Below are 57,424 nucleotides of genomic sequence, written 5' to 3'. Positions count from 1 at the left end.
GTCGGCGTGGGGGCGGGCGTCGGCTCCGGCGTGCGCAGGAAGAAGTAGCTCGAACCGCCCAGGAGCGCCACGACGGCGGCGATACCCAGGGGCCAGCGCAGGGTACGGATGACAGACGGCGGGAGGGGGGCGTTTTCGCTGGAGCTCATGTGAGTGGGGTCGCGGTGAGGGTTCGAAAAAGGCTTACAGATCGCCGGCGCGGGCCTGTTCGGCCAGGCGGAAGGAGAACTCCGCGCGGCGGTTCTTCTCCGGGGCGTTCGCGTCCGCGGGCCGCTCTTCTCCGTAGGAGATGACGGAGATGCGCCCGGGCTCGACGCCCAGGTTCACCAGGTAGGCGCGCACGCTGGCGGCGCGGCGCTGGCCCAGCGCGATGTTGTATTCCGTCGTGCCCAGCTCGCAGGTGTGGCCCGCCACCGTCACCTTCGCGAGGCTTCGCTGACGCAGGGCCTGGGCGATGCGCGACAGCTCGTCGGTGGCCTCCGACGGGAGCAGGGAGGAGTCGAGCGGGAAGTAGATGGGCGCGGCGTTGAGCGCCGCGAGCGCCTGCTCCGCGTCGTCGGGCGTGGGCCGCGCCGCGTTGCCACGGTCGCTGGCGGTGGGGGCCGGCGGGTGCGTCGCCGCGTCGGCGGTGCTCGTGTTGGCCGCGCGCCTCGCGCAACCGGTGAGGCCAATCACTGACAGCAGGAGGACCAGGTGGGTTCGGTTCATGCCCTGATACATGAGCAAGGGCTGTGCCGCGGTCCTTCCGTCTGGAGTCTCGCGCGCGGTGGCGCGATGACTCGCAAAGCGCGTCGTTCTAGCGTTGCGAAACGCCGCTGTCGGTCTTCTCCCTGCGGTGGATGGTGGAGACATCAATCCCCAACAGCTCCGCGGCGCGCGTCTTGTTGCCTCCACAGCGGGCGACCACCCACGCGATGTATTCACCCTCCAGCTGTCTCAGCGGCACCACCTGTCCGTGGGCCGCGGCCAGCGGGTGGACCTCCGGCGCGGCCTCCGAGGTGTGCAGGCGCAGCTGGGCCAGGTCCACGGTGGGCTGCGCTCCCAGGACGACCAGGCGCTCCACCAGGTTCTCCATCTCCCGCACGTTTCCGGGCCAGGGCATGCGCGCGAGCGTGGCCACGACCTCCGGGGCCAGGGCGGTGACGGAGGAGCGCGGATTGCGGGCGCGGGCCTGCGCCACGAAGTGCTCCGCGAGGTTCGGGATGTCCTCCGTGCGCTCGCGCAGCGGCGGCACCCGGAGTGAGACGACGTTGAGCCGGTAGTAGAGGTCCGCCCGGAAGCGGCCTTCCTTCACCCGCGCGTCCAGGTCCTGATGCGTGGCGGCCAGGATGCGCACGTCCACGCGGCGCGAGCCATCCGCGCCCACTGCGCGCACCTCGCCGTCCTGGAGGACGCGCAGCAGCTTCGCCTGGAGCTCCGGGGGCATGTCCCCGATTTCGTCGAGGAAGAGCGTGCCTCCGTCCGCTTCCACGAAGAGGCCCCGGCGCGTGGTGGTGGCGCCGCTGAAGGCGCCCTTGATGTGGCCGAACAGCTCGCTCTCCAGCAGGGCGTGGGGCAGGGCGGTGCAGTTGACCGCCACGAAGGGGGCCTGACTCCGGGGCCCTTCGGAGTGGAGCGCCCTGGCGACCAGCTCCTTGCCGCTGCCGCTCTCGCCGCGGATGAGCACCGGCGCCTCCGAGGCCGCCACGCGGTCGATGAGCTCGTAGAGCGTCCGCATGGGCACGCTGTGTCCCAGGAGCGAGCCCAGGCCGCCGCGCTGGGCCACCTGGCGCTTGAGGTCGCGGTGCTCGGTCCTCAGGCGCCGGGACTCCAGCGCGCGCCCGACGTGGAGCAGCACCTCGTCCAGGCGGAAGGGCTTGGTGAGGTAGTGGTAGGCGCCGCGCTTCATCGCCTCCACGGCGCTCTCCACCGCGCCGAAGGCCGTCATGAGGAGCACCGGGAGCTCCGGGTCGTGCCGGCGCGCCGCCGCGAGCACGTCCAGCCCGTCCACCTCTTCCATGCGCAGGTCGCACAGGACGACGTCGTAGACGCGGGCCCTCAGCTGGGCGATGGCGTCCGCGCCCCCCGTGGACAGGTCCACGCGGTAGCCCGCGTCCGTGAGGGGCTCCTTCAACATCTGTCCCATCTCCTCGTGGTCATCCACCACGAGGATGCGCGCACTAGACGGCATGCCGTTCCTCCCAGCCGGGCGCGGCGGCCACCGGCCACCGCAGCGTGAAGACGGTGCCCCGGCCGGGCTCGCTTTCGACCCCCACCTGGCCACCGTGGTTGCGGACGATCTGCGCCACCACACTGAGTCCCAGGCCCGTGCCCTGGCCCCGCTTCTTGGTGGTGAAGAAGGGGTCGAACACCTGGTGCAGGTGCTCCGGCGCGATGCCCCGGCCATCGTCCTGGACGCGGATCTCCACCGCCGGGGTGTCTCCCGCCATGCACGTCGTGGCGCTCAGCCTCACGTGGCCTCCGGGGCTGCAGGCGTCACAAGCGTTGAGGGCGAGGTTGAGGAGCACCTGCTGGAGTTGATCCGCGTCCGCCGCGAGGCTGGGCAGCCGCTCGGGCACGTCCAGCTCGAAGTGGACGTGCCGCCTTTCTGCCTCCACGTCGAGCAGCTCCTGGAGGCCCCGCACGAGCGGCGCCAGGGGGACGACGCCGGCCCGCGCGGGTTGCAGGCGCGACAGGTCCAGGAGCTGGCGGATGATGCGGCTCACCCGGTCGATCTGCGTGACGATGGCGTTGAGGCCCCGGCCCTGCGGGTGCTCCACGCCGCCCACCTTCTGGAGCATGTATTCGGCGTGGCCCCGGATGATGCCCAGCGGCGTGCCGATTTCATGGGCCACGCCCGCGGCGAGCACGCCCACCGTGGCCAGCTTCTCCGCGCGCAGGAGCTGGTCCTCCAGCATGCGCACGTTGCTCAGGTCCTCCAGCACCAGCAGTGTGCTCGCCTCTCCGTCGCCGTGCTCCAGCGGGACGGCGTGGACGTTGAACTGGTCCTTGTCGTTGAAGAGGCTGAGCGGTTCGCCGTGCAGGCTGTGCACGGCGCCCTTGTCCCGCGCGGCCAGCACCATCGCCGTCAGCCGCTGCACCGCGGCCATGGGCGCGGTGGGGAAGGCCTCCGGGAGGGTGCTCCCCACTGCGGTGGTTGGCAGGCGCGCGCGCAAGGCCTGGTTCACGGCGCTGATGCGGCCTTCGCGGTCCAGGGCCAGGATGCCCGTGGGGATGTGGTCGAGGATCTTCTGCGTCTTCTCATGCAGGTGCGCGAACTTCGCGGCGTGGCGAAGGCTCTCCTGGAGCGCCACCTCCCGGCGGTTGGCGAGCACCACGTAGGTCCCGAACGCGACCAGGAACACCGCCACGAGGAGCGCGGCCAATGACAGACGCAGCACCAGGGTGCGCTCGTGGGCGCGCAGGGCGCTGGTGGAGGAGAGCGTGGCCACGGACCAGGAGGCCTCGCCTCGCATGCGCAGGGGACGGAACGTGGCCACCGCGTCCGCGGCCCCCAGGCCCAGGCGCGAGGCCTCCGCCTCGTTGATCCGCAGCGACCCGGACGCGCCCGCGCGCATCCGCGCCACCAGGGTGCGCAGGCCCGGCACGAGCTTCCCCTCGGGTTCACCCAGCCGCCGGTGCCAGGACGCGAGCGCCGGGTCGCTCATGGGCGCGGGCGTGCCGTGGGCTCCCAGGAGGAGCAGCCGCGTGTTCTCCTCCACCGTCACCATGCGCAGCGGCGCGAAGATGGGTTCGGTGTCCACGAGGATGGCGACGACGCCTCCGCCTCCGGGCGTGTCGGAGTCGATGCGGATGGCGAAGACGCGCATCCACCCGGAGGACGCGCCTTCGATGGGGGGCGAGGGGATGACGTGCCCCACCGGGGCCGTGAGCGCCTGCCGCGCGGTGTCCTCGATCGCCGGGGGGTGGACGGCCTCCCTCGGCAGGTGGCGCGACTTGTGGTCGACCAGGAAGAGCCGCTCCTCGCCATCCGGGCCCAGCACGGCGATGGCCCGGTACTGGCCCACGGACTCCAACAGGGCACGCAGCTCGTTGTGATGGTCTCCGGCGGAGCCGGGCTGGGCGAGCAGCTCGCTCGCGAAGCGCAGGTTGTCCCCCAGGTCCTCCAGCGACCGGGCGACGCCACTGGCGGCCTCCTCCAACTGGGCCTGCCGGTCGCGCCCGAACTGCTCCACGAGCGCCTGCCGGTCGCGCTGGATGAACCACACGGCTCCGCCCGCCACGCTGGCCAGGGCAACGAGCAGGAGGACGAGGGGGGCGAGGAGGCGGTGCATGGAGTGCGAGGGAGTCCACACAACGCAAGGCTCGGGCCAGCCGTTCCCTCCAGGGGCCGGCGCCTTGCATCGCGCCGCGACCGCCGCAAATCACCACACCGGGGCTGGCACTTTGCCGGACCTGCCCGGGGCCCCCCCCTGGCGGGCCTGGGCTAGAGTGGCCGCCCCCTCAGAAGGAGTGAACATGAGCCAGAACCTCTACGACATCCCCCTCAAAGGCATCGACGGCGCTCCCCGGACGCTCGGTCAGCACAAGGGCAAGGTCCTGCTGGTGGTGAACGTCGCCTCCAAGTGCGGCCTGACGCCCCAGTACGAAAGCCTGCAGAAGCTCTACGCGAGCCGGCAGGGGCAGGGCCTGGAGGTGCTGGGCTTCCCCGCGAACAACTTCAATGGGCAGGAGCCGGGCAGCGAGGCGGAGATCCAGCAGTTCTGCACCTTGAAGTACGACGTGACCTTCCCGCTGTACTCGAAGATCTCCGTGGTGGGGAAGGACAAGCACCCGCTCTACCACGCGCTGACGGGCGCCATCCCGGATGCCACGGGCGACGGGCCCATGCGCGCGAACCTCAAGGGCTACGGCATCAAAGCCAACCCGAAGCCGGAGGTGCAGTGGAACTTCGAGAAGTTCCTCATCGGCCGGGATGGCCGCGTCGTGGGCCGCTTCGCTCCGGATGTGACAGCGGAGGATCCGCGCCTGGTCCAGGCCATTGACGCGGCGCTGGCGAAGCCGGCCTGAGGTCAGGCTTCTGGCGCCGGACCCTGAGTCCGTCCGCAGGCGCGGTTGGCCGGGACGGCCAGGTCGATCTTCTTGGGGTGGGGCAGGTGGAGGTTGTCCATCACCTCGATGAACTCCTCGCGGCTCCTGCCCGCGACCCGCGGGTTGTGGCGCTTCTCCTCGCCGATGCTCGTCACCGTGTTCCCGTGGTAGTCGTGCGCGGGGTAGACGAGCGTCGCGTCCGGGAGCTGGAAGAGGACGCGGGTGATGGAGTCGTAGAGCTGGCTCGCGCTCCCGTTCTGGAAGTCGGTGCGGCCGTTGCCCCGCACCATCAGGGCGTCCCCGGTGAACACGCGGTCGCCCAGCAGGTAGCTCACGCTGTCGTCCGTGTGGCCCGGCGTGGCGAGCACCTGGAAGGCGCACCGTCCGACGTGCACCGTATCTCCGTGCCGCACCTGGATGTCGGCGCACCGGGCCCCGCCTGTCCCGGCCACCACCTGGCACTGCGTGCGCTCCCGCAGCGTGCCGGACGCGGTGACGTGGTCCGCGTGCACGTGGGTGTCGAAGACGTGGGAGAGGACGAGCCCCAGCTCGCTGACGAGCCGCAGGTCGCGGTCCACCTGCTCCAGCACCGGATCGATGAGCGCGGCCTGACGCGTGGCCTCGTCACCGATGAGGTACGTGTAGGTCGAGGACTCGGAGTCGAAGAGCTGGCGGAAGAGCATGTCGGAATCTCCGTTGCACGGGGGCCGCCGGCGGAGCGGGGGATTCAGCGCATCGCACGGAGTGTCCGCTGGAACGCGGGCTCCGAGAAAGGGACGTCCTTCGATATTTGATGTGGTCTCGCCAACGCGCACTCGCCTCGCAGGGCAGCTGGCGCGGTGGGGTTGTCGTGGGCAGGCTCGCGGCGTGCTCTCATGACCGCTCACTTGTCCGCGCGCCTCGAGGCGTCCCCATCCCGCAAGCCTTCGTCCGTCTCCGAGCACCATCGGGTGCTGATCATCGGCGGCGGTACCGCGGGCATCACGGTCGCGGCGCGGCTGCGGCGCAAGGGCGTGCAGGGTGTCGCCGTGCTCGAGCCCTCGGCGCAGCACTTCTACCAGCCGCTGTGGACGCTGGTGGGCGCCGGCGCCGCGGACATCGCGAGCACCGTGCGGCCGGAGGCGGACTACATCCCGGAGGGGACGCGGTGGATCCAGGACCGGGCGGAGGAGGTGGACCCCGTCCGTCAGCAGGTGCTCACGTGCGGAGGCGCGCGGCTGACCTATGACTTCCTGGTGGTCGCTCCGGGAATCCAGCTGGACTGGGATCGGGTGCGCGGCCTGCGCGAGGCGCTGAAGACGCCGTTCGTGTCCAGCAACTACGACTTCCGGCTGGCGCCGAAGACGTGGGAGATGGTGCGGGCGTTCCAGGGCGGCACGGCGCTGTTCACCCATCCGGCCACGCCGGTGAAGTGCGCAGGGGCGCCGCAGAAGATCATGTACCTGGTGGCGGACCATCTGCGCCGGAGCGGGCTCGCGGAGAAGTCGCGGGTCGTGTTCGGCTCGGGGGGCAAGGTGCTCTTCGCGGTGCAGCCCTTCGCGCGCGTGCTGGAGGGCGTCGTGGAGCGCTACTGCATCGAGACGCACTTCGGCCACGACCTGGTGGAGGTGCGCGCGCACACCCGTGAGGCGCTCTTCGCGGTGACGCGCGACGGACGCGGGGAGGTGGTGACGGTGGGGTATGACCTGCTGCACGTCACGCCTCCGCAGAGTGCGCCGGACTTCATCAAGCGCAGCGCGCTGGCGCATCCGGACGGCCCGAACGCGGGCTGGGTCAAGGCGCACAAGCACACGCTCCAGCACCCCGACCATCCGAACGTCTTCGCCATTGGCGACGCGAGCGACCTGCCCACGTCGCGCACGGGCGCCGCCGTCCGGGCGGAGGCGCCGGTGCTCGTGGAGAACCTGGTGGCCGTGATGGAGGGGCGGGAGCCCACCGCGCGGTACGACGGCTATGCGTCCTGTCCGCTGGTGACGGGCTATGGGCGGATGCTGCTCGCCGAGTTCGACTACGACGGCCGGCCCGCGCCGAGCCTTCCGTTCATCAACACCTTCGTGGAGCGCCGCGACCTGTGGCTGCTCAAGAAGTACGGACTGCCGCGCCTGTACTGGGACTGGATGCTTCGTGGCCGCGCGTGAACACTGGAGGAAGTGACCGCTCGACGGTGGGGCCTGCTCGTGCGACCGTCCTGGCCGTGACGCCCTACGACAAGATCTTCGAGAACAACAAGCTCTGGGCGGAGGAACAGCTCCGCTCGGATCCGGACTACTTCACCAAGCTGTCGGTGTCGCAGCAGCCGGACTTCCTCTACATCGGCTGTTCGGACAGCCGCGTGCCCGCCAACCAGATCATGGGGCTGGCGCCGGGTGACGTGTTCGTGCACCGCAACGTCGCGAACCTGGTCAACAACGTCGACCTGAACGTGATGTCGGTCATCAACTACGCCGTCCGGCAGCTGGACGTGAAGCACATCATCGTCTGCGGCCACTACGGCTGCGGCGGCGTGCGCGCGGCGATGCAGCCCAAGGACCTGGGCATCCTCAACCCCTGGCTGCGCAACATCCGCGACGTGTACCGGTTCCACAAGCAGGAGCTGGACGGCATCGCGGACGAGACGAAGCGCTACGAGCGGCTGGTGGAGCTCAACGTCCTGGAGCAGAGCATCAACATCATCAAGACGGCCGCCGTGCAGAAGTCCTACCTGGCGCGGGGCTTCCCCATCGTGCACTCGTGGGTGTTCGACCTGCGCAACGGCATCCTCCAGGACCTGAAGCTGGACTTCGTCCAGACGCTGCACAGCATCCAGGAGGTCTACGACCTCACGAAGGAGTGAGGCCGCAGTCCCGCGGGAGTCATTGCTTCCACACCATCCGCTCTCCTTCGGCCTGGCAGTGCCCTCGCTGAAGGAGCAGCGTCAGTCCGGCTTCCAGGACCGGGATGACCGCCCGGGTCAGCCGCTGGATGCCAAAGCAGCGGGCTGTTTCGCGGAGCAGGTCTTCGCGTTCCAGCGACAGGGCCTGGGTGAGCACGGCCGCCGCGGCGTTGGCCACCTCCTCCGGGGGAAGGTGTGCGGCCTCGCGTTCGGGATGCGCGCCACGAAAGCCTGAGTACCGCGCCGGCCCCCGGCTGGTGGACCAGAGGAACTCCTCCTGGATCGTCACGGTCCCGCGCTTCGCGAGCGCCTGGAGCTGTTCCTCCAGCCTCTTGCGCACGCGGGGCGTCAGCTTGGTCAGACCCCAGGCATCCAGGACGCGCCTGGCCAGCAGGTCCTCGTGGAGCGGTGCCTCCTGATCGATGACGGACTGGAGGTGCTCCCGCAGGGACGCGTCCGACGCGGTGGCGAAGAGGTCCGCTCCCTCCTTCATGGCGCGCAGGGTCGCCGGGACGTAGGCCTGGGCGGACGCGCTGGGACCGGCGACCACGGGCTGGGGCGTGGCCGGGGCGCTGGTGTGGGCTGGCTGGACCGGGGGCGGTTCCGCGGCGAGCGGGGGCGGAGCGGGCGCGGGCCGTGGCTGCTTCGCATCCTCCAGTGCGCGTTGGACCGCTGCCTTCAAGGCCTCCAGCTGTCCCGGCCGGTCCTGCTCCCATCCCAGGGACCAGACGCGGTGCAGCCGCCAGCCCAGGCCTTGCAATACCTCGGAGCGCAGCCGCTCGCGGTCCCGTGCGTTCGCCGCGGAGTTGTAGCGGGGGCCGTCGCACTCCACGCCCAGGATGTATTCGCCAGGGCGCTCGGGGTGGACGACCGCCAGGCCCACCCGGTAGCCGCCGCTCCCCACGTCGGTGTGCACCGTGCATCCGGCTTCGCGCAGTGCTTGCGCGACCTGCTGCTCCAGCGCGTCCGTCGGCTCGCGCTCGGCCGCGGCTGCCGCGAGGGCGTCCGCTTCAGCGGCCCGGCGGAGGAAGTCCCGCAGATGGCGCACGCCCACCGAGGCGGTCCGCGAGAGGTCGATCTGATCATGCGTCAGCGTGGAGTAGACCCGCAGGGCGCACCGCGCGCGGGTCACGGCGACGTTCAGGCGCCGCTCACCGCCCGCACGGTTCAGCGGACCGAAGCTCATGCGCAGCTTCCCCGCGGCGTCCTTCGCGTAGCAGATGCTGAAGAAGATCTCGTCCCGCTCGTCGCCCTGGACGTTCTCCAGGTTCTTCACGAAGACGGGCTCGGACGAGGCGAAATGCGCCTCGACCTCCGGGAAGCGCGCCCGCTCGGCTTCGAGCAGCTCGAGGATGACCTGCTGCTGGACGGCGCTGAAGGTGACGACGCCGAACGTCCGCTCGTGCGGTGCGTGGCGGCGCAAGGCCTTCACCAGATCCGCGACCAGCACCTCCGCTTCGCGGGGATTGATGGCGGCGGACTTCCCGCTCAGCTTGGACTGATAGACCCCATCCGGAACGTGGCGCCACTTGACGCCCAGGTCTTCCACGCGAGCACGCGCGGCGGGGAACACATGCAGGCGGCCCGCGTAGTACTGCCGGTTGCTGAAGTCGATGAGGCTGTCGTGCCGGCTGCGGTAGTGCCAGCCCAGCATCTGCTGGGGGAACTGCTTCGCCAGGGCCTCCTCCAGGATGCTCTCCAGTTCGATGACGTCGTTCTCGTCCGGGATCGCCTCCGGGTCCTCGCCCCGGGTGAAGAAGGTGGTGGGCGGAAGCTGCTTGGAGTCGCCGACGATGAGGGCCTGGTCCGCGCGGGCCATCGCGCCGATGGCGTCGTGGGTGCCAATCTGCGAGGCCTCGTCGAAGACGAGCAGGTCGAAGCGACGGCCCTCCGCGGGCAGGTACTGGGCGACGGAGAGCGGGCTCATGAGGAAGCAGGGCTTGAGCCGCCGGGACAGGCTGGGAATGGAGGTCAGCAGCTTGCGCAGCGGCATGTGTCCCCGCTTCTTGCGCAGCTCCCGCGAGAGGATGCCGGGCTCCGAGCTCTCCGCGGCGAAGGCGACGCCGGACGGCAACTTCTGCTCCAGCGTGGAGATCACCTGCTGGCGGGAGAGGACCACGTGCTCGCCGTCGAGCTGACGGAAGCGCTCCACCCGGGTGGAGTGGGCACGGGCCTCGAAGTCACGCAGCGCGGGCTCCCTGTCCCTCAGGGCATGGGTCCACGCGGTGAGGACCGCGCGCTCGAAGGCCGTGCCCAACTGCTCTTCCGTGAGGCCCTGGGCTTCCACCGCGTCCACGAACGGTCCGTAACCCAGCGCGCGGACCTTGTCGGCCTGGGCCTGGTGGAGGCACCACGTCCTCAGGGAGCGGAGGCCTGACTGCCAGGCTTCGAGCTGCCGGCGCAAGGAGGCGCGGTGGTGTGGTGTGGCGGTGCTCTCCCAGGTGCGGGTCTTCACCAGGGCGCTCAGCGCCTCTTCGGCACGCGTGAGGCGCTCCATGGCACTTCGCAGCGCCTGGGTCTGGGTCGCCAGCAGCTCGCGGGAGGCCGCGTCCGTGGGGACCTGGACCCTGGCGACGCCCAGGACTCCTCGAAGGTCGCGAACCCTCAACGCGCGGATGGAGAGACCCTCCAGCGCTTCGGCGTGTGTCAGGTCCCGCGAAGGCACGCCCCGCAGCGTCGTCGCGAGCGCGTTGGCCTGGTCGGAGAGCTTCGGTCTCCACTCCAGCACCTGTCGCGCGGTGGCGAGGTCCTTCTCGATGTCGCGGTTGGAGGGCAGTCCCTTGGAGGCAAGTGACGCGAGCTGTTTCCGCGCGCCGCGCAGGAAGAAGAAGGCGAAGAGGAAGAATGCCCCGGCCCACTTCTGGAACCGGGCGTGAAGGGCCGCCAGATCCAGGGTGAGGAGCCCCGTCCCCCAGCGCGAGGCCAGCTGGGTTTCGCGAGTGGACTGCTCGCGCAGGGCGAGCGACTGCTCCTGGAGCTTTCGCGAAACCTCGGGCCACGCATCATCCAGCAGCGCGACGGAGGGCACCGGCCCACTGGCCAGGACCTCCCCCAACTCGACCAGGGGCTGCAGACCCTGCGTCGAGCCGGGGACGTCGATGCCGGTGGAGGCCGCGAGCGCGGTGGCGGTCTGCTCCACGCCGTCGAGCGCGGCGCGGGTCTCGGTCAGGGAGTCTCGGAGCTGCTGCTCGAAGGCATGGGTCCACGTGACACCGCGAACCGACTGCCACGGATGCGGCCCCAGGGCCCTCAAGGCGCGGAGCGTGCTGGCGAGTCCTTCCACTTCATGACTGGCTTCGCGGAAGCGCGCTTCCGTGAGGTCTCCAGGGGAAGGAAGGCTCAGGTGCACGTCCGGGGCATCCCCCAGGGACAGGAGCCGGCCGGTCGCGCCATAGAAGCTGAGCCCCAGGGGCCAGGGCCGATGGAGTGCCCGGACGTAGGCGTTGAGCGCCTCCCGCTGGGAGGTGAGTTCGTCTGAACGCGCCTTCCAGGGTGGGACGGGCGTTTGCCGGGTCCGCTCCCAGGCCCGGCCGAAGGACGCGAGCACTTCCTTCTTGTTGCTCTTGTGGCTGTGAAGCTCCAGGCAGAAGTCCTCGAGCCCCACGTCCCGGAGCCGCCGGTACACGACGTCCAGCGCCGCCATCTTCTCCGACACGAAGAGCACGCTCTTGCCCCGGGCAATCGCGGCGGCGATCAAGTTGGTGATGGTCTGTGACTTGCCAGTCCCCGGAGGTCCCTGGATGACGAACGAGCGTCCAGAGAGCGCGGAGGCGATGGTGGCGAGCTGCGTGGAGTCCGCGTTGACGACGCAGGGCAACTCCCCGGCCGGGACGTCGGCGTCCAGTTGCTCCGGTTGGAACTCCGTGCCGCTCGCGGGTGGCGCGGAGGTGCTGGCGGCGGCGATGTGGCGGACCAGCGGGTTGGAGAGAAGGACTTCTTCGTTGTCCTCCAGGTCCTTCCACATCAGGAACTTGGTGAAGGTGAAGAGCCCCACGTGGGCCTCTTCCAGCACCTCCCAGCCGGCCTGCTTCTGGATGGAGGTGCGGACGGCGCGGAGGATGGCGGGAACGTCCACCCCCTTCTCGTCGGGCTCGAGCGAAGTCAATGCACTGACGTCGAGGCCGAACTCGCGCTTGAGCTTCTCCACCAGGGTGACGTTGCCCAGGGGCTCCTCGGGGAGCCGCTCGATGCGCAGTCGCTCACGGGCGCGGTCCAGGCGGAAGGCGACGGGGTAGAGCAGCAGCGGGGCGAGCCGCGCCGTCGAGGGATCGCCCGGGTCGAACCACCGCAAGAGTCCGATGGCGATGTAGAGCGTCTGGGCGCCGCCTTCCTCCAGGTCCGTGCGTGCCGTGCGCTCCAGGTACCTGGCGCGGGACCAGAGCTCGGCTTCACGGAGCGGGGAGTGGATCAGTCCCTTGTCCAGGTCGCCGCGACGGCGGGTGGCGACCTCCTCCCCGGTGCCCCGGGCCTTCAGGAGCTTCGCTTCACGGGCATCGAGCGAGTCCATGTCCGGGGCGGGGATGATCTCGAAGGCCTCGCCTCCCGCCAGGCTGTCCTCGAACGCGCCGAGGTCCGGCATGTGGAGCTCCAGGGCGCTCCGCGTGTCGAGCCGGAAGTTGAGCAGCTTGTTGCGCAGCGTCAGGTCGAGCAGCTTCTCCTTCCAGCGGCTGAAGCGCGTGAGGACCTGGGCGCTCGGGGGTTTCGGTTCGACGGGTGGAGGCGCCGCCGCGGCGCTTTCGAGGATCGTCCGGATGCGCGCGTGTGCAGGCTCGCTCGACACCTGCTCAGCGGGTGGGGCCTCCACGGCGCGAAGGGGAAGCGGGCGGTAGCGATCGAACCGGAGGACGCTCACGTCGAGCGCGGCCACGAAGCGGCTGTCCTCCGAAAGGTGCTTGAGCCCTTCGCTGATGGCCCGCTCGAAGGGGGGACGCCCGGCGCCCACCGCCGTGGAGGAGTCGAAGGGGAGCAGGTGCCCCAGTGCGACGAGGTTGCGCAGCCGGGCCGCGTCCTCCACGAGCCCTTCCGGGAAGCGTTCGTCGATCAGCCACACCGCGGGGAACGCATGGCCCTGGACGAGCAGGAGCAGGGGGTGGAGTCCCATGGCCTCCAACGCGGAGGCGAAGAGGAGGGTGAGGTCCAGACAGCACCCCATGCGTTCCTGGAGGAGCTGATCCGGTAGCCGCACCTTCTGTCCATGAGACTCGAAGCTGGCGGGGAGCTCCACGTACCCGAGTTTCAAGGCCTGCACGGCTTCGTAGAGCGCGGCGGCCATGGCCCGAGCATGGCTGGGATTGCGCTTCTGGTAGCCGCTCAGGCCGCCGTCGCCCAGGGCCTGCTCCAGCAGGTTCCGCACATCCTTGAGCAGTTCGGGGATGACGGGATGGTTGGGCGTGACGAAGGTGGCGAGCAGGCCCAGCGGGGCGCGCGTTCCAGGCCAATGGTTGTAGGGGAGGACTTCGACATCCAGGGCTCCCTCGCGAAGGAGCGTGGCGTCCTCACGAAGCGCCCATCGGAGTTGGGCCCGCTCCGCCTCCACGACCGAGCGCAGGCGCCCGGCGGGCAGGCGCAGGTCGATGACCCCGAGGTTGGCTTCCTCGCCCGGAGGCAGTGGCGGCACGGGGAGCTGAAGGGGCTCTCCCAGGTCGGGCAGCAACTGCAGCTCGAGTGTGGTCGGTCCCAGTGCCCGCTCACCTGTATTCCGGATGAGTGCCTCCCGGATGAGCGGAACGCCGCTCTGCTCCATGGCGAAGTTCAACGTGGGTGCGCTGAGCAGCTCCACTTGGACCGGAGGAACCGCCGGGACAGGAATGGCCGTGGACATGGGACCTCGAGTGCGGGTGGCCAAGGCGACACATCCCGCTGACCGCGACAGCATGCCACGCGTGCGGTTGTCCAAGGATCCACGGGGGAGGGCGGGGTCTTTTGGCCCCCCTCCCATGGGCGATGGACATGCCTCGGAGGGAGTCTTTGCGTGGCCCTTCAAGGGCATGAATGGGATGGAGGTGGAAGACGTCGGACGCTCCATGGTGGTTCCTCCTGAGAGGCCTTCGCTCCGTGCGCTTCTTCCTGACCCTCCCGGACGGCCGTTCCTTCCCGCTGGAGAAGCCGGTGGTGTCCGTGGGCTCCGAGCCCGCGTGCGACGTCGTCCTCTCCGCACCGGGGGTGAAGGGCAGCCACGCCCTGGTGTTCCGTGACGCGCGCGGGTGGACGGTGTCCGCCGCCAGCGCGGACTGTGACGTCCGGGTTCGTGGCAAGCGGGTGGAGCTGGCGCCGCTGGAGCCGGGGGAGTCCTTCAGCGTGGGCAGGGCTTCGCTCACGCTGATGGTTTCGGAGGCGCCGGTCCGGGTTGAGCCTTCCTCGACGCCGTCCCGCCTGCTGGGCGTGCTGACGGACTTCGCTTCGCGGCTGCTCGTGCAGCGCCCTGCGTCGGAGCTGCTGGAGGCGGCGCTGCGGGGCATCGCGGACGTCACCTCCGCGGACGTGGGGTTCCTCGTGTCGGTGGAGGGGGACCGGCGGCAGGTGCTGGGGGCCACCGGCTCCGTGCCGGCTTCGGTGGTGGTGGACAGTCTGGTGGATCAAGTCGTGGGCTCGGGGGCTCCGGTGCTGGTGCCGGACATCGCGGCGGATGCGGCGCTCGCGGGGGCTCCCAGTGTCCTGGTGTTGCGGCTGACGTCCGCGCTCGTGCTGCCACTTCGCGCGGGCTCCGCGCCCCTGTGCGCGGTGTACCTGGGACGGCGCCTGGGCAGCCCTCCGTTCTCGACTCGCGAGTTGGAGGAGGCCATGGCGCTGTCGTCGCTCGCGGCGCTGCTGCTGGCCACGTCGCGGGAGCTGACGGAGCTGCGCGCCCAGGTGGACAGCCTCACGCAGCGGATCGCCGCGGCCACGTTCGAAGGGCTCATCGGTGAATCCCCGGTCATGCGGAACCTCTACCGGCAGGTGGAACGCCTGGGGCCCACGTCCCTGCATGTGCTCATCCAGGGAGAGACGGGCACGGGGAAGGAGGAGGTGGCCCGCGCGCTTCACCGGCGGAGCGGCCGGCGCGGCCGGCTGGTGGCCATCAACTGCGCGGCGCTTCCGGAGTCCCTCATCGAGCGTGAGCTGTTCGGCCACGTTCGCGGGGCGTTCTCCGGCGCGACCTCCGACCGCGCGGGGCTGGTGGAGGCGGCGGATGGGGGCACGCTGTTCCTGGATGAGATTGGAGACATGCCGCTGCCGCTCCAGTCGCGCCTGCTGCGCGTCGTCCAGGAGCACGAGGTGACGCGGCTGGGCGAGCATCGTCCCCGCAGGGTCGACATGCGCGTCGTGGCCGCCACGCATCAGCCGTTGAAGGCGCTCGTCGCTCGGGGTGCCTTCCGGGAGGACCTCCTCTTCCGGCTGGACGAGGTGCGCCTGGAGGTGCCCGCGCTGCGGGAGCGCGGTGAGGACGTGCTGCTCATCGCGCACCATGTCCTGAAGCAGGAGGGGGCGCGTGCGCGGGGCTTCACGCAGAAGGCGGCGGAGGCCCTGCGCGGTCATCCCTTCCCGGGCAACGTCCGCGAGCTCGTGTCTCGCGTGCGGCGCGCGGCCATCCTGGCGTCGGGGGAGCTCATCGGCGTCGAGGACCTGGACCTGGCCGCGGACACGGCACCACGGGTGCCCCTGGATGAGGCTCGCGATGCCTTCGTGCTGCGCTATGTGCGCGAGGCCATTGCCCGCAGCGGAGGCAGCAAGAAGGAGGCGGCCCGGGCCCTGGGCATCGGTGTGCGCTCCGTGTTCCGATACCTGGGGGAAGAGGACTGAGAGGCCTGATTGCGTGCGCGTGTCCTATTGTGGCGATTGCTCGCAGCTCTTGTCGTCGTGGCCGTGAGTTGTGCCGAAGCACCGGTGGCACCCAGTGCTGGTGCGGTTCGGATGTGGCGTGGGCCGCTCATGAACGTGCCAGGAGGCGGGCAGTTCCGCACCGTCATCTACTATGGGCCGTGGCAGTGCAGCTCCCAGCTCATGACCTATTGCCAGGAGAAATGCGCGGGAGGCGGCCACGTCCTCCAGGGATGCATGTGGCTGGCGGACGTGAAGATGGATTTTCAGGGCACGCTGATTCAGGCCGGCAGCCGGTTTGGGATGGCGCATTGTTGCTGCAACTACGGAGCACTGACGCCTCGCCAGAATGAAGCTGCTCGCAATCGCTGGAACAAGGCGCGCAAGGGGTTCCGTGAGGAATGGTCCCGGCGGTTCGGTGACTGGCCGACGGAAGCCGACGGAAAGCCCTACCAGGGCCATCACATCCGCGACCTTCAACATGGCGGCAACCCCACCGATTGGGACAACCTGCTGCCGTTTCCCCAGGACCTTCACGAGGATCTGCTGGGCCCCTACAACCAATGCTATGCGAACCAGCCTCCGTGGACGCGTGTAGGAGTGGATCACCCCTATGGCGAGTAGCTCCGAAGCCATGTCGGCGCTTCTGGACGAGGTTTCACGGCTCCACTTCCCGAACCCGCCCGCGACTCCGTCGGAGATCGAGGCCTTTGAGCAGAGAGTCGGGTGGCGCCTGGACCCGGACCTTCGTGCCTTCTACCTGCATTGCGATGGCGCGAAATTGTTCGACCGAGTCGACCCCGCGTTCTTCTTCTACCCGCTGGCGAAGATTCGCCGCGCTCGTGTCGTCCTCCTCAAGGAGGACACAGACAGGGCGGGTCCCGCGTCCTGGTACGCGGTCTGCGAGGTGCGGGATACCAATTACATCTTCGTCGACGTGAACCAGCAGGCGGAGGGCCGGTACTCCATCCGGGATGGCTACCGCGAAGCGTTTCCAGACCCTGCCTACAACCGCCAGATCGCGGGCTCCTTTTCAGAGTTCTTGGGCGGAGCGCTCCGTTCCAATGAAGAATGGTTCTGGCTTCAGACGGAGGAGGATTAGCGGCCGTGGCGAGCGCCACCGCGTGCGTATATCTCACTCCTTGATGTAGTCCTGAGCCCATGCGCTTCCCGCTCTCGGTCCTGCTGTGGGTCCTGCTCGTGGCCCCGGGGTGTCCGCTCGACATCCAGGTGCGTGAGGAGTTGGACGCCGGCTGCTTGGGAGACGCCTGCGTGCGCTCCTGCGCCGCGGACCGGGAGTGTCCCGAGGGGCAGCGCTGCTCCGACGTCTACAGGGAATGCGAATCGGGCCCCCGCCTCACCGAGCCCTGCTCCGACCCCCTGGCCTGTTCGACGTTCGCGTACTGCGTGAAGGGACGCTGTACACGCGATTGCGACCCGGGCTGCCCCACGGGCTACCAATGCTCACCGGCTCCGGAGTCCCTGTGCGTCGAGACCTGCGAGGGCCTGCCCCCCGAGCACCTGGGCGACTCCTGCGAGACCTCCATGGACTGCGCCCGCTGCGGCTTCTGCGCAAACCTGGGACGTGGGAAGACTTGTCACCAACCCTGCCGGTCGGATGCGGAGTGTCCCGGGGGACAGGCAGGCACGTGCGTGCAGCTCCCCGGCTCCACCCTCCGCGTGTGCCAGCAGTGAGGGCGCCCGGGGGTTTGATCGCGCGGATCCCGCTTCCTAGACTGCGCGCGCGATGACGGGCGAACTGTTGGCCGGCCGCTACCAGTTGGAGCAGGAGTTGGGGCGGGGCGGGATGGCGACGGTCTTCCTCGCCCTCGACCTCCAGCTGTCCCGCCGCGTGGCCGTGAAGGTGCTGCACCCGGGCCTGGACGCCCGCTTCACCGAGCGCTTCCGCCAGGAGGCGGAGATGGTGGCCTCGCTCCAGCACCCCAACGTCCTGGCGGTGCATGACTTTGGCCAGGACGCCGTGCGCGGCCCGTTCCTCGTCTGTGAATGGGTGCAAGGCGAGAACCTGCGCGAACTGGCGCGGCGCCTGGCTCCATTGCCGCCGGAGGCCGTCGCGCTGCTGGGCTGGGAGCTGGCCCGCGCGCTGGACGCGGCGCATGCGCGCGGCGTGGTGCACCGGGACGTCAAGCCGGAGAACGTGCTCGTGGCGCGTGGAGGGCCGCTGAAGCTCGCGGACTTCGGCATCGCCGCGCTGGCGGACCAGGCCCGGCTGACGAGCACTGGCGCCGTCATCGGCTCGCTGCCGTACATGGCGCCGGAGCGCATGGATACCGGGGAGTGGTCCCCGGCGTCGGACGTCTACGCGGTGGGCGTCGTGTTGTTCGAGCTGTGCACCGGTTCGACGCCCCATGCAGGGGAGGGCAGTGCCCGGCTGGCGGTCTCGGTGATGACCCGCGATGCGCCGCCGTTGGTGGAGGCCGCGCCGGGCACGCCTGAGCCCCTGTCGGCGCTGGTCGCGCGGTGTCTTGCCCGGGATGCGCGTGACAGGCCCGTGGAGGGTGGGGCGCTGGCGCAGGAGCTGGAGGCGGTGCTGCGGCCGTGGGTCGGGGCTCCCGCCGAAGCGTCGCGTGCCTTCTTCCAGGCTCCGGAGTCCTGCGTGGCCCGCTGGCGCGAGGACCGGTTCCAGCGGCTGTTGGGCGAAGGCCGTGCGCTGCTCGCCGCGGGGCAGGGCGCCCGGGCTGCCCGGTGTCTCAACGCCGCGTTGGCGCTCCGGCCCGGGGCCCCCGAGGTGCTGGCGCTCCTGCGCTCGCGGCCCATGAGGAAGGGTCTCGCCCGGAGCGCGTGGGAGGCGCTCCCGCGCTCGTGGGCGGAGCACAAGCGAGCGCTCCTGGCGGTCCTGGTGCTCGCGGCGGTGTCGGGCGGGTTGGGGCCGTGGGCATGGCGCGCGGGTGGCGCCAGGAGTCCGGCGGTGGCCACGGGGCAGGCGTCCGCGCCCGCGACGGATTCGGATGCAACGGTGCAGACCGCCGTGCCAGTTGCTCCTGCTGCGGGCTCGCCTGCCACGTCGGAGGACCTTGCCGCGCTCGCGCCCGGTGACGACTCCACTGCGACAAATGCCGCCTCCGCCGCGCTCTCGCCCGGTGACGACTCCACTGCGACAACGGCCGCCTCGGCACCGCCCGGCGCTGGCCTGCCCGCCACAAGCGAGGCCTCCGCCGCGCCCGTGGCCGTCGCCCGCCTTGATTCAGCGCAAAGACCTTCGCGTCCCTTGCCTCAGGCGGCCTCCGGGACGCCGGTCCGGGGCGCGCGTCCGGAGGCTCCGGGCAGGTCTCCTCGGGCAGCGCCAGCGCCGCTGGCCCGCCCCGCCCAGGACTCCCTGCAACGGCCCGTGTCCCCGGAGCCCCCCGGCGACGAGCTGCCCGTCCGTGTACCGGATGCCCGGGACTTCGCGACGCTCACGGTGGCGACACGCCCCTGGGCCGAGGTGTTCGTGGACGGCCAGAGCCGGGGCTACACCCCTCGGCTGCGCGAGCTGCGGCTGTCTCCCGGCACGCACCGGCTCCGCTTCGCCAACCCCCTGTGCGAGCCCGTCGAGGAAGTGCTCGAAGTGGCTGCCGGCGCAACCGTCTCGCGTGAAGTCTCCCTCCGGGTGCGCGACGCGGAGGTCACCCTCGTCGCGCCCGCGGCGTCCCGCGTCTTCGTCGACGGCGTGGAGGTGGGCGTGGCCCCGCTGCGCGACCCATTGAAGCTCTCGCACGGGGTACACCTCCTGACCGTCCGCGACCCGGGAGGCCACGTGCTGAGGCAATCGCTCGACGCGGTGGCGGGGACCCACACCACGATCGTGCTGGGGGCCGCTCCATGAAGACCGCCATCGTCGCCCTGTTGCTCGCGGCGTCCTCTCCGCTGGGCCCCGCTCGCGAGGCCTATCAGTCCGGCGACCTGCCCCGCGCCCGGACCGCGCTGGAGGCCCTGCTCCAGCCCCCTCGGCTCTCCCATCCCCAGGAGGAGGCGGAAGCCCACCTGCTGCTCGCGGCGACGCTCCACGCCCAGGAGGACCTGCCCCGCGCGGAGCACGAGGCCGTGGAGGGGCTCGCGCTCGACCCCGACGCGAAGCTGGACCCCCTGGTGTATCCGCCGGACTTCATCGCCTTCATCGAACGGGTGCGCGCGCAGCGCCATGACCGCATCGTCCAGCGCGCCGCCCGACTCCGCCCGCCCGTGCTCCTGCCCGGGCCCACGACCTCCATCACCGCTCCCGTCCTGGTCGAATCCCGCCCGGCCTCGCGAGGCTGGTACCTGGTGCCGTTCGGCGTGGGCCACCTCGTGCACGGCCAGCGCTCCAAGGGCACCGCGCTCGCGGTAGGGCAGGGCACGACGTTCGCCGTGTCCGCGGTCTCCCTGGGCGTGGCCCTGTCCCTGCGCGGCCCGGACGGCCGCTACTCGGCCCAGGACGCACCCACGGCCCGGGCCTTCAACGTCTCCTATCTCGTGGGGGCCTACGCCTTCGCGGCGCTCTACGCCTACGGCGTGCTGGACGGCCTGCTGTCCTCGCCCCCGCCACCCCAGGGAAACGGGCCTGGGTGAGCGCAGCGACGCCCTGACGCGGTGGCCCGTCGTGGTGTAGACGGGGCGGATGAGCGACGTGAACCTGGTGGAGATCGCCCGGCGGTTCGAACGCAAGCAGGCCACCTCCGCGGTGGCGCTTTCGACGGCGTCCGCGCCGCTCGCGGACGGCTGGATGGCGTTCGGCGGCGTGGGGTCCTACATCAACAAGTCGTGCGGCTACGGCTTCGAGCGCGCCGTCACGGACGCGGAGCTGGACGCGCTGGTGGACTTCTTCGCGTCGCGTGGCGTGGAGCCCAAGGCGGAGCTGAGCCCCTTCGCGCCCCAGCCCCTGCTGAAGGGGCTGGCGGACCGGGGCTTCGTGCTGCGCGAGTTCGAGACGGTGCTGTACCGGCCGTTGCAGGTGGGGGAGGACCTGTCGCGGCTTTCCCGGGGCGCTCCCGCCGGGCTGCGCGTCGAGCGGGTGGATCCGTCCGACGACGCGGCGGTGCACCGGTTCGTGGAGGTCGCCGGCAGCGGCTTCGTCCCGGAGGGCGAGTCGATGCCGGCGATCTTCCTGGAGATGGGATTGAAGGCGGCGCGCAACCCCGCCTCGGACTCGTACGTGGCGTGGCTCGACGGCGTGGCGGTGGGGGCCGGCAGCTGCGAGGTGAGCGACGGGCTCACCTCGCTGTTCGGCACGTCGGTGCTGCCCGCGTACCGGCGGCTCGGCGTGCAGCAGGCGCTCATCGCCGCGCGGCTGGCGCGGGGGCTGGAGAAGGGCAGTGACCTGGCGGCCATCATGTCCTCGCCCGGTATCCCCACGGAGCGCAACGCCATGCGCCTGGGCTTCCTCATGGCCTACTCCCGCGCCGTGCTGGTGAAGCCCGGCGCGGGGCTGGAGCCGTCTCCCTGAGCGTCAGGGGCTACGGCTGCGGCACGGTGTACGCCAGGGGCAGCAGGGCGCCGTTCTTGTTGAAGGGGTTGTAGCTGCCCTGCGGGCCCACCCAGCCGCAGCCTCCGTAGCCGCGCATCTCCACCACCTGGTTGTTGTCGTGGAAGGCCCACCACGAGGACTCGCTGGAGGGGCCGGCCCGGACGATGTTGCCGGTGGGCACGGAGAACGGCGTGCCTCGCAGGTCCACGTTGGCCAGGCCCGTGCGGCTGCACCCCATGGCGGCCGCGTAGGTCATGGCCGTCACAAGCTCCCTGTTGACGTGCTTGAGGGAGCCGCTGGACGTCGAGAAGGAGTGGTCCCCGGTGTCCACGGCGAGGGTGACGGGGTTCAGCCTGACGCGCGTGAACCGGGTCCGCACGTCGGTGCCCGGCGAGTTCCCTCCCGACGTGTACTGCGAGTAGTTGGCGCCCTCCTCCGTGTGCACCAGGGAGAGGTACTCCCTGGGCGTGCCGGCCATGTCCTGGCACCAGGCCGTCCAGCGCTTCAGCGGGTCCTTGTTCACGAACAGCGCGTACTCGCCGTCCGGCGCACCGGGGTGGGCCGCCTGGACGTCCTGGCACGTCGCGGGGAAGTTCTCACCGCGGTAGTGGAGCTGGAGCAGGCCGCCATGCTGGTTGAAGGGGTTGTAGCTGCCCTGCGGGCCCACCCAGCCGCAGATGCCGTCACCGGACAGCGTGACGACCTGGCCGTGCTCGCTGGAGACGGCGGCGCCGGTCCCGTTCGCGCCGCCCACGCTGAACGCCTGCGCCTCCACCGTGAAGGGGGTGCCCCGGAGGTCGACGTTGCCCTGGCCCTGTCCGCCGCCGCACGTCATGGCCACGCCGTAGGGCATCGCGGTGACGGTGTCCGGCGAGTGCGTCAGCGCGCCGGTGGAGGAGGCGAAGGTCTGGTCCGCCGTGTCCACGCGCAGGGTCGCGGGGTCGATGCGCAGCCGGGTGAAGTGGGTGAGCACGTCGGTGCCGGGGGAGGCGCCGCCGGCGGTGTACCGCGAGAAGTTGGAGTCGGCGTCCGTGCGCGTGAGCGTGAGGTACTCGGCGGGCGTGCCGGCCATGCCGTGGCAGTACACGGTCCAGGACGCGCTGGGGTCACCCGCCACATACAGCTTGTAGTCGCCGTCCGGCGCTCCGGGCTGGGCGGTGCGGATGTCCAGGCAGCGGGTGGGCCGCTCGGTGAGGGACTGGGGGCGCTCCGCCAGGGTGCCGGGGCTGGCGCTGTCGCTGGCGCCACAGCCGGCGGCGGCGAGCGCCAGGAGGCTCCAGGTCAGGGTCCGCGCGCGGCGGGGGAGGTGGGGGATGACGGAAGGCTTCTGGAAGTTCATGGGGCTGGGCTCCTGTGAGAGGTTGCGAAGCCTCCCCATCGCAAGGTCGGGGCCACGCGGGCCGCCAGGGCCTCGCCGTCGGGATTCCGGGGCGTTACGGGTGAGCGCGGCCCGCTGGATGACGTGGCCGCGCCGCGAACGTGCCAGTCCTGGCACGCGCGCTGGCTCCTCCGAGGAGGCGGCCTGTCATGCTCCCCTCAGGGCCCTCCACGGACATCGCGGCGGGCGCACCCCGGCGCCGCGTGGGCGGCACGGCGCCGGTGCGGGTCTCCGGCCTACCGGGACGTGTCCCGCGCCGCGCCCTGGAGCGCCTCCGTCAAACGCTCCGCGAGCCGCTGGATGTGGGGCGCGCGCAGCAGCGAGTAGTGCGTGCCGGGGAGCACCTCGCGCGTCAGCTCGCCGTGGACGTGCGCGCCCCAGCCGTCGTCCCCGTGCTTCGGGTTGGCGCCCGCCTGGAGCAGGAGGACGCGGCCGGTGAACGTTCCGGGGTGGTGGTGCTTCAGGGCGCGCAGGTTGCGGGTGAAGACGTGCAGGAGCGTGCGCCCCGCCTCCGTGGCTGCTTCCGGCGTCGCGAGCTGTCCCTGGTCGAGCTCGAACAGCGCGGCCACCTGGGCTGCGTCGTCCACGTCGAGCGGCACGCGGTCGTCCGTCGCCGGGCTGGAATCAATGAGGGCCACGAGCTCCACGGTTTCGCCCCGGGCCTGGAGTTGACGGGCCATCTCGAAGGCCACCACGCCTCCCATGGACCAGCCGCCCAGCCGGTAGGGGCCGTGGGGCTGCACGGTGCGCACGGCGTTCACGTAGAGCGCCGCCATCGCCTCCACCGTGTCGAGCGGCGGACGGCTTCCATCGAGCCCCTGGGACTGGAGCCCGTAGAAGGGCTGCTCCCGGCCCAGCTGCTTCGCCAAGGCCGCGTACGCGAGCACGTTGCCGCCCACGGGGTGGACGCAGAAGAAAGGCCGCTGCGAGCCCTCGCGCTGGATGGGCACGATCGGGGAGAAGACTTCGGGCGCCTGGCGCAGCAGCCGGGCCAGCGTCTCCACCGTGGGCGCCTGGAAGAGGGCGGCCAGGGGCAGCTCGCGGTGGAAGTGTTCCCGGATGCGCGCCATCAGCTTCACGGCGAGCAAGGAGTGACCGCCCAGGTCGAAGAACGGACGCGTCACGCCGATGGGCCGGACTCCCAGCAGCTCCTCCCAGAGCGCCACCAGCTCCCGCTCCATGTCGTCGCGTGGGGCGACCTCCGTGGTTTCGGAGGGACGGGACGCCGGTGCTTCTGGGACGTGCATCCGGAGAAGCTCCTCGTCCGTCAGCAGCGTCCGTGGATCCAGGGGCGCGTCGGGCTCGGCGAGGACTGTCTCCAGCAGCGTGCTCCAGCGCTCCATCATCCGCTGGACCGTGGCGGTATCGAAGAGGTCCGTGCTGTACGTGAGCGCACCCTGGAAGCCGTCTGGCTGCCGGATGAGGGCCAGGTCCAGATCGAACTTCGCCGCCGAGGAGGGGACCTCCTCCGCCTTCAGCGTCAGGCCCGGGAGGGTGGCCTCCGGCTCCGGCGTGTTTTGCAGTGCGAAGAGGGCCTGGAAGAGTGGCGTACGGCCCAGGTCGCGCTCGGGCTGGAGCGCGTCCACCAGCCGCTCGAACGGGAGGTCCTGGTGTTCGTACGCGCCGAGCGTGGTCGCGCGCACCTGTGCGAGGACCTTCCGGAACGATGTGTCCGCGGTGAAGCGGGCTCGGAGGACCAGCGTGTTGACGAAGAAGCCGATGAGGCCTTCGGTCTCCGCGTGACGGCGGTTCGCGATGGGCGTGCCCACCAGCACGTCGTCCTGGCCGGAGTACCGCGACAGCAGCAACTGGAACGCGGCCATGAGCACCATGAAGGGCGTGGCGCCTTCCCGCTTCGCCAGCGCTTCCACCGCGTCACTCAAGGGCGGTGTCAGCTGAACGGGCCACCGTGCTCCCCGTGCGGAGCGGCGGGCCGGACGCGGCCGGTCCGTGGGCAGCAACAGCGCATGCGGCGCCCCTTCGAGCCGCCGCTTCCACCAGTCGAGCTGTCCCGCGAGCACCTGACCTTCCAGCCATGAGGCCTGCCACCGGGAGAAGTCCGCGTACTGCACGGGCAGCTCCGGCAGCGGCGACGGCTGGCCCTGGCGGAAGGCTTCGTAGAGCGCCACCAGCTCGCGCACGAGCACCCCGAAGGACCAGCCATCGGAAACGGTGTGGTGCGTGCACAGCAGGAGCACGTGCTCCCTCGTGTCCAACCGCAGCAGGGTGAAGCGAGCGAGGGGCCCCGTGCCCAGGTCGAAGGGACGCAGCGCATCGGCGTCCATGCGGCGCCGGACTTCAGCCTCACGCGCATCCGTGGGAAGGGCCTCCAGGTCCTCCGTGCGCAGCATTCCCGAGGGCGCGGGATGGATGCGCTGACGCGGTGTTTCATCGTGGGTCTCGAACGTCGTGCGCAGGGTTTCGTGCCGCTGCACCAGCGCGTCGAAGGCCCGCTGGAGGGCAGGGACGTCCAGAGCTCCGGACAGCCGCAGCGCGAAGGGCATGTTGTAGAGCGGGCTGCCCGGTTCCAGCTGGTCGATGAACCACAGCCGCTGCTGCGCGAAGGACAGGGGCGCGAGGTCGTCTCCCTGCGTCCTCGTCAGCGGCGGCAGCGCGGGCGTGGATGCGGCGTCCGTCAGCCGCTGGGCGAGCCCGGCCACGGTCGGCGTTTCGAAGAGGGCCCGGACGCGCAGCTCTACACCGAAGTGGACGCGCACGCGCGACACCACCTGCGTGGCCAGGAGCGAGTGCCCGCCCAGCTCAAAGAAGTTGTCGTGACGGCCCACGCCGGACACGCGGAGCAGCTCCTCCCAGATGGTCGCGAGGCGCTGTTCGGTGGGTGTCGCGGGAGGCTCGAAGACACGTGCGGGGCGCGATGACGCGTCCGGTACGGGCAGGGCCTTGCGGTCCACCTTGCCGTTCGGCGTCAGGGGCAGGACGGGCAGGGCGAGGACGGTGGCCGGGACCATGTAATCAGGCAGGTGCCTGCGCAGGTGCTCGTGCAGTGGCGTGGTGTCCGCTTCCGGCGTGACATAGGCGACGAGGCGCGCGTCGCCCGGAACGTCCTCGCGCACCAGGGCCACCGCGTCCCGGACGCCGGCATGGGCCCGCAGCGTGGACTCGATCTCACCCAGCTCGATCCGGTGGCTGCGCAGCTTCACCTGGAAGTCCAGGCGGCCCATGAACTCGAGCGTTCCGTCCTCGCGCCACCGGACCTTGTCGCCCGTGCGGTACAGGCGCGCTCCAGGCTCCGTGCCGAAGGGGTCCGGCATGAAGCGCTCGGCGGTCAGGTGCGGCCGGCCCAGGTAGCCGCGCGCGACGCCTTCACCGGCGAAGCACAGTTCTCCAGGCAGGCCGAAGGGAACCAGCTCCAGACGTTCGTCGAGCACGTACGCGCGCAGGTTGTCCAGCGGCCGCCCGATGACGGGCAGCGCGTGGGACGTTCCCTGGATGTCCCAGACCGTGGCATCCACGGTGCATTCGGTGGGGCCATAGGCATTGAAGGCCCGCGTGCGCCGGGTCGTGGCGAGCCGCCGCCACATCACTTCGTCCAGCGCCTCGCCTCCCACCAACATCAGTGACGGCAGACGGGGGCGGTCCAGCATCCCCGCATCCAGCAGGAGCTTCAGTTGCGCGGGCGTGCAGTCCAGTACGTCCACCCGCGTCCGCTCCAGCCACTCGAGCATCCGCTCTGGCTCCAACCGGAGATCCTCCGGAACAGGGCACAGGCAGTGGCCGCCCAACAGCTGCAGCACCTGCTCGATGGAGGCATCGAAGAACAGCGGCGCGTTGATGCTGACGCGGAGCCCCGGGGGCCGCCCCGCGTAGGCGGTCCGTAGGAGCGCGTGATGCAGGTGCAGCACCGAGCGGTGCCGCACCATCACCCCCTTCGGCGTCCCGGTGGAGCCGGAGGTGTAGATGACGTAGGCGAGGTTCTCCGCTCCCGCCGCCGGCGGCAGGTTGTCCGAAAACCTGTCCGACTGTCGGACAGGTTCTGCGTCCATCCACACCAGGTGGGGCACCTCGGGGTGCCACGCTTCTTGCAATGCCCGCGTCGTCACCAGCACGGACGCGCCACAGTCTTTGAGGACGAACGACCTGCGCGCGGCGGGCGCGGCCGGGTCCAGCGGCACGAAGGCGCCCCCGGCCTTGTTCACCGCGAGCAGTGCGATGACGCTCTCCGCCGAGCGCTCCAGGCACAGGCCCACCGTCACCTCCGGGCCCACCCCCAGCGAACGCAGGTGCCAGGCGAGCTGGTTGGCCCGCGCGTTGAGCCGCTGGAAGGACAGCGTCGTGTCTCCGAACACCACGGCGTCCGCATCCGGAGTCCGCGCCACCTGGGCCTCGAAGTGGCCGTGCAGCGTGCCGTCACCATCGAAGTGCGACATGCCTCCGGCCAGGTCGCCCAGGAGCTGTCGCCGTTCCTCCTCCGAAACGAGGGACAGTCCGGACAGTGGTCCGTCCGGATTCGTGAGCACCGCCTCCAGCAGCACCCCCAGGTGGGTGATCAGCCGCGCCATGGTGGGACGCTCGAAGAGGTCCGTGGCGTATTCGAGCTTGCCCCGGAAGCCATCCTCGCGGCGGTCCAGGTCCAGGCTCAGGTCGAACTGGGATGTCGTGCGCTCCGCGAGGGCCGCGGGACGCACGGTGAGACCGGGCAGCGACAGCTCCGGCACCGGCGCGTTCTGGAGCGCGAACATCACCTGGAACAGCGGCATGCGCCCCAGGTCGCGGGTCGTTTGCAGCGACTCAACCAGGCGTTCGAAGGGGACGTCCTGGTGTTCGTAGGCGCCCAGCGTCGTGGCGCGCACCTGGGCCAGCAGCTCCCGGAACGTCGTCCGGGCGCCGAAGCTTCCACGCAGCACCAGCGTGTTGACGAAGAAGCCGATGAGGCCTTCGGTCTCCGCGTGACGACGGTTCGCGATGGGCGTGCCGACGAGCACGTCGTCCTGGACGGCGTAGCGGTGCAACACCGTCTGGAAGGCCGCGAGCAGCACCATGAAGGGCGTGGCGCCCTTCTGCTTCGCCAGGGCCTCCACGCGCTCGGACAGGGTGAGGGACAGGTGCACCGGTAGCGTGTCGCCGCGCTGGGTGGAGACGGCGGGACGGGGCTTGTCGGTGGGCAGCTCCAGCGCCCGGGGCGCTCCTTCGAGCTGCCGGGTCCACCATGCCAGCTGCGCCTCCAGTGCTTCTCCCTGGAGCCAGGCTCGCTGCCAGAGCGCGAAGTCCGCGTACTGCACGGGCAGCTCCGGGAGCGCGGGCGGCCGGCCCTCACGCAGGGCCGCGTAGAGGGCGGTGAGTTCGCGCACCATCACGCCCAGCGACCAGCCGTCGGAGACGATGTGGTGGAGGTGCAGCACCAGCACGTGCTCCTCGGGCGAGAGCCTGATCAGCAGGGCGCGGATGACGGGGCCTCGCTCCAGGTCGAACGGCCGCTGGGACTCCGCTGTCGCCAGACGCTCCGCTTCGCGCAGCCGGGCTTCGGTGTTGTCCAACGTGGTCAGGTCCACGCGCTCCAGTGGCACGGTGGCCTGCGCGTGGATGTGCTGCACGGGCTGGCCTGCTTCCGTGCGGAAGGTGGTGCGCAGGGATTCGTGCCGCGCCATCAACGCGTCCAGGCTTCCCTTCAGCGCGGCCTCGTCCAGCGCGCCGAGGAGCCGCAGGGCGACGGGCATGTTGTAGAGGGCGCTGCCCGGTTCGAGCTGGTCGATGAACCACAGCCGCTGCTGCGCGAAGGACAGTGGCAGCAGCGGGGGCCTTGGGGCCCGGGTGAGAGGCGGCACGTGCTCGTGGCGGTTCGTGGTGGCTCCCAGGTGCCGGGCGAGCGCGGCCACGGTGGGCGCGTTGAACAACTCACCCAGGGGCAGCTCCACGCCCAGCACCGCGCGGATGCGCGACACCACCTGCGTGGCCAGGAGCGAATGGCCTCCCAGGTCGAAGAAGTCGTCGTGGATGCCCACTGCGTCCAGGTGCAGCACCTCCGCCCAGATGGCCGCGAGCTGTGCCTCCACGGCGTTGCGTGGGGCTTCGCGCGTCGACTCGGTGGGCCGGGGCGCTTCGGGCGCGGGCAGGGCCTTGCGGTCCACCTTGCCGTTGGGTGACAGCGGCAGGGACGGCAGCGCCACCCAGGCGGACGGCATCATGTAGTCGGGGAGTTGCCGCTGCGCGTGCGCCTTCACCCGGTCGGTGCCGGCGCCGTCCTCGTCGAGGACCACGTATGCCACGAGCCGCTTCTCACCGGGCACGTCCTCGCGCGCGAGCACCACGGCCTCGCGTACGTCCGGAGCCTGTCGCAGCACGGCCTCCACTTCTCCGGGCTCGATGCGGAAGCCGCGCAGCTTGAGCTGGAAGTCGGTGCGCCCCAGGAACTCCAGCGTGCCGTCGTCGCGCCAGCGGGCCCGGTCGCCCGTGCGGTACAGGCGGGCGCCCGGCGTGGCGGAGTGGGGATGGGGGATGAACCGCTCGGCGGTGAGGTCCGGCCGCTGGAGGTAACCCCAGGCGAGGCCGTCACCGCCGACGTACAGCTCGCCGGGCAGCCCCGGCGGCAGGGGCTGGAGGCGCTCGTCCAGCACCCACGCGGTGGAGTTCGCCAGCGGCCGGCCAATGGGCACCGAGCGCTCAACGGGGTCCCTCGCGCGCAGCGTGTGCGTGGTGGAGAAGGTGGTGTTCTCCGTGGGGCCGTACCCGTTGACGAGCACGGCGTCCGGCGCCATCCGCGACAGGTGTTCCCTCACGCGAGGCACGGGCAGCACGTCCCCGCCCGCCAGCACCTGCCGCACGCCCGCGAGTGAGACTCCTTCGTGAAGGACCATCTGCTCGAAGAGGGCGGCGGTGAGCCACAGTGTGGTGACGCCCTCCACCGCGAGCAGCGTGCCCAGCTCTGACAGTGAGAGCGCATTCGGCGGTGCGAGCACCAGCTTCGCGCCGTGCAGCAATGCTCCCCAGAGCTCCAGCGTGGAGGCGTCGAACGCGACTGGCGCGGCCTGGAGAAACACCTGCTCTGGACCGAAGGCGATGAAGCCATTGCCCCGGACGAGGCGCACGATGCCCCGGTGGGGCACGCAGACACCCTTGGGACGGCCCGTGCTGCCCGACGTGAACATCACGTAGGCCAGCGCCTCCGCGGGTACGTGCACCGCCAGGGGCGTGACCGGCTGCTTCGCGATCAGGTCCCATTCCTCGTCCAGCAGCACGAGGAGCCCGGTCACCGCCGGCAGTTCATCCGCCAGCGCCTCCTGCGTGACGAGCACGCTGACGCCCGCCTCCTGGAGCACCCAGGTCGTGCGGTCCGCCGGGGCCTTCGCCTCCACGGGCACATAGGCCGCGCCCGCCTTGAGGATCCCGAGCATGCCGGTGACGAGTTCCGGCGAACGCTCCACGCACAGCCCCACGCGGTCTCCGGGCCGCACGCCCAACCGGCGCAGGTGGTGCGCGAGCTGGTTCGAGCGGCGATCCAATTCTCCGTACGTGAGCTCACGCGCCGCGATCCGCGTCGTGTCCACCAAAGAGAAGGCCCCTGGACTCGCGGGCATCCTCACGGCGACGGCGTCTGGCGCGCGCGCGGCCTGCTCCGCGAACAGCTCGGGCACGGAGGCGTCACGTGGATACTCCGTCGCGGTGTCGCTCCAGGCGACGAGTACCTGGTGCCGCTCCTCGGACGTCAGCAGCGGCAGGCGTGTGAGCAGCGTCCCCGGCGAAGCCACCGCGGCTTCGAGCAGCACGCTCAGGTGCCTGGCCATTCCAGCCACCGTGCCGGGGGTGAACAGGGCGGTGTTGAAGTTGAGGCCTCCCGTGAAGCCCTCGGGAGCGCGGTGCAGCAGCAGCTCCAGGTCGAAGCGGATGGCGCCCGGGTCGGCGTTCATCGGCTGGAATGACAGGCCGGGCAGGGCCAGCGGCGGCAGCGGCGCGTTCTGCAGCGTGAAGGTGACCTGGAAGAACGGCGTGCGGGATGCGTCGCGCGCGGGGTGCAGTGCCTCGACGAGCTTCTCGAACGGGAGGTCCTGGTGCTCGTAGGCGCCCAGGGTGGTGTCCCGCACGCGCGTCAGCAGCGAGACGAAGGTGTCGTCCTCGCGCAGCCGGGTGCGAAGGACGACGGTGTTGGCGAAGTAGCCGATGAGCGCCTCGGATTCGGCGTGGCGGCGGCCTGCGATGGGCGAGCCCACCAGCACGTCGTCCTGTCCGGCGTAGCGGCCGAGCAGCACCTGGAACGCGGCGAGCAGCACCATGTAGGGCGTGGCGCCCTCGCGCTTCGCCAGGGTCTCCAGGGCTTCGCTGGAAGCACTCGGGAGGGTGAAGGGCATCAGCGCGCCCTGGAAGGTCTGCCGGGCCGGACGCGGATGGTCCGTGGGCAGCTCCAGGTGCGACGGCGCGCCTTCCAGCTGCCGCCGCCAGTAGCCGAGCTGCGCGTCCAGCACCGCGCCCTGCAACCAGCCTCGCTGCCACAGCGCGTGGTCGGCGTACTGCACCGGCAGCTCGGGCAGCGGGGCGGGGAGTTTGCGGGAGAGCGCGGCGTAGAGCGTGCCCATCTCGCGTACCAGGACGCCGGTGGACCAGCCGTCGGAGATGATGTGGTGCAGGTTCAGCACCAGCACGTGCTCCGTGGGCGACAGCTTCAGCAACAGGGCCCGTAGGAGAGGACCCTGCTCCAGGTCGAACGGGGTGCGTGCCTCCTCGAGGGCGAGCCTCGTCGCTTCGGCGCGGCGCTGCTCCAGGTCCGGGGTGCCGGTGAGGTCCACCTGTCGCAAGGGCAGCGGACCGGGAGCGTGGATGACCTGCTCCGGGGCTCCTTCGTACTCGCGGAACGTGGTGCGCAGGACTTCGTGCCGGCGCACCAGTCGGTCGAAGCTCCGCTGGAGCGCGCCGAGGTCCAGCGTGCCTTCCAGCCGGAGCGAGAACGGCATGTTGTAGGCCGTGTCCGCGGTGCCCAGTTGATGGATGAACCACAGCCGCTGCTGCGCGAACGACAGCGGCAGCACGGCGGGCCGCACGCCACGGGTCAACGGCGTGAGGCCGGTGGGCTCGGTCTTCTCAGGCTCCGCTGGCGCGGGCGCAACGGCCCCAGACGGAGCGATGCGCCGGGCGAGCGCCTCCACGGTGGGGGCTTCGAACAGCGTACGAAGCGGCACCTCGTGGCCCAGGCGAGCCCGCACGCGCGCGGCCACCTGGGTCGCGAGCAGCGAGTGCCCGCCCAACTCGAAGAAGCTGTCCCTCACGCCGATCCGCGCGATGCCGAGCACCTGCGCGAAGATCTCAGCCAGGGCCCGCTCGGTGTCGTCGCGTGGGGCGATGGGCTCCGCGCGTCCGGCGGTGGGCGCGTCCGGCGCGGGCAGGGCCTTGCGGTCCACCTTGCCGCTGGGGGTGAGCGGCAGGGCGTCCATGCGGACGATGGCGGAGGGCACCATGTACTCGGGCAACCGCGAGTGCAGGAACGCGCGCAGTCCGGCCACGTCGAGTGTCCCCTCGACGCTGACGTAGGCGACGAGGCGCGGTCCCCCTGTGTCCGCCAGTCGCACGACGGCCACGGTGTCGCGCACGCCGGGCCAGGACTGGATCGCGGCTTCGATGTCACCCAGTTCGATGCGGAAGCCTCGCAGCTTCACCTGGAAGTCCGCGCGGCCCAGGTACTCCAGCGTGCCGTCGGTGCGCCACCGTGCGATGTCGCCCGTGCGGTACAGGCGCGCGCCGGGCGTATCGCTGAAGGCATCGGGGATGAAGCGCTCGGCGGTAAGGGTAGGTCGGCGCCAGTAGCCTCGGCCCACCTGCACGCCGCCAATGAACAGCTCGCCCGGGATGCCCGAGGGCACCGGTTGTCCGTGGCGATCCAGGACGTGCATGCGGGTGTTGGCCACGGGGCGGCCGATGGGAACGACTCGCAGTGCTTCGTCGCGCGGGCACTCCCAGGACGTCACGTCCACGGCGGCCTCGGTGGGGCCGTAGAGGTTGTGCAGCGTGGTGTGCGGCAGTCGCGACTGGGCACGGAGCACCAGGTCCGCGGGCAGGGCTTCGCCGCTGCACATCAGGTGGCGCAGGCGCGACAGGGACTCCAGGCCGGGCTCCTCCACGAAGGCGCGCAGCATGGACGGCACGAAGTGCGTGGTCGTCACGCCCTCACGGGCCATCAGCGCGACCAGGTAGTCCGGCTCTTGATGTCCGCCGGGCCTCGCGAGCACCAGCCGCGCGCCCGTCATCAAGGGCCAGAAGAACTCCCAGACGGACACGTCGAAGCTGAACGGCGTCTTCTGTAGCACCGTGTCCGACGGCGTGAGGCCGTAGCGCCTCTGCATCCAGCGCAGGCGGTTGACGACGCCCGCGTGCGCGTTCATCGCGCCCTTGGGGCGGCCCGTACTGCCAGATGTGAAGATGACGTAGGCGAGGGAGTCATCCGCCGCCAACGGCACGGGACGCGCAGTGGACTCACGCGCGATGGCCTCCCACTGGGTGTCGAGCGCGATGACGTGCGCGGCATGCGGAGTCAGTGCGGCGCGGAAGCGCTCTTGCACCAGGAGCACGGGAGCGGCGGTGTCCTCCAACATCCCGGCGAGCCGTTCCGCGGGTGTGGCCGGATCCAACGGCACGTAGGCGGCTCCGGACTTCAGGACGCCCAGGAGGGCGATGACCATCTCCAGCGAGCGCTCCATGCAGACGCCCACCAGGGTCTCCGGACCCGCGCCGTGTGCACGCAGATGGTGCGCGAGCTGGTTGGCCCGCGCTTCGAGCTGCGCGTACGTGAGGCGTTGGTCCTCGAACTGGAGCGCGATGGTCTCCGGCGTGCGTTCGGCCTGGGACTCGAAGAGGTTGTGGAGCGTGGCGCCAGCAGGGAAGTCCGCGCGCGTGTCGTTCCAGCCGCGCAGGACCTGCTCGCGCGCGGCCGGCGTGAGCAGCGACAAGGTGGAGACCGGTGCGTCCGGCGCGACGACGACGGCCTTTGCCAGCACGGTCAGATGCTCCGCCATGCGCTCCAGGGTCGCTGCGTCGAAGAGGGCGGTGGCGTACTCCAGGCGGCAGCGCAGGCCGTCGCGCTGTTCCCAGACCTCCAGCGACAGGTCGAACTTGGACGTCGTCACCGGCACGTCCACTCCGCCAATCTGGAGCCCCGCACCTCCGGTCGTCTGGGCCGCCGGAACGTTGATGACGTTGAGGACGGCCTGGAACACCGGCGTGCGGCTCAGGTCGCGAGGCACCTGGAGCACGTCCACCAACTGCTCGAAGGGCATGTCCTGGCGCGCGTAGCCGCCCAGTGCCTGCTGCTTCACACGCGTGATGAGCTCGCGGAACCCCGGTGCTCCGTCGAGCCTCGCGCGGAAGGCGAGCGTGTTGACGAAGCAGCCCAGCAGGCCTTCCACCTCTGGGCGCGAGCGTCCTGCGATGGGCGTGCCCACCGCGAAGTCGTCCTGTCCGGAGGTGCGGGAGAGCAGCACCTGGAACAACGCCATCAGGACCATGAAGGACGTGGCGCCTTCACGGCGGCCCAGCGCGAGGAGTGGCTCGGACAGCTCGCGAGGCAGGTGGAAGGCGTGGGCGGCGCCCGCGTAGGACTGCGCGGCGGGACGGGGACGGTCGGTGGGTAGCTCCAGCGGCGGGCTGCCCTGGAGCAGCTCCTTCCACCAGCGTGCCTGTTCCTCCAGCACCGGCCCGGTCAGCCACGCGCGCTGCCACACGGCGTAGTCGGCGTACTGCACCGGCAGCGGCGGCAGGACGGAGGGGACACCCGCGCTGGCGCAGGCGTACAGCACCGGCAGCTCGCGGCTGAGGACCAGGGCGCACCAGGCGTCGGAGACGACGTGGTGCAGGAGCAGGTGCAGGACGTGCGTGTCTGGAGTCAGCCGCAGCAGCAGCGCGCGGGCCACGGGGCCCGTGTCCAGGTGGAAGGGCGTGGCGGTGTACGCCTGGCAGCGGCGAAGCATGGCGGCCTCGCGCGCCTCTGCCGTGTCGCCGGGAATATCCTCCGCCTCCAGGGGCAGGGGGCCGGTCGCGTGGATGACCTGCACGGCCCCGGTGTCGCCCAGGGCGTAGGTGGTGCGCAGGACCTCATGGCGCTCCACGAGCGAGTGGAGCGCCGCTTGGAGCGCGGTGACATCCAGCGCCCCCGTGAGCCGGAAGATGATCGCGTTGTTGTAGGCGGTGCTCTCCGGCTCCAGCTCCTGGAGGTACCAGAGGCGCTGCTGCGCGAACGACAGGGGCAACGGCTGGCCACGAGGCGCACGCGGGATCGTCTGGAGGGCACCCGATGCGCTGGGCGTCTCCGCGTGCACTGTCGCGGCCGAAGCGCTCGGGGTGGCTGGAGACGCGGGGCGCGGCGCGGGCAGCTTGAAGGCAGGGAGGCTCACGGCCTCGACACGACCATCCGCGCGCAGGCGCACAGGACGGCCGGTGAGGTAGAGGCTCGCGGATCCATTCAGCGGATGCGGCACCAACCGGCCCGGCGCCTCACCTGTCGCCCTCCAAAGGGCGGCAGGCAGGCCCGCTCCCGACAGGGCCAGCTCTCCGACGACGCCCGCGGGCACGGGCGCCCCGGCCGCGTCCAGCACCCAGACGTCCAGGCTCGGAGGCAGCTTCTCCTCCGGCGCACGCGGCAGCAGGCCTCCATTCCGGGCCTCCCCCGCGAGCAGCACGTCGCCGCCCGCCGTGCGCTGGAGCGCGGACGCCAGCTCCGCGGATGCGTTCTCCAGGACCCAGGCCCCCACCGGTGCCAGGGCCTCGCGCGCTCCCGTCAGGTCCGTCAACGCTCGGGCCAGCCGTGCCGTGGTGTTCACCAGCACCGCGCCCGACTGCTTCGCCAGCGACAGCAACTCCTCCGCATCCGTCTCCTGTTCGCCACGCACGCGCCGCGAGTTTGACGCCGCATCGGCGGCCACGGCCTCGCGTGCCGTGGCCAGGCGCTTGAGCCCTTCCAGGACGACGGGCGTCTCCAGTCCGAAGTCGATGAGGCACGTCACCTCGTCCACATCCGAGGCCCGCACTTCGCGCAGCCGCTGGATGCCGCTCTCCACCGTGCCGATGAGGCCGGTGCCCTTCGCGTGGTGCTCGAAGGTGTGCTCCAGCAGTGCGTCGATGTCCTCGCGAGACACCTTGGCGATCTCCCCTTGATACCCCTGCGCGGCGAGCAGCGACGTGGTGATGTCCGCCGAGCTCCGGAAGTACGCCAGCAGTGGCTTGCGCACCTGCCGGAGGACCTCCGCTTCGTCGTCACCCAGGTACGTGTGCAGCATGCAGGTGATGTGGCCCCGGCCCGGGTGGCCGTTGCGGCGCCACGCTTCGCGGTAGAGGGCCACCTTTGGCTTCAGCTCCTCCAGCGAGTGGGCGAAGAGGCCCGTGAGCACACCCGCGCCCAGCTCGCCCGCGAGCCGGAACGTCTCCGGGTTCGCGGTGGCGGTGAGCCACACGGGCAGCTCTCGCTGCACCGGTTTCGGGCGCAGGCCCACCTCCACGGTGACGCCGTTGCCTCCCGGACGCCGCAGCCGGTCTCCGCGCCAAAGACCTCGCAGCGTCTCCAGGTGGCGCAGCAGGATGTTGCGCCGGTCGGCGTAGTTCCCGGGCGCGAAGATGAAGTCCTGCACGTGCCAGCCCGTGGCCACCGACACGTCGACTCGGCCCTGCGACAGGTTGTCCACCACGGCCCACTGCTCCGCGATGAGCAGCGGATCATGCAGTGGCAGCACCACGCTGCCGGAGCGCAGACGCAAGTGCTTCGTGACGGACGCGAGCGCGGCGGAGACCACCGCGGGCTGCGGGTAGATGCCGCCGAAGGAGTGGAAGTGCCTCTCGGGCGTCCAGATGGCGGAGAAGCCGTGCGCGTCCGCGAACTTCGCGCCCTCCATCAGCAGTTCGTACTTGGGCCCGGTGAGCGAGTCCTCGTCGTTGGCGAAGTACGACAGGCTGAGCTGAAGCGGACGCGATGCCGCCTCGTCCGATACGCCTCGCCGCGATGTGGTGGCCTCGGAGGGGAACAGCACGCGCAGGCCGCGCGACAAGGCCCAGAGGGCTTCCAGTTCGGGCTTCTCGGGAGCGGGTTCGGAGGCGGCGAGCCAGGTAGTGCCCGGCGCCGGATGCAGCCGTGCATCCAGGCCCGCGAAGAAGCCCGTGAGCGACGTGTGACTCAACGCCCACGCGGGCTGGCCCGCGCCCATGGGCAGGAGCCACGCCAGGGACTCCGGCGAGGGAAGCGGCAGCGCCTCCGTCACCGTCAACGGCGACGCGTCTCCCAGCACCTCTTCGACGTGCAGGACGCGTGAGGACTCCAGGCGTGTTGACGTGAAGAGCCCGCGCCAGGTGATGAGCCGGGGCACGACACTGCCTTCCACGGCGTAGACGGCCAGCGAGTCCAGGTCCGTGGGCCCGAGCGCCACCGGCGCGCCACCTGCTTCCAGGACACCCCACAGCGCGGCCAGCTTCTCCGGCGACGCACGGAGGCAGAGCGCCACGGGTTCTCCCGGCCGGAGTCCCTGCTCGCGCAGCCTCGACGCGAGCCTTCTCGCGCGGGAGGCCAGCTCCCTCCAGGTCCAGGTCCGCCCGGCCTGCTCCACGGCGACTGCGTCTGGCTGCCGCAGCGCATGTTCGCGCAGCCGTGCGGGCAGGACCGGGGCCTGCGGGACGGGCGGGGGAACGGGCCATGCGCGGCGTTCGGCGTCGGTGGCCAGCGGCAGGCGGGAGAGGGGCTCCTCGGGCCGGGCCAGTGCCGCCCCGAGCAACACCTGGAGATGCTCCAGCATCCGCCGGGCGGTGGAGGCGTCGAACAACTCCGTCGCGTACTCCACCGCGCCGTGAATGCGGCCGGGTTCCTCGGTGAGGATGAGCGTCAGGTCCGACAGCGTGGCGCCCCATTGCACGGGCGTGCCCGGCACTTCGATGAAGGTGCCTCGTGCCCCGACGGCCGCCAGCGCGTCGCCGCCCATTTCCAGATTGGAGTGGTAGACGAACACCGTGTCCGTCATGCGCTCCCGGCCGATGTCGCGCCCGGGGACGAGCTGTTCGACGAGCATCTCGAAGGGCACGTCCGGCCGTGACTGCACGTCGGTGACTTCGCGTCGCACGCGGTGCAGGAGCTCGCGGAAGCTCGGGTCATCCCCCACGTGGGTGCGGAACGCGGCCGAGTGCGCCACGTAGCCGATGAGCGGCAGCAGCTCCGGCCTCGTGCGGTTGCCGATGGGCGTGCCGACGATGAGGTCCGCCTGCCCGGTGTAGCGGTGCAGGAGCGCGTTCCACGCAGCGAGCACCGTCATGTACGACGTGAAGCCCTCGCTGCGTCCGAAGGCGACGAGCGCCTCGGCGAGCTCTGGCGGGAAGTCCAGCACCATGCGCTCGGAGGTGAGCGGGCAGCTCGCGGGCCGGGGCCGGTCCGTGGGGATGCGGAGCTGCTTCGGCATGCCTGCCAGGCGCTGACGCCACCACTGCTCCTGTTCGGGGAAGCGCTCCTCCTCGAGCGACTGCCGCTGCCACGCGCCGAAGTCCGCGTACTGCACGGGCAGGGGCGCCAACGGGGACGGCAGGCCCTGGAGGAAGGCGGCATAGAGCTGGCCCACTTCCTGGAAGAAGAGGGACGTGGAGAGCGTGTCGCAGACGATGTGATGGATGGCGCAGACCAGCAGGTGCAGGTCCGCGCGCAGGCGCACGAGCGTGGTGCGCAGCACGGGGCCTCGCACCAGATCAAAGGGGCGCGCGGCGTCCTCGCGGGCGATGCGGAGCGCGGCCTCCTCGCGTTCTCCGGGCGTGCCTTCCACCTGCACGATGGGCAGCGGGATTCGCACGTGGGGATGGAAGCGCTGAACGGGCCGGCCATCCACGGCGTCGTAGGTGGTGCGCAGGGCTTCGTGGCGCTGGACGACCTCCAGGATGGCCCGCTCCAGGATGGCTGCGTTGGCGGGGCCTTCCAGGCGCAGGACGAAGGGAATCGTGTACGCGGACAGGCCGGGGAGGTGCTGCTCCAGGCGCCAGACGCGCTCCTGCACGTAGGAAAGGGGCAGTGGCTCCATCCGGGAACGGGGCACTAGCGGCAGTTCGCGCGTGGGCTCCCGGGCGGGGGCCTGTTGGAGCAGTGGTTCGATGCGGGATGCGAGCCCCGCGACGGTGGGTGCTTCGAAGAGGGCCGCCAGCGGTACCTGGACGTGGAAGGTGTCGCGGAGCTGATTGAGCAGCTGTGCGGCCATCAGCGAGTTGCCGCCCAGCTCCAGGAAGTTGTCGTCGCGTCCGACGAAGTCGATGCCCAGGCGCTGACGCCACAGCGTGGCGATGCGGACCTCCACGTCACCGCGAGGCGCGTCCTCACGGCCTCCTGGAACCGGGAGGGCAGGGTGCTCCTCGGGCGGAGGTGCCACTGCTGCGCTCTTGCTGGTGGGCACAGCAGAGGACGGACCTGGCATGTCGATGCGAGCGCGCGAAGCCGGAGACGACGCGAGCGTGTCGGTGAAGGAAGTCACCTGTGCCTGCGCTGGTGCGCCCATCGCGGACTTGTCGGTCAGGCCTGCCGTCGCGTGATCACGGAAGACCGGAGCGGAGACCTGAGGGAGGTCGCTGGCCGGGTCCATGCGAGGCGCGGACACGGTCACCATGGGCGCAGGCGCAACGTTCTGTCCCGCGGCTCCCATCTCGCTGGCCGCACCGTCCTGGCCGCGAGGCTCCACCCAGCAGCGCTTGCGCAGGAACCTGTACGTCGGCAGGTGCACGCGGCGGCGCTGCTCGTGGGCGTAGAACGCGGTCCAGTCCACCTCCAGCCCCTGCACCCACAGCTCGCCCACGCACTGGAGCAACCCCGACTGCTCCGTCGTCGCACCACCCCGGCGCAGCGACGCGAGCGCCTTCACGCGCTCCCGGTCCTCGCCCAGGCACGAGCGGATCAGCGGGGTCAGGTCCTGGCCGGGCCCCACCTCCAGCAGCACGCTGCACCCTTCCTCCAGCAGGGTCCCCACCGCGTCCGTGAAGCGCACGGGCTGCCGCATCTGCGTGGCCCAGTACTCCGGCGCGGACAGCTCGCCCGGACGCGATAGCGCCCCCGTGAGACTGGAGACGTACCGCACGGAAGGCTCGTTCCGCTGGAGCGCACCCACCGCGCGCGCCAGCTCCGCCATCAACGGCTCCACGTCCGCCGAGTGGAAGGCATGCCCCGACTGCATGCGCACCGCGCCCGCCTTGCGCTGCTGCAACACCGCCTGGAATCGCTCCACCTCGTCCACGGGCCCGGAGACCACACACCGGTCCGGCGCGTTGATCGCCGCGAGCGTCAACCGTCCGGACAGCAGCGGCTGGACCTCCGCCGCCGGCAGTGCCACGCCGAGCATCGCGCCCGGCGGCAACCGGTGCATCAGCTCCCCTCGGACCACGGCCAGCCGCAGTGCATCCGGCAGCGAGAGCACGCCCGCGACACACGCTGCGGCGTACTCCCCGAAGCTATGCCCCAGCACGGCATGAGGAACGATGCCCCACGACTGCCACAGCCGAGCCAGCGCCACCTGCACCGTGACCAGGGCCGGCAGTGCGACCCGGGTGTCGGAGAGCATCGCGGACGCCTCCGCTTCCTGGCCCGGTCCTGGACGCAGCAGCGTTTCCACCCGCGAACGCAGCGGCGCATCCAGCAGCGCCAGGCACGCATCCACCTGCGCGCGGAACGCGGGCACGGACGCATCCAGCTCCCGGCCCATGCCCACCTGCTGCGAGCCCTGTCCGGAGAAGACGAACGCCACCCGCTTGCGGCGCGCGCCCTCCACGTCCTTCAAGCGCGTGGGCGTGGCCGTCTTGCGAAGCTGCTTCGCCAGGTCCGCCGCATCCCGCGCGACCACGGCTCTCCGGTACTCGAAGGCCCGGCGTCCCATTGCCTGCGTGTACGCGGCGTCAGCGAACGCCCCTTCATCCCCAGCGACCTCCACGGAGAACCGGGCCGACAACGCCTCCAGCGACTCAGGAGAGCGCGCCGACAACACGCGCAACGCCAGTTGCTTCGCCGCCGCCTCCAAGGCCTCCGGCGAACGCGCGGACAGGACCTGATCCGCCAGCTTCAACGACGCGGCCTCCAGCGCCTCCGGAGACCGGTCCGCCAGCACGTGCGACGCCAGCGCCAGCGCTCCTGCCTCCAGGGACTCCGGTGAACGCGCCGACAGCACGAACAGCTGGTGCGAGCGCGTCGTGGGCCCGCTCCGGACGACGGGCGCCTCCTCCAGCACGGCGTGCGCATTCGTTCCGCCCACGCCAAACGAGCTCACCGCCGCGCGCCGTGGCGCCATCCCCCGAGGCCAGGGCCGCAGGCGCGTGTTGACGAAGAACGGTCCCGCGTCGAAGTCGATCCTCGGGTTCGGAGACTCGAAGTGGAGGCTGGGGGGAATCTCCTCCTCGCGCAGCGACAGCGCGACCTTGATGAGCCCCGCGAGCCCCGCCACCGTGTCCAGGTGGCCCACGTTCGTCTTGAGCGACGCCAGCGGGATGGTGCCCCGGTGCTCGGGCCCCAGGCCGTAGGCGCGCTGGAGCGCCGCGACCTCGATGGGGTCGCCCAGCGGGGTCGCCGTCCCGTGCGCCTCCACGTAGCCGATGTCCGTCGCCGACACGCCCGAACGGCGCAGCGCCTGCGTGATGACGGTCGCCTGGCCCTGCACGCTGGGCGCCGTGAAGCCGGACTTGTCGCGCCCGTCGTTGTTGACGGCGGTGGCTCGGATGACGGCGTGGATGGGGTCGCCGTCGCGGACCGCGTCCTCCAGCCGCTTGAGCACCACGGCCGCCACGCCGCTGCCGGAGACGGTGCCCTTGCCCTTCGCATCGAAGGCGCGGCAGTGGCCGTCCGGGGAGTAGATCATCCCCTCCTGGTGCACGTAGCCGGTGCGCTGCGGCACCGACAGCCGCGTCGCGCCCGCGAGCGCCACGTCCGACAGGCCTGACAACAGGTTCTGACACGCGACGTGCACCGCCACGAGCCCCGTGGAGCACGCCGTGTACACGAGCATGCTCTCGCCAGTGAGCCCCAGCTTGTAGGACACCTTCGTCGGCAGGCTCTGGTAGGTCGCCGTGCCGTACAGCTCGAAGAACGCCGCCGAGTCCAACGGCAGGTGCCGCTGCACCTCGTTCGCGTAGCCGGATTCGTTCGCGCCCGCGAAGAGGGAGACGATGCCCGGGAATCGCGCGGGGTCGATGCCCGCGTCCTCCATCGCCGCCCACGCGCACTGGAGGAACATCCGCTGCTGCGGGTCGGTCCACTGCGCCTCGCGCAGGGACATGTCGAAGAACGCGGGATCGAACTGGTCGATGTCCGCGAGCACACCCTGCGCGGGCACGAACCCCGGATGCTGTGTCAGCGACACGCCCGGAGGCAGGCCGGGCATCGGCTCCAATTCCTCGGGAGTGAAACGGGAGATGGACTCCACGCCTTCACGCAGGTTGCGCCAGAACTCCTCCACCGACTCAGCGCCTGGGAAGCGCCCGGACATGCCGATGATGGCGATGGCGTTGGGCGGCAGCGCTGGCGTTCGCTCCGGCTCGGATGCGGGCACGGTCTGGACAGGCATGGAGGGTTCAGCCGGTGTCGCGGGAGGAGTGGCCACTGGGGCGGGCACGGGACGCGCGGGCAGTCCTTCGCGCTCCAGTCGCCGGGCCAGTCCGTGGACCGTGGGATGTTCGAACAACCAGACCACGGGCACGTCGCGCTGGAGCGCCTCGTGCAACCGGCTGGCGACGCGGACCACGGTGAGCGACGTGCCACCCAGGTCCTCGAAGAAGTGATCATGGACGCCAACGCTCCGGGCGCCCAGCTCCCGCGCCCAGATGCCGGCGAGCTGTTCCTCAAGCGGATCCGCGGGCTCCACGAAGCGCCCCTTGCGAGCACTCGCCGCGACGTCCGGCGCGGGCAGTGCCTGTCGGTCCAGCTTTCCGGTGGCGGTGAGGGGCAGCACGGGCAGGGGGACGAACGCGGCCGGGACCATGTACTCGGGCAGCCGCTGCCGCAGGTGTTCGCGCAGCGCCTGGACGTCCAGCGTTCCGGCCACCACGTAGGCCACGAGCCGCTTGTCGCCGGGGACGTCCTCGCGCACGAGCACGGCCGCGTCGGTGAGGGCGGGCCAGTCCCGGAGGGCGGCTTCGACCTCGGACAGTTCGATGCGGTAGCCGCGCACCTTCACCTGGGTGTCGATGCGGCCCAGGAACTCCAGGCTCCCGTCCGCGCGCCAGCGCACCCGGTCTCCCGTGCGGTACACGCGCTCTCCGGGTGTGGTGGCGAAGGGGTGGGGGATGAAGCGCTCGGCGGTGAGGTCCGGGCGGGAGAGGTAGCCTCGCGCGAGCCCGTCCCCGCCGATGAGCAGCTCACCCGGAACGCCCACGGGCACCGGCCGCAGCGAGCCGTCCACCACGAACGTCCGCGTGTTCGGCAGCGGAGGCCCGATGGGGATCGCTTCGGCGGGGACGTCGTCGGGCCGCTCCATGCGGAGGCAGCAGGTGAAGACGGTGGCCTCGGTGGGGCCGTAGCCGTTGACCACCGGGAGGCCCAGCGTCTCCACCACGCGGCGCGTGTGCGTGGGGGACAGGACGTCCCCGCCCACGAAGAGCTGCCGCAGTCCGCGCAGCACCTCCTGCTTCACGTCCACCACCTGCGCGAACAATCCCGCGGACAGGTAGAGCGACGTGACACCGTGACGTCGGATGATCTGGCCCAGCAGCTCCAGGTCCGTGGGTGGCTGCGGCGGGAAGACCACGAGCCTTCCGCCGGACAACAGCGGGCCCCACAGCTCCAACGTCGACGCGTCGAAGGACAGTGGAGCCATCAGCAGGAACGTCTCGTCCGGAGTGAACCGGGCCCAGGGTGCACCGTGCAGGAGCCGCAGCACGCCCCGGTGCTCCACGGCGACGCCCTTGGGGCGGCCAGTGCTTCCGGAGGTGAAGTCCACATACGCGAGGTTCCGTGAGGAGAGCGCCACGTCCGGAGCCTCGGTGGACTGTTCCTCCAGGCGCGTCTCCTCCACGAAGACGCACGGCACACCCTCCGCGACCGGTAGCGACGCCCGCAGCGCTCGGGTGGTGACGAGCAGTCGGGGCGGCGCGTCCTCCAGCATGAGGGCCAGGCGCCGAGCGGGATACGCGGCATCCAGGGGGACATAGGCCCCGCCCGCTTTGAGAATGGCCAGGAGCGTGACGACCAGCTCCACGGAGCGCTCCAGGCACACCGCCACCAGCGCATCCGGGCCCACGCCTTGCGAGCGCAGCACCCAGGCCAGCGCATTCGCCCGAGCATCGAGCCGCGAATACGTCAGCCGCGCGTCACCCGACTCCAACGCGATGGCCTCCGGACGCTGAGCGACCTGGAGCGCGAAGCGTTCCACGAGGTTCGACTCACGCGGGTAGCCCACGCCGGTGTCGGTCCACGCCGTGAGCACCCGCTGGCGCTCCTCGGGGGTGAGCCATTCCACCTGGGCCAGGGGGATGTCTGGAGCGGCGACGACGGCGTCCAGCAACGTGCGCAGGTGTCCGGCCAGCCGTTCCACGGTCGAACGCTCGAAGAGGTCCGTGCTGTATTCGATGACGCCGCGCAGGCCGTCCGGAGCCTCGTGCAGCAACAGGCCCAGGTCGAAGCGGGCCGTGGCGTTGTCCACCGGCACGGGCCGGAGCGTGAGCCCCGGCGCCTTCAACTCGCCGGTGGGTGCGTTCTGGAGCGCGAACACCGCTTGCACCAGCGGGTTGCGGCTCAGGTCGCGAGCCACGTGCAGCTCCTCCACCAGCTTCTCGAACGGCAGGTCCTGGTGCTCGAAGGAGGCGAGCGCCGTGGCCCGGACCTGGGAGAGCAGCGTCCGGAACGAGTCCCCCGGTCGCACGCGCCCGCGCAGCACCAGCGTGTTCACGAAGAAGCCGACCAGCCCCTCCAGCTCCGAGCGGTCGCGGCCCGCGATGGGCGAACCCACCAGCAGCTCCTCCTGCCGCGAGTACCGCGACAGCAGCACCTGCCACACCGCGAGCAGCGCCATGTAGGGCGTCGCGCCTTCCGAGCGGCCCAACGCCACCAACCGCTCCACGCCCGCCGCAGGAAGGTGGACGGGAAGCAGCGCCCCCTTCGTGGACTGGAGCGGCGGCCGCGCCTTGTCCGTGGGCAGCTCCAGCACCTGGGGCGCCCCGGCGAGGTGCTGCTTCCACCACGACACCTCCCGCGCGAGCACGTCACCCTGGAGCCAGGAGCGCTGCCACACAGCGAAGTCCGCGGGCTGCACCGGCAGCGCCGGCAACACGGGGGTCCGGCTTGAAGCGAAGGCCTCGTAGGCGCCGGCCACCTCGCGGACGAGCACGCCCAGTGACCAGCCGTCGGAGATGATGTGGTGCATGCACAGGAGCAACAGGTGCTCCCGAGCATCCAGGCGGAGCAGCCGCGTGCGCAGGACCGGTCCCCGTCCCAGGTCGAAGGGAAGCGCGGCCTCCTCCACGGAGCGCCGCTGGGCCTCGGCCTCGCGGGACACGCGGGGCATGGCGCTCAGGTCGGTGACCGGCAACTCCCATGCACCCGTCGGGTGCACGTGCTGGACGGGCTGGCCTTCCTTCATCGCGAACGTGGTGCGCAGCGCTTCATGCCGGGAGACGACGAGCTCCAGGGCGCGGCGCAACGCTTCCACGTCCAGCACGCCGTCCAGCCGCAGCGCGGTGGCGATGGTGTAGTGGCTGCCGCCCGGGCGAAGCTGCTCCACCACCCACAGCCGCTGCTGTGCGTAGGACACCGGCAGGTCCCGGTCCCTCGACGTGGCGACGAGTGCCGGGATGCGTGGTCCCTCGACACGCGAGAGGAGCCAGGCCTCCACACGCTCCGTGAGCCGGGCGACGGTGGGTGCATCGAAGAGGGCGCGCAGCGGCAGCTCCACTCCGAAGGTCGAACGCAGCCGGGAGACGAGCTGTGTGGCCAGCAGCGAATGGCCCCCGATGACGAAGAAGTCATCGTGCAGCCCCACTGACTCCAGGCGGAGCAGCTCCTGGAACAGCGTGGCGATGCGCTGCTGGAACAGCGTCATCCGCTCCGGAGCCACGGGCCCGCCAGCGACCGAGCGCGCATCCGGACCGGGCAGCGCCTTGCGGTCCACCTTGCCCACGGGAGTGAGCGGCAGTGTGTCCAGCGACACGAACGCGGAGGGCACCAGTGGCGCGGGCAGTCGTTCGGAGACGAAGGCGCGCAAGGCCGTTGCCTCCACCGGAGCGCCGGGCACGAACCACGCCACGAGGCGATCCTCGATGACTCCCGCCACCGCTGCCTTCACCGAGGGGTGCTGCCGGAGGATGGCCTCCACCTCGCTCAGTTCGATGCGGAAGCCGCGCAGCTTCACCTGCGTGTCCATGCGGCCCAGGAAGTCCAGCGTCCCGTCCGCGAGCCAGCGCACCCGGTCGCCCGTGCGGTACAGCCGAGCACCGGGCACGCCACCCCATGGTGAAGGCACGAAGCGCTCCGCGGTCAGCTCGGGGCGCCCCAGGTAGCCCCGGGCCAGGCCGTCACCGCCCAGGTACAGCTCGCCCGGAACACCCACGGGCACGGGCTGCCCGTGCGCATCCAGCACGTACGTCTGGACGCGCGTCATCGGCCGGCCGATGGGCACCGACGTCGCGTGCTCCGGCAGGTCCACGATGTCGTGCGTGGTGACGCCCACGGTCGTCTCCGTGGGGCCATACAGATTCACCAGCCGGCCCGGAGGCCCCGCGCGCAGCACCGCGCGAGCCGCATCCGCGTTCGCGGCCTCTCCGGCGTACAGGACCGTGCGCATCGTGGCGAAGGCCTCGGGGACGTCGCGCGCCACCGTGTGGAACAGGGCCGTGGCGAACAGGGCCGTGGTGGCGCCCACCTCGCGCAGCGTGCGAGCCAGCTCCGCCGGAGCCAGCGTCACCTCACGCGGCAGGATGACGAGCCGCGCGCCATTGAGCAGCGCGCCCCAGACCTCGAAGGTGGCCAGGTCGAAAGAAGGCGTGCCCGCCTGCACGATGCAGTCGTCCGGCCCGAGCTGGACGAAGTTCGTGTCCCGTACCAGGTGCACGATGGATTGGTGCGTGATGCCCACGCCCTTGGGAGTGCCCGTGGAGCCCGACGTGTAGAGCACGTAGGCCAGTTGCCCCGGCCGCACCGTGACGTCCGAGGAAGCGGGCGCGGGTTTCTGGCCGGGTTCCTCCGCGTCCGGCTCCAGGCACACCGTGGGCAGGGAGTGTTCCGGAAGGGCGCCCAGCAGGTCCCGCTGGCCCACCACCGCGGAGATGCCCGCGTCCTCGAACATGAACGCGAGGCGGGAGCGCGGATAGGCGGGGTCCATGGGCACGTAGCAACCGCCCGCCTCCAGGATGCCGAGCATCCCCACCACCAGCTCCAGCCCCCGCTCCACGCACAGCGCGACCCGTGCCTCTGGAGGGAGTCCGAAGGCGCGCAGGCGCAGGGCCAGTCGCCGCGCACGTTCCGCCAGCGCCGCGTAGGTGAGCACCTGGCCTTCGTGCTGGACCGCGACGGCCTCCGGTGCACGGAGCACCTGTGCCGCGAACAGCTCCGGCACGGTGTAGGGCGCGAGCGGACGCTGCGTGGCGTTCCAGTCCACGAGCACGCGCTGGCGTTCCTCGCCGTCGAGCAGCGAATGCTCTCGCACGGGCGCAGCGGGGCGGGCCGTGAGCGCGCCGAGCAGCGCCTGGAAGTGCGCCATCATCCGGGCGACGGTGGCGGGGGCGAAGAGGTCGGTGCTGAAGTTCAGGTCGCCGCTGAACGCGCCGTTCCGCTCCTGGAGGCTGAAGTCCAGGTCGAACTTCGCGGTGGTGATCTCCCCGCCACGCAGCTCCAGACGGAGGCCGGGAAGGTCCAGCGCGTCCACGGGCGCGTTCTGGAACGTGAACGCCACCTGGAACAGCGGAGACCGGCTCAGGTCCCGAGCCCCCTGCATGCCCTCCACCAGCTTCTCGAAGGGCAGGTCCTGGTGAGCGTACGCCGCGAGCGTCGTCGCCTTCACCTGGGCCAGCAGCGTCCGGAACGAGGCCCGCGGATCGATGCGAGCACGCAACACCAGCGTGTTCACGAAGAAGCCGATGAGGCCCTCCGTCTCCGCGCGGTTGCGGTTGGCGATGGCGGAGCCCACGAGCACGTCGTCCTGGCCCGTGTAGCGAGACAACAGCAACTGGAAGCCCGCGAGCAGCACCATGAACGGTGTGGCGCCCTCCCGGGCCGCCAGCGCCTTCACCGCGCCCGAAACGTCTGGGGACAGCGCCACGGGAAGTGAAGCTCCCCGGAACGACTGTGCGACGGGGCGAGGCCGGTCGGTGGGCAGCTCCAGCGCGGTGGGCGCGCCGTCGAGTTCCCGTCGCCACCACTCCAGCTCCGCCTGGAGCACGTCTCCCTGGAGCCACGAGCGTTGCCAGAGGGCGAAGTCCGCGTACTGGAGCGGCAGGGGAGACAGCGCCGGGGACTGACCGGAAGCGAAGGCCCGGTACAGCGAGCCCAGCTCGCGAGCGAAGACCCCGATGGACCAACCGTCGGAGACGATGTGGTGCAGCGTGAGCAGCAACCAGTGACGTCGTGAATCCAGCCGCAGCAACACGGCGCGCACGAGAGGCCCGATGCCCAGGTCGAAGGGCCGCGCGGCCTCGGAGGCTGCGTGACGGTGCGCCTCGGCTTCACGGTGGTCCTCGGGGGGGGACTCCAGCGAGACGATGGACAGCGTCAGCGTCGCTTCGGGATTGAGGCGCTGGACCGGCGAGTCCCCATCGGACACGAACGTGGTGCGCAGGACTTCATGTCTGCGCACCAGGGCTTGGAGGGACCGCTCCAGCGCCGAGGCATCCAGCGCGCCATCGAGGACCAGGATGCCGGGCACGTTGTAGAAGGCGCTGCCGGGCTGGAGTTGATCCAGGAACCACAGTCGCTGCTGCGCGTAGGACAGCGGCACGGGACCCGTGCGCGGCCCGGCCACGAGCGGCGGCGTCCCCGGTCGGGAGTCCTCCCGCGAGCGCAGGGCCACCACACGGACCGCGAGCGTCTCCACCGTGGGCGCCGCGAAGAGGTCGCCCAGGGGCAGCTCCACGCCCAGTGTCGTGCGCACGCGCGACACCACCTGCGTGGCCAGCAGGGAGTGGCCACCCAGGTCGAAGAAGTCATCGTGGATGCCCACGCGAGGAACGTGCAGCACCTCCGCGAAAACGGCGGCGAGCTGTTGCTCCACCGCGTCGCGAGGCGCGACGTACGTGTCCGCCGAAGCCACGGGGGCCTCGGGAGCGGGAAGTGAGGAGCGGTCCAGCTTGCCGTTGGCGTTGAGGGGCAGGGCGTCCAGCACCACGACGACGCTGGGGATCATGTAGTCGGGAAGTCGCTGCTGAAGCTCCGAGCGCAGGGCCCTGCCGTCCAGAGATTCACCAACGACGTAGGCCACCAGTCGCTTGTCTCCGGCGGCGTCTTCGCGCACCACGACCACGGCTTCGTGAACGCCCGGCAGTCCGCGCAGGGCCGCTTCGACCTCACCCGGTTCGATGCGGAAGCCGCGCAGCTTCACCTGGAAGTCGGTGCGGCCCAGGAAGTCCAACGTGCCGTCCGCGCGCCAGCGCGTCCTGTCGCCGGTGCGGTAGAGCCGTGACCCCGGTGTCGTGCTGAACGGATGGGGCACGAAGCGTTCGGCGGTGAGGGCGGGCTGGTGGAGGTAGCCCCACGCCAGTCCCTCGCCGCCGACGTACAGCTCTCCCGGCATGCCAGGAGGGACCGGCCGCATCGCCGGATCCAGAACGTAGGCGGTGGAGTGGGGCAGCGGTCGCCCGATGGGAACGGCGGTCTCCACGGTGTCGCCTGCCTGCATCAAGTGCGTGGCGGAGAAGGTGGTGTTCTCGGTGGGTCCGTAGCCGTTGAGCAACACCGAGCCCGGACGCATCCGCGCCAGGTGTTCCCGCACGCGAGAGGCCGGGAGCACATCGCCGCCCGCAAGCACCTGCGCCACGGAAGCGAGGGCCTCCGGATGATGCACGGCCATCTGTTCAAAGAGGGCGGCCGTGAGCCACAGCGTGGTGACACCGTGCCCTGTCAGCACCTCCGCGATACGCGCGAGTGACAGCTCTCCCGGCGGCGCGAGCACGAGCCGGGCCCCATGAAGCAACGCGCCCCAGATTTCGAGCGTCGACGCATCGAACGCGGCCGGCGCAAGCTGGAGGAAGACCTCGTCCTGGCCGAAGCGAATGAAGTCGCTGCCCACCACCAGCCGCAACACGGCGCGATGCGGGACACAGACACCCTTGGGCGTCCCGGTGGAGCCCGAGGTGAAGAGGACATAGGCCAGCCGGTCGCCTGTCGCGCGCGGCTCCGGCGGCACAGTCTTCGGACGCGAAGCCAGCCGGGACGCATCCGCATCCAGCAGCACCAGTGGCGTCATCAGCGACGGCAGTTCATCCGCGAGCGCCTCCAGCGTGATGACCATTCCTGCCCCGGACTGTTCAAGCAGGAGGGACCAGCGCTCGGGCGGAGCATTCAGGTCGATGGGGACATAGGCCGCGCCGGTCTTGAGCACCGCGAGCAGCGAGACGATGAGGTCGGGCGAGCGCTGCAACAGCACGGCCACGCGGCTGCCTTCGGAGATGCCAGAGGCGCGAAGGTGGTGCGCGAGCTGGTTCGCCCGCGCATCGAGCCGTGCGTAGGTCATGCTTCCGGACTCGGATACGAGCGCCACCGCGTCTGGCGCCCGAGCGGCCTGTTCCTCGAAGCGGGCAGTGATGGAATGCGCGGAGAAGTCCCCGACAGCGGAGACGCCGCTCCAGTCCTCCAGCACCTGACGCCGTGCTTGCGTGGGCATCAGTGGCAGTTGCGCCACCGGGGCCTCCAGTTGTCCGGGAAGCGCTTCCAGCAACGAGGCGTAGCCCTGCATCAACGCCTGGAGGAAGGTCGGGTCGAAGAGGTCGGTGTTGTAATGGAGGCTGCCGGTGATGCCGTCCGGCGACTCCTCCAGGATGAGGCTGAAGTCGTACTTCGACGGGATGAAGGGAGGAGGCAGCTCGCGCAGAGTGAGGTCCGGCAGCCGCCACTCCGCGGTGGGTGCGTTCTGGAGGGTGAGGGTGACCTGGAAGAACGGCGTATGGCTCGGGTCGCGTGCGGGCTGGAGTTCTTCCACCAGCTTCTCAAATGGGACGTCCTGGTGTTCGAAGGCGCCGAGCGTCGTGGCACGCACCTGGGCGAGCAGCGTCCGGAACGAAGCGCGTGGATCGATGCGCGCACGCAGCACCAGCGTGTTGACGAAGAATCCGATCAGTCCCTCTGACTCCGAACGGGTGCGGCCCGCGACCGGGGCGCCCACGCTGACGTCGTCCTGTCCGGCATACCGGGACAGCAACAGGTGGTACGCGGCCAGCAGCACCATGAAGGGGGTGGCCCCCGCCTGTCTCGCCACGGAATGCACGCCGTCCGTCAGCTTCCGGGACAGCCGCACCGCGAGTTGGTCCCCCGAGAACGTCTGCGCCGCCGGGCGCGGCCGGTCCGTGGGAAGCATCAAGAGCGGAGGTGCATCCGCGAGCTGCTCTCGCCACCACGCAAGCTGCGAGGTGAGCACCTCTCCCTGAAGCCAGGAGCGCTGCCACGCGGCGAAGTCGGCGTACTGGATGGGAAGTGGCGGAAGCGAAGGACGCTGGCCGGAAGCGAAGGCCCGATAGAGGGCAACCAACTCGCGCACGAGCACCCCCGTGGACCAGCCGTCCGAAGCGATGTGGTGCGTGAGCACGAGCAGCACATGCCGCGTCTCTTCCATCCGCACGAGCACCGCGCGGAAGATCGGGCCCCGCGCCAGGTCGAAGGGCCGCTGCGCCTGCGCGGCGACGAAGTCCCGCAGCCGGGCATCACGTGTGCCCGGAGGCGGCAGGTCCTCCAGGTCCACGAACTCGAACGGGCATGACGACGGGGGCGCGATGCACTGGACCGGCCCGTGGGCCCCGGAGGCGAACGTGGTGCGCAGCACCTCATGGCGTTCGATCAGCGCATCCAGGGCCTGCCGCAGCGCTGGAACATGGAGCGCGCCTTCGAGCAGCACGGTCCCGGGCAGGTTGTATGCAACGCCACCGGGTTGAAGCTGCTCCAGGAACCACAGGCGCTGCTGCGCGAAGGACAGCGCGAGCTCGCCCTCCCTGCTCACAGGGCGCAAGGGAGGCGCCTGGAGGCCCTCGCTCCGGCCTCGTGCCTCCTCCAGCGCCGAAGCCAGGGCCGCGAGCGTGGGCGCCTTGAAGACCGCACGCAGGGGCAGTTCCACCTGCAACGCCGCCCGGATGCGCGAGAGGAGCTGTGTGGCGAGCAGCGAATGTCCCCCCAGCGCGAAGAAGTCATCGTGCACGCCCACGCGCTCCACGCGCAGCAGATCCGCCCAGAGCGAAGCCAGCTGCTCCTCCGTGGGATTGCGCGGCGCGACGTACTCCTGAACCACCCCCGAGGCCATGTCCGGCACGGGCAGCGCCCTGCGGTCGACCTTTCCGCTGGACGTCAGGGGCAGGGCCTCCAGCGAGACGAAGGCACCGGGCACCATGTACTCAGGGAGCCTCTCCGAGAGGAACGCTCGAAGGGCCTCCGTCCCCGCCACGTCCGTCCCTCCGACGAGATACGCCACCAACCGCGTGTCGCTCGCCGTGACGCCCGGGAGCGCCACGACGACGGCCTGTCGCACGGCGGGGTGCTGCTCCAGCGCGGCCTCGATTTCGCCCAGTTCAATGCGCAGCCCGCGCACCTTCACCTGGAAGTCGGTTCGGCCCAGGTACTCGATGGCGCCATCGGGCAGCCACCGGGCAAGGTCCCCCGTGCGGTACAGCCGGGCCCCGGGCGTGTCGCTGTACGCGTCCGGGATGAAGCGCTCCGCGGTCAGGTCCGGGCGGCCCAGATACCCGCGGCCCACCTGCACACCCCCGATGAACAGCTCTCCGGGAACACCCTGGGGCACCGGCCGCAGCGATGCGTCCAGCAGCCGGATCACCGTATTCGCCACCGGATACCCGATGGGCACGGAGCGCCCCAGCGCGCCGCGGACACACTCGTACGCGGTGACATCCACCGCGGCCTCGGTGGGGCCATAGAGGTTGTGCAGCCGCGCGCGAGGCAGCCGCGCCAGGCACCGTTCAGCCAGCTCCCGCGGCAGTGCTTCACCGCTGCACACCACCTGGCGCAGCGACGCGCACTGCTGCAGGCCGGGTGCTTCCAGGAACGCCTGGAGCATGGACGGCACGAAGTGCGCGACGGTGATCCGCTCCCGCGCGATGAGGTCCGCCAGATAGTCCGGCTCCTGGTGTCCTCCGGGCCGAGCCACCACCAACCGCGCGCCCGTCATCAGCGGCAGGAAGAACTCCCACACGGACACGTCGAAGCTGAACGGCGTCTTCTGCAACACCGCGTCGCCCGGTGACAGCGGCAGCGCCCCCTGCATCCACAGGAGCCGGTTGACGACGCCCGCGTGCGCGTTCATCGCGCCCTTCGGCCGCCCAGTGCTGCCAGAGGTGAAGATGACGTACGCCAGCGCGTCCTCGGAGGCCACCGGAGGCGGCGCGCCGGACGGATGCCGATTTACCTCCGCCCACTGGGAGTCCAGGCGGAGCACCGGCACGGAGTCCCCAGCGGGCAGCCGCGCCACCAGCCGTTCCTGGATGAGCACCACGGCGGGCCGGGCGTCCTCGAACATCCACGCGAGCCGCTGCGCTGGCAGGGCCGGATCCAGCGGAACGTACGCCCCTCCTGCCTTCAACGTCGCGAGCAGCGCCACCACCAGCTCCAGCGACCGCTCCAGCATCAGCCCGACGCGAACCTCCGGCCCCACGCCCATGGACCGCAGGTGCCACGCGAGCTGGTTGGCCCGGGCATCCAGCTGCGCATAGGTGAGCGCCGTCTCTTCAAACGTGACGGCCACCGCGTCCGGAGTGCGAGCCACCTGCGCTTCCACCAGTTGCTGCAGCAGCACCCCGCGAGGAAACGCTTCCCGGGGCCCGTTCCACGCATGAAGCACGCGCTGCCGCTCGGTCTCATCCAGGAGGGACAGCTCCGACAGGCGCGCATCCGGCCACGCGACTGCGTTCTCCAGCAGGACGCGCAGGTGTCTCATCAGCCGCACCATCGTGACCTCATCGAAGAGGGCGGTGCGGTACTCGGCGGTGAGGCGCAGGTCGTCCGCCTGTTCGAAGGCGAAGAGGGTGAGGTCGAACTGCGCGAAGCCGCTGTCCACCACCTGCGCGTCCAGCGACAGCCCGGGCAGGCGCACGGTCGGAAGGGGCGTGTTCTGCAGGACGAACATCACCTGGAAGAACGGCGGTACGTCCAGGTGACGCGGAGGCTGGAGCACCTCCACCAGCTTCTCGAAGGGCACGTCCTGGTGCGCGAAGGCCTCCACCGACGTTGCCTGCACGCGGCCCATGAGCGAGCGGAACGATGGATCCCCCGTGAGCGATGTTCGCAGCGCGAGCGTGTTGACGAACAACCCGACCAGCGGCTCCAGCTCCGCGCGCGAGCGTCCGGCGACAGGCGTTCCGACCGTGAGGTCGTCCTGCCCGGAGTAGCGCATGAGCAACGCCTTGAAGCCCGCGAGCAACACCGTGAAGAGGGTGGTGCCCTCCTGCGCCGCCAGGGTCGAGAGCCGCTGGATCAGCGCGGCGGGAAGCATCGAGGACACGGTCGCGCCCCGGCTGTCCGCCTGTCCTGAGCGAGGCCGATCCGTGGGCAGCGACAGGACTGCCCGTGCATCCAGCCGCGAGCGCCACACGTCGATCGACGCCTCCAGCGCCTCCCCCTTCAATGACTCCCGCTGCCACACGGAGAAGTCCGCGTACTGCAGTGCCAGCGCGGGCAGCACCGGCGCCCCGCCCGAAGCCAGGGCCTCGTAGATGAGGCCCAGTTCGTGCACCAGCAGGCCCATGGACCAGCCGTCGGACACGGTGTGGTGCAGCGCGAGCAGCAACAGGTGCTCGGTGGGGGAGACAGCGAAGAGCACGGCGCGCAGCAGTGGACCCTGCTCCAGGTCGAACGGCGCGCGAGCCGCTTCGTGCAATCTTCGCCAGGCCTCCGCGGCATCCGTCACTGGCACCACGGGCAGGGGCACGTCGAGTTCGGGCGTGATGCGCTGCCACGGCCGTCCGTCCTGTTCCACGAAGGTGGTGCGCAGCACCGCGTGGCGGCTCACCACTTCGTTCAGGCTCCCCGCCAGCGAGGGCACCTCGAGCAGGCCCTCCAGGCGTACCGAAAAGAGCAGGTTCAATCCGGCCTGTCCGGGCGCCAGCCGCTCCTGGAACCACATGCGCTCCTGACCGAACGACGCCGGCACCCTCGACGTGAGGCGGCGCTTCTCGCGCAGCAGTTCCGCCAGCCGCGCGCGCTTCTGCTCAGGGGTGGAAGCCATGGGCCAGAGACTCCTTGGGAGGGGGGCTTGCGAACGCTCGGGAAGGAGATGTGACGGGTTCCCGGACTCGCGAGCGCGCGGGATAGTAGACAGGCACTCCGACACGGTCGCAGCGATTTGGTCGTGAGGGCCTGGCTGTCAGCCCGCTCGGGAGCGAGGCCATGCGGGCGCTGGAGACCGAGCGGGAACTCCGCTACACGCCCGGTCTCTGGTGACATGTTTCAGCGGTGTTTCACCGTGGTGGTGAAACGCCCGCGCCTGCCGTTTCCACTAGACTTCGGGAATGCCCGAGCCCTTCCGGATCCGCGAAGCAGTGCCCGCCGACGCCGAGCGGATCACCCAGGTGGTGCGCGACGCCTTCGAGGAATACCGCGGCCGCCTGGATCCGCCCTCCAGCGCGCACGACAAGACGGAGGCCGTGGTGCGGCGCGAGTTGTCGGACGGCGGCGGTTTCGTCGCGGAGGCGGACGGCATCTTCTTCGGCTGCGTGTTCTTCCACCCGAAGGTGGACCACGTGTACCTGGACCGGCTCGCGGTGCTGCCATCACACCGGGGCCAGGGCATGTCGCTGCGCCTCATGGACGCAGTGGAGTCCCGAGCGCGCGCGTTGGGCCAGACGCGCGTGCGGCTGTCGGTGCGGCTCGCGCTCACGTCGCACCATGCGTGGTACGCGCGCCAGGGCTACGTCTTCCATTCCCATGGAACGCACGCGGGCTACGCGTCGCCCACGTTCCTGGTGTTGGAGAAGACGCTCTGATTCTTCAGTCGCGAGGAGGCAGCGGAATGCGGCGGCCTTCGAGGTCGCTCTGGATCGCGGCCTGGATGACACGCACTGTCTCGCTCGCGCTCAGCGCCGTCACGGGCACGGGCGCGCCGTGGAGGATGGCGGCGCCGAGCTGCTGGTAGAACTGGCCATACGCACCAGGGACAGTGGCGACGGTTTCCCCCGAGGCCAGCAACCGGCCGTGGCGCTCCGCGGGTTCGCGGCCAAAGTCCGGATGGCCGGGACGCAGGCCCGCTTCGAGCTGTCCCTCCTGCGGATCCAGCGCATGCTTCACGTACGCATCCCGGTCGCCCTGCAACACGAAGCGGGGCCACGGCGCGTGCACCACGGAACCGGAGTGCAGCAGTACGCGCAGCGAGCCGTAACGCAGCACCAGGTGGAACCAATCCGTGCCCTTCGCGCCCGGACGTTGCCGGCCCAGGTCCGCGGCCACCGACTCTGGCAGGCCGAAGAGCTGCACTGCCTGGTCGATGAGGTGCGAGCCCAGGTCCCAAAGCGTCCCGCCGCCGGGCACGTCCTGCTCCTTCCATCGATCCTTCACCTGGGGCCGGAAGCGGTCGAAGTGGCTCTCCAGGCTATAGAGCGTCCCCAGCCGTCCCTGCTCCAGCAACTGGCGCACGGTGAGGAAGTCGCCGTCCCAGCGCCGGTTGTGGAACACGGTGAGGCAAAGCCCGCGCTCCTTCGCGAGCGCGTCCAGCCGCATCGCCTCGTCCGCGTCCAGAGCGAAGGGCTTCTCCACCACCACATGCTTGCCCGAGCGAAGCGCCTGTCCCGCGAGCGACGCATGCGAGTCATTGGGTGTGCACACGACGATCACGTCCAGGTCTGGATCCGCCAGCAGCGACTCCACGGTGCCGGTGCGGACACCTGGCCAGTCGCGGGCCACGGCGTCAGCGCGGCTGGACGCCACGGCAGCCAGGGTGAACGCGGGCTCCGCGGCGATGAGGGGTCCATGGAAGCGCGAGCCGGACAGGCCATAGCCAAGGAGGCCCACCCGCAACGGGGAGCCAGGGACGCAAGCGGAGGTCATGGACCGCGAGGGTAGCGGGAAGTGGTCACCATGCGGACAGACGTAAGTGCCTGGCCCTGCCGCCTTCCCGACACCGGAGCACGCAGCAGGGCCCAAGAAGAGCGTCGCCCCATGCCGCAACCCGAAGTGGTGGGCCAGAACGAGCTGCGTTTCGGCGCGCAGCCGCGGGCCGCGATGTCGTGGGGGGCGGACACCAGGCCAGGGGCAGAGGCGTCCGCCCGGGCCCGGTTGCCTCAAAACCTGTCCGACAGTCGGACAAGTTTCCGCAGCATGGGCCCCAGGCCGCGCCGGCCCGTCAGTGGGCACAACGTCATGCGCGCACGGATGCCAATGTGGTGCACGCACAGGGTCGCCCGCCCGGGGCCGGTTGCCTCAAAACCTGTCCGACAGTCGGACAGGTTTTCGCCCCATGCGGCCCGGGGGCGCGCTGGCCCGCAATCGACGCGGACCGTTGGGCTCGCGCATCCATGTCAGACCCCTGTGGTTGGATGGCGATGCTGGGACGAGGAAGGGGAATGGGGATGGAACGGCGAGGACTCGTGGCCTATGTGGAGGCGCAAATCGAGCGCGATATCGCGCTGGGGCGGCTGCACCCGAGCGGACAATTCGGCTCCGAAGCGAAGCTGGCGCGCCGCTATGAGGTGTGTCGGGGCACCATCCGTGAGGCGCTGCGGCGGCTGGCGGCGCGAGGCCTGGTGGTGCAGCGCCCCGGACGCAAGACGCGCGCGGTGGCGTTGGATGAGTCACTGACGCTGGAGAATCTGGGGCTGGCGCTGCATGACGCGAGCAACCCGGATGCCCGGTGGCTTCTGGAGGGCT

Annotated in this window: 20 protein-coding genes; 12 read left to right on the top strand and 8 right to left on the bottom strand. The window is 70.7% G+C overall.

All coding sequences use genetic code 11. The features are described from left to right. Positions 1-183: 183 nt before the first annotated feature. From D7Y11_RS09090 to D7Y11_RS09080, 3 genes are all read right to left on the bottom strand, one after another. Positions 184-708 (bottom strand): OmpA family protein, encoded by a 525-nt coding sequence (locus D7Y11_RS09090; RefSeq protein WP_126933500.1) that lies wholly within the window; start codon positions 706-708, stop codon positions 184-186. A gap of 88 nt (positions 709-796) precedes the next feature. Beyond that, positions 797-2,170 carry a sigma-54 dependent transcriptional regulator gene (locus tag D7Y11_RS09085; protein WP_126933499.1) on the bottom strand — a complete coding sequence of 458 codons (1,374 nt, stop codon included), beginning with the start codon at positions 2,168-2,170 and terminating at the stop codon, positions 797-799. Next, the gene (locus D7Y11_RS09080) at positions 2,160-4,274 is read right to left on the bottom strand and encodes an ATP-binding protein (protein WP_126933498.1); all 2,115 of its coding nucleotides are present in this window, start codon (positions 4,272-4,274) and stop codon (positions 2,160-2,162) included. The genes D7Y11_RS09085 and D7Y11_RS09080 overlap by 11 nt, the downstream gene beginning before the upstream one ends. 184 nt (positions 4,275-4,458) lie before the next feature. Here D7Y11_RS09080 and D7Y11_RS09075 point away from each other — a divergent pair, with 184 nt between their 5' ends. Further along, entirely contained in the window at positions 4,459-5,010 is a 552-nt protein-coding gene (locus D7Y11_RS09075; protein ID WP_120581150.1) for a glutathione peroxidase, read from the top strand. Between the two features lie 2 nt (positions 5,011-5,012). On the opposite strand, the gene D7Y11_RS09070 is transcribed toward D7Y11_RS09075, so the two are convergent. Further along, positions 5,013-5,714 (bottom strand): MBL fold metallo-hydrolase, encoded by a 702-nt coding sequence (locus tag D7Y11_RS09070; protein ID WP_120581151.1) that lies wholly within the window; start codon positions 5,712-5,714, stop codon positions 5,013-5,015. 192 nt (positions 5,715-5,906) lie between these two features. Here D7Y11_RS09070 and D7Y11_RS09065 point away from each other — a divergent pair, with 192 nt between their 5' ends. Both D7Y11_RS09065 and D7Y11_RS09060 read left to right on the top strand, forming a co-directional pair. Continuing rightward, positions 5,907-7,169: an FAD/NAD(P)-binding oxidoreductase gene (locus D7Y11_RS09065; RefSeq protein ID WP_126933497.1), complete on the top strand. Its 1,263-nt coding sequence runs from the start codon at positions 5,907-5,909 to the stop codon at positions 7,167-7,169. Then, positions 7,166-7,864 (top strand): carbonic anhydrase, encoded by a 699-nt coding sequence (locus D7Y11_RS09060; protein WP_233604928.1) that lies wholly within the window; start codon positions 7,166-7,168, stop codon positions 7,862-7,864. Before D7Y11_RS09065 ends, D7Y11_RS09060 begins: the two co-directional genes overlap by 4 nt. A gap of 19 nt (positions 7,865-7,883) precedes the next feature. Here the strand turns inward: D7Y11_RS09060 and D7Y11_RS09055 are convergent, their stop codons facing one another. After that, positions 7,884-13,724, bottom strand: coding sequence for a DUF3320 domain-containing protein (locus D7Y11_RS09055; RefSeq protein WP_158641911.1), 5,841 nt, complete (start codon positions 13,722-13,724; stop codon positions 7,884-7,886). A gap of 233 nt (positions 13,725-13,957) precedes the next feature. Here D7Y11_RS09055 and D7Y11_RS09050 point away from each other — a divergent pair, with 233 nt between their 5' ends. The 7 genes from D7Y11_RS09050 (at position 13,958) to D7Y11_RS09020 (ending at position 21,122) form a co-directional block, all read left to right on the top strand. Next, positions 13,958-15,682 carry a sigma 54-interacting transcriptional regulator gene (locus tag D7Y11_RS09050; RefSeq protein WP_120581236.1) on the top strand — a complete coding sequence of 575 codons (1,725 nt, stop codon included), beginning with the start codon at positions 13,958-13,960 and terminating at the stop codon, positions 15,680-15,682. Between the two features lie 129 nt (positions 15,683-15,811). Next, positions 15,812-16,324: a hypothetical protein gene (locus tag D7Y11_RS09045; protein ID WP_217277597.1), complete on the top strand. Its 513-nt coding sequence runs from the start codon at positions 15,812-15,814 to the stop codon at positions 16,322-16,324. Positions 16,325-16,334: 10 nt separating this feature from the next. Then, entirely contained in the window at positions 16,335-16,802 is a 468-nt protein-coding gene (locus tag D7Y11_RS09040; RefSeq protein ID WP_120576392.1) for an SMI1/KNR4 family protein, read from the top strand. Positions 16,803-16,861: 59 nt separating this feature from the next. Then, positions 16,862-17,395: a latent transforming growth factor beta-binding protein gene (locus tag D7Y11_RS09035; RefSeq protein WP_126933495.1), complete on the top strand. Its 534-nt coding sequence runs from the start codon at positions 16,862-16,864 to the stop codon at positions 17,393-17,395. A gap of 52 nt (positions 17,396-17,447) precedes the next feature. Then, positions 17,448-19,526, top strand: a complete 2,079-nt coding sequence (locus D7Y11_RS09030; RefSeq protein ID WP_126933494.1) for a serine/threonine-protein kinase — start codon at positions 17,448-17,450, stop codon at positions 19,524-19,526. Then, the gene (locus D7Y11_RS09025) at positions 19,523-20,248 is read left to right on the top strand and encodes a hypothetical protein (RefSeq protein ID WP_126933493.1); all 726 of its coding nucleotides are present in this window, start codon (positions 19,523-19,525) and stop codon (positions 20,246-20,248) included. Before D7Y11_RS09030 ends, D7Y11_RS09025 begins: the two co-directional genes overlap by 4 nt. A gap of 49 nt (positions 20,249-20,297) precedes the next feature. Beyond that, positions 20,298-21,122: a GNAT family N-acetyltransferase gene (locus tag D7Y11_RS09020; protein ID WP_126933492.1), complete on the top strand. Its 825-nt coding sequence runs from the start codon at positions 20,298-20,300 to the stop codon at positions 21,120-21,122. Between the two features lie 10 nt (positions 21,123-21,132). Here the strand turns inward: D7Y11_RS09020 and D7Y11_RS09015 are convergent, their stop codons facing one another. Together D7Y11_RS09015 and D7Y11_RS09010 are read right to left on the bottom strand one after the other, a co-directional pair. Next, positions 21,133-22,482: a GON domain-containing protein gene (locus tag D7Y11_RS09015; protein ID WP_158641910.1), complete on the bottom strand. Its 1,350-nt coding sequence runs from the start codon at positions 22,480-22,482 to the stop codon at positions 21,133-21,135. A gap of 275 nt (positions 22,483-22,757) precedes the next feature. Then, the gene (locus D7Y11_RS09010) at positions 22,758-54,791 is read right to left on the bottom strand and encodes a non-ribosomal peptide synthase/polyketide synthase (protein WP_126933490.1); all 32,034 of its coding nucleotides are present in this window, start codon (positions 54,789-54,791) and stop codon (positions 22,758-22,760) included. 283 nt (positions 54,792-55,074) lie between these two features. Here D7Y11_RS09010 and D7Y11_RS09005 point away from each other — a divergent pair, with 283 nt between their 5' ends. Beyond that, on the top strand, positions 55,075-55,548 hold the full coding sequence (locus tag D7Y11_RS09005) for a GNAT family N-acetyltransferase (RefSeq protein ID WP_126933489.1): 474 nt from the start codon (positions 55,075-55,077) through the stop codon (positions 55,546-55,548). A 4-nt stretch (positions 55,549-55,552) separates the two neighbouring features. Here the strand turns inward: D7Y11_RS09005 and D7Y11_RS09000 are convergent, their stop codons facing one another. Further along, positions 55,553-56,569 carry an oxidoreductase gene (locus D7Y11_RS09000; RefSeq protein ID WP_233596862.1) on the bottom strand — a complete coding sequence of 339 codons (1,017 nt, stop codon included), beginning with the start codon at positions 56,567-56,569 and terminating at the stop codon, positions 55,553-55,555. A 551-nt stretch (positions 56,570-57,120) separates the two neighbouring features. Between D7Y11_RS09000 and D7Y11_RS08995 the strand changes: the two genes are divergently transcribed. Then, positions 57,121-57,424: FadR/GntR family transcriptional regulator (locus D7Y11_RS08995; RefSeq protein WP_148139198.1), on the top strand; the 304-nt coding region annotated here is incomplete at its 3' end.

The organism is Corallococcus sp. AB018, assembly GCF_003986945.1.
GTDB classification, from domain to species: Bacteria; Myxococcota; Myxococcia; order Myxococcales; family Myxococcaceae; genus Corallococcus; species Corallococcus exiguus.
Note: the sequence above shows the minus strand (reverse complement) of the source record. Positions and strands in the feature narration are given on the sequence as shown.

Bases quoted from the DNA above. Each gene is read 5' to 3' on its own strand.
- D7Y11_RS09090 (WP_126933500.1), bottom strand. From the start codon at position 708: ATGAACCGAACCCACCTGGTCCTCCTGCTGTCAGTGATTGGCCTCACC.
- D7Y11_RS09085 (WP_126933499.1), bottom strand. From the start codon at position 2,170: ATGCCGTCTAGTGCGCGCATCCTCGTGGTGGATGACCACGAGGAGATG.
- D7Y11_RS09080 (WP_126933498.1), bottom strand. From the start codon at position 4,274: ATGCACCGCCTCCTCGCCCCCCTCGTCCTCCTGCTCGTTGCCCTGGCC.
- D7Y11_RS09075 (WP_120581150.1), top strand. From the start codon at position 4,459: ATGAGCCAGAACCTCTACGACATCCCCCTCAAAGGCATCGACGGCGCT.
- D7Y11_RS09070 (WP_120581151.1), bottom strand. From the start codon at position 5,714: ATGCTCTTCCGCCAGCTCTTCGACTCCGAGTCCTCGACCTACACGTAC.
- D7Y11_RS09065 (WP_126933497.1), top strand. From the start codon at position 5,907: ATGACCGCTCACTTGTCCGCGCGCCTCGAGGCGTCCCCATCCCGCAAG.
- D7Y11_RS09055 (WP_158641911.1), bottom strand. From the start codon at position 13,724: ATGTCCACGGCCATTCCTGTCCCGGCGGTTCCTCCGGTCCAAGTGGAG.
- D7Y11_RS09045 (WP_217277597.1), top strand. From the start codon at position 15,812: ATGAACGTGCCAGGAGGCGGGCAGTTCCGCACCGTCATCTACTATGGG.
- D7Y11_RS09040 (WP_120576392.1), top strand. From the start codon at position 16,335: ATGTCGGCGCTTCTGGACGAGGTTTCACGGCTCCACTTCCCGAACCCG.
- D7Y11_RS09035 (WP_126933495.1), top strand. From the start codon at position 16,862: ATGCGCTTCCCGCTCTCGGTCCTGCTGTGGGTCCTGCTCGTGGCCCCG.
- D7Y11_RS09030 (WP_126933494.1), top strand. From the start codon at position 17,448: ATGACGGGCGAACTGTTGGCCGGCCGCTACCAGTTGGAGCAGGAGTTG.
- D7Y11_RS09025 (WP_126933493.1), top strand. From the start codon at position 19,523: ATGAAGACCGCCATCGTCGCCCTGTTGCTCGCGGCGTCCTCTCCGCTG.
- D7Y11_RS09020 (WP_126933492.1), top strand. From the start codon at position 20,298: ATGAGCGACGTGAACCTGGTGGAGATCGCCCGGCGGTTCGAACGCAAG.
- D7Y11_RS09015 (WP_158641910.1), bottom strand. From the start codon at position 22,482: ATGAACTTCCAGAAGCCTTCCGTCATCCCCCACCTCCCCCGCCGCGCG.
- D7Y11_RS09010 (WP_126933490.1), bottom strand. From the start codon at position 54,791: ATGGCTTCCACCCCTGAGCAGAAGCGCGCGCGGCTGGCGGAACTGCTG.
- D7Y11_RS09005 (WP_126933489.1), top strand. From the start codon at position 55,075: ATGCCCGAGCCCTTCCGGATCCGCGAAGCAGTGCCCGCCGACGCCGAG.